The organism is Acrocarpospora corrugata, assembly GCF_009687845.1.
Lineage (GTDB): Bacteria > Actinomycetota > Actinomycetes > Streptosporangiales > Streptosporangiaceae > Acrocarpospora > Acrocarpospora corrugata.
Window position 1 is genome coordinate 41,087 of record NZ_BLAD01000042.1, and the last position, 55,742, is coordinate 96,828.

The 55,742-nt window shown below is 70.0% G+C and carries 54 protein-coding genes, 3 tRNA genes and 1 pseudogene (1 of these 58 cut by a window edge); 15 read left to right on the forward strand and 43 right to left on the reverse strand.

Features of this window, described 5'->3' with window-relative positions:
- Window positions 1-217: 217 nt before the first annotated feature.
- From Acor_RS44185 to Acor_RS09925, 10 genes are all read right to left on the reverse strand, one after another.
- Complete coding sequence (locus tag Acor_RS44185) at window positions 218-412, reverse strand: hypothetical protein (RefSeq protein WP_155336276.1); 195 nt, start codon at window positions 410-412, stop codon at window positions 218-220.
- A gap of 189 nt (window positions 413-601) precedes the next feature.
- The gene (locus Acor_RS09885) at window positions 602-874 is read right to left on the reverse strand and encodes an acylphosphatase (protein WP_155336277.1); all 273 of its coding nucleotides are present in this window, start codon (window positions 872-874) and stop codon (window positions 602-604) included.
- 39 nt (window positions 875-913) lie between these two features.
- Window positions 914-1,774 (reverse strand): bifunctional DNA-formamidopyrimidine glycosylase/DNA-(apurinic or apyrimidinic site) lyase, encoded by an 861-nt coding sequence (gene mutM, locus Acor_RS09890; RefSeq protein WP_155336278.1) that lies wholly within the window; start codon window positions 1,772-1,774, stop codon window positions 914-916.
- A 14-nt stretch (window positions 1,775-1,788) separates the two neighbouring features.
- Complete coding sequence (rnc, locus tag Acor_RS09895; protein ID WP_155336279.1) at window positions 1,789-2,526, reverse strand: ribonuclease III; 738 nt, start codon at window positions 2,524-2,526, stop codon at window positions 1,789-1,791.
- 232 nt (window positions 2,527-2,758) lie between these two features.
- Window positions 2,759-2,938 carry a 50S ribosomal protein L32 gene (rpmF, locus tag Acor_RS09900; RefSeq protein WP_155336280.1) on the reverse strand — a complete coding sequence of 60 codons (180 nt, stop codon included), beginning with the start codon at window positions 2,936-2,938 and terminating at the stop codon, window positions 2,759-2,761.
- A gap of 1 nt (window position 2,939) precedes the next feature.
- Complete coding sequence (locus tag Acor_RS09905; RefSeq protein ID WP_155336281.1) at window positions 2,940-3,497, reverse strand: YceD family protein; 558 nt, start codon at window positions 3,495-3,497, stop codon at window positions 2,940-2,942.
- Window positions 3,498-3,689: 192 nt separating this feature from the next.
- Complete coding sequence (gene coaD, locus Acor_RS09910) at window positions 3,690-4,166, reverse strand: pantetheine-phosphate adenylyltransferase (protein WP_155336282.1); 477 nt, start codon at window positions 4,164-4,166, stop codon at window positions 3,690-3,692.
- A 21-nt stretch (window positions 4,167-4,187) separates the two neighbouring features.
- Window positions 4,188-4,742 carry a 16S rRNA (guanine(966)-N(2))-methyltransferase RsmD gene (gene rsmD / locus Acor_RS09915; RefSeq protein WP_155336283.1) on the reverse strand — a complete coding sequence of 185 codons (555 nt, stop codon included), beginning with the start codon at window positions 4,740-4,742 and terminating at the stop codon, window positions 4,188-4,190.
- A 326-nt stretch (window positions 4,743-5,068) separates the two neighbouring features.
- Window positions 5,069-7,249 (reverse strand): ATP-dependent DNA helicase RecG, encoded by a 2,181-nt coding sequence (gene recG / locus Acor_RS09920; protein ID WP_155336284.1) that lies wholly within the window; start codon window positions 7,247-7,249, stop codon window positions 5,069-5,071.
- A gap of 34 nt (window positions 7,250-7,283) precedes the next feature.
- Window positions 7,284-8,840: a DAK2 domain-containing protein gene (locus Acor_RS09925; protein WP_155336285.1), complete on the reverse strand. Its 1,557-nt coding sequence runs from the start codon at window positions 8,838-8,840 to the stop codon at window positions 7,284-7,286.
- A gap of 233 nt (window positions 8,841-9,073) precedes the next feature.
- Here Acor_RS09925 and rpmB point away from each other — a divergent pair, with 233 nt between their 5' ends.
- Window positions 9,074-9,259 (forward strand): 50S ribosomal protein L28, encoded by a 186-nt coding sequence (gene rpmB / locus Acor_RS09930; protein ID WP_155336401.1) that lies wholly within the window; start codon window positions 9,074-9,076, stop codon window positions 9,257-9,259.
- Window positions 9,260-9,316: 57 nt separating this feature from the next.
- Here rpmB and thiD read toward each other — a convergent pair whose 3' ends face one another.
- From thiD to Acor_RS09960, 6 genes are all read right to left on the reverse strand, one after another.
- Entirely contained in the window at window positions 9,317-10,102 is a 786-nt protein-coding gene (gene thiD, locus Acor_RS09935; protein WP_170316864.1) for a bifunctional hydroxymethylpyrimidine kinase/phosphomethylpyrimidine kinase, read from the reverse strand.
- Between the two features lie 26 nt (window positions 10,103-10,128).
- On the reverse strand, window positions 10,129-10,353 hold the full coding sequence (locus Acor_RS09940; RefSeq protein ID WP_155336287.1) for a DUF397 domain-containing protein: 225 nt from the start codon (window positions 10,351-10,353) through the stop codon (window positions 10,129-10,131).
- A gap of 20 nt (window positions 10,354-10,373) precedes the next feature.
- Window positions 10,374-11,228 (reverse strand): helix-turn-helix domain-containing protein, encoded by an 855-nt coding sequence (locus Acor_RS09945; RefSeq protein WP_155336288.1) that lies wholly within the window; start codon window positions 11,226-11,228, stop codon window positions 10,374-10,376.
- A gap of 213 nt (window positions 11,229-11,441) precedes the next feature.
- Window positions 11,442-12,323, reverse strand: coding sequence for an ADP-ribosylglycohydrolase family protein (locus tag Acor_RS09950; protein WP_170316865.1), 882 nt, complete (start codon window positions 12,321-12,323; stop codon window positions 11,442-11,444).
- Between the two features lie 2 nt (window positions 12,324-12,325).
- Entirely contained in the window at window positions 12,326-13,618 is a 1,293-nt protein-coding gene (locus tag Acor_RS09955) for a hypothetical protein (RefSeq protein ID WP_155336290.1), read from the reverse strand.
- Between the two features lie 70 nt (window positions 13,619-13,688).
- On the reverse strand, window positions 13,689-14,633 hold the full coding sequence (locus Acor_RS09960) for a thiamine-phosphate kinase (protein WP_155336291.1): 945 nt from the start codon (window positions 14,631-14,633) through the stop codon (window positions 13,689-13,691).
- 64 nt (window positions 14,634-14,697) lie between these two features.
- Here Acor_RS09960 and Acor_RS09965 point away from each other — a divergent pair, with 64 nt between their 5' ends.
- Both Acor_RS09965 and Acor_RS09970 read left to right on the forward strand, forming a co-directional pair.
- Window positions 14,698-14,931: an Lrp/AsnC ligand binding domain-containing protein gene (locus Acor_RS09965; RefSeq protein WP_155336292.1), complete on the forward strand. Its 234-nt coding sequence runs from the start codon at window positions 14,698-14,700 to the stop codon at window positions 14,929-14,931.
- Entirely contained in the window at window positions 14,928-15,359 is a 432-nt protein-coding gene (locus tag Acor_RS09970) for a DUF3515 domain-containing protein (RefSeq protein ID WP_246238539.1), read from the forward strand. Before Acor_RS09965 ends, Acor_RS09970 begins: the two co-directional genes overlap by 4 nt.
- Here the strand turns inward: Acor_RS09970 and Acor_RS09975 are convergent.
- From Acor_RS09975 to Acor_RS09985, 3 genes are all read right to left on the reverse strand, one after another.
- On the reverse strand, window positions 15,356-16,450 hold the full coding sequence (locus tag Acor_RS09975; protein ID WP_155336293.1) for a D-alanine--D-alanine ligase family protein: 1,095 nt from the start codon (window positions 16,448-16,450) through the stop codon (window positions 15,356-15,358). The two genes, Acor_RS09970 and Acor_RS09975, sit on opposite strands and share 4 nt — an antisense overlap.
- A gap of 74 nt (window positions 16,451-16,524) precedes the next feature.
- Window positions 16,525-17,532, reverse strand: a complete 1,008-nt coding sequence (locus Acor_RS09980; RefSeq protein ID WP_155336294.1) for an NAD(P)H-dependent glycerol-3-phosphate dehydrogenase — start codon at window positions 17,530-17,532, stop codon at window positions 16,525-16,527.
- Window positions 17,533-17,552: 20 nt separating this feature from the next.
- Window positions 17,553-18,251, reverse strand: a complete 699-nt coding sequence (locus Acor_RS09985; RefSeq protein ID WP_155336295.1) for a lysophospholipid acyltransferase family protein — start codon at window positions 18,249-18,251, stop codon at window positions 17,553-17,555.
- Window positions 18,252-18,343: 92 nt separating this feature from the next.
- Between Acor_RS09985 and cofC the strand changes: the two genes are divergently transcribed.
- On the forward strand, window positions 18,344-18,979 hold the full coding sequence (cofC, locus tag Acor_RS09990; RefSeq protein ID WP_155336296.1) for a 2-phospho-L-lactate guanylyltransferase: 636 nt from the start codon (window positions 18,344-18,346) through the stop codon (window positions 18,977-18,979).
- On the opposite strand, the gene Acor_RS09995 is transcribed toward cofC, so the two are convergent.
- Window positions 18,968-20,407 (reverse strand): MFS transporter, encoded by a 1,440-nt coding sequence (locus Acor_RS09995; RefSeq protein ID WP_155336297.1) that lies wholly within the window; start codon window positions 20,405-20,407, stop codon window positions 18,968-18,970. The genes cofC and Acor_RS09995 overlap by 12 nt on opposite strands.
- A 129-nt stretch (window positions 20,408-20,536) precedes the next feature.
- Here Acor_RS09995 and Acor_RS10000 point away from each other — a divergent pair, with 129 nt between their 5' ends.
- Window positions 20,537-21,283 (forward strand): TetR/AcrR family transcriptional regulator, encoded by a 747-nt coding sequence (locus Acor_RS10000; RefSeq protein WP_155336298.1) that lies wholly within the window; start codon window positions 20,537-20,539, stop codon window positions 21,281-21,283.
- A gap of 112 nt (window positions 21,284-21,395) precedes the next feature.
- On the opposite strand, the gene Acor_RS10005 is transcribed toward Acor_RS10000, so the two are convergent.
- The 5 genes from Acor_RS10005 to leuC form a co-directional block, all read right to left on the reverse strand.
- Window positions 21,396-21,596 carry a hypothetical protein gene (locus Acor_RS10005; protein WP_155336299.1) on the reverse strand — a complete coding sequence of 67 codons (201 nt, stop codon included), beginning with the start codon at window positions 21,594-21,596 and terminating at the stop codon, window positions 21,396-21,398.
- A 70-nt stretch (window positions 21,597-21,666) separates the two neighbouring features.
- A complete protein-coding gene (locus Acor_RS10010) occupies window positions 21,667-21,966 on the reverse strand; it encodes an HU family DNA-binding protein (protein WP_155336300.1) in 300 nt (99 codons plus the stop codon).
- A 59-nt stretch (window positions 21,967-22,025) separates the two neighbouring features.
- Window positions 22,026-22,277 carry an SCO5555 family protein gene (locus Acor_RS10015; RefSeq protein ID WP_155336301.1) on the reverse strand — a complete coding sequence of 84 codons (252 nt, stop codon included), beginning with the start codon at window positions 22,275-22,277 and terminating at the stop codon, window positions 22,026-22,028.
- Entirely contained in the window at window positions 22,256-22,843 is a 588-nt protein-coding gene (gene leuD / locus Acor_RS10020; protein WP_155336302.1) for a 3-isopropylmalate dehydratase small subunit, read from the reverse strand. The genes Acor_RS10015 and leuD overlap by 22 nt, the downstream gene beginning before the upstream one ends.
- A 14-nt stretch (window positions 22,844-22,857) precedes the next feature.
- Window positions 22,858-24,246, reverse strand: coding sequence for a 3-isopropylmalate dehydratase large subunit (gene leuC, locus Acor_RS10025; protein WP_155336303.1), 1,389 nt, complete (start codon window positions 24,244-24,246; stop codon window positions 22,858-22,860).
- A gap of 139 nt (window positions 24,247-24,385) precedes the next feature.
- Here leuC and Acor_RS10030 point away from each other — a divergent pair, with 139 nt between their 5' ends.
- Both Acor_RS10030 and Acor_RS10035 read left to right on the forward strand, forming a co-directional pair.
- Entirely contained in the window at window positions 24,386-25,102 is a 717-nt protein-coding gene (locus Acor_RS10030; RefSeq protein ID WP_155336304.1) for an IclR family transcriptional regulator, read from the forward strand.
- A gap of 91 nt (window positions 25,103-25,193) precedes the next feature.
- Window positions 25,194-26,897, forward strand: a complete 1,704-nt coding sequence (locus Acor_RS10035; RefSeq protein ID WP_155336305.1) for a hypothetical protein — start codon at window positions 25,194-25,196, stop codon at window positions 26,895-26,897.
- Window positions 26,898-26,900: 3 nt separating this feature from the next.
- Here Acor_RS10035 and Acor_RS10040 read toward each other — a convergent pair whose 3' ends face one another.
- From Acor_RS10040 to Acor_RS10055, 4 genes are all read right to left on the reverse strand, one after another.
- Entirely contained in the window at window positions 26,901-27,401 is a 501-nt protein-coding gene (locus Acor_RS10040; RefSeq protein ID WP_155336306.1) for a PaaI family thioesterase, read from the reverse strand.
- A gap of 91 nt (window positions 27,402-27,492) precedes the next feature.
- Window positions 27,493-27,568: transfer RNA gene (locus Acor_RS10045), tRNA-Glu, on the reverse strand.
- Between the two features lie 80 nt (window positions 27,569-27,648).
- Window positions 27,649-27,721 (reverse strand) — tRNA-Glu (locus tag Acor_RS10050).
- Between the two features lie 26 nt (window positions 27,722-27,747).
- Window positions 27,748-27,819, reverse strand: a tRNA-Gln gene (locus Acor_RS10055).
- Window positions 27,820-27,979: 160 nt separating this feature from the next.
- Here Acor_RS10055 and Acor_RS10060 point away from each other — a divergent pair.
- Entirely contained in the window at window positions 27,980-29,947 is a 1,968-nt protein-coding gene (locus Acor_RS10060; protein WP_155336307.1) for a M3 family metallopeptidase, read from the forward strand.
- Between the two features lie 41 nt (window positions 29,948-29,988).
- Here the strand turns inward: Acor_RS10060 and gltX are convergent, their stop codons facing one another.
- On the reverse strand, window positions 29,989-31,356 hold the full coding sequence (gene gltX / locus Acor_RS10065; protein ID WP_155336308.1) for a glutamate--tRNA ligase: 1,368 nt from the start codon (window positions 31,354-31,356) through the stop codon (window positions 29,989-29,991).
- Window positions 31,349-32,119 (reverse strand): fumarylacetoacetate hydrolase family protein, encoded by a 771-nt coding sequence (locus Acor_RS10070; RefSeq protein WP_155336309.1) that lies wholly within the window; start codon window positions 32,117-32,119, stop codon window positions 31,349-31,351. The genes gltX and Acor_RS10070 overlap by 8 nt, the downstream gene beginning before the upstream one ends.
- A 159-nt stretch (window positions 32,120-32,278) precedes the next feature.
- Between Acor_RS10070 and Acor_RS10075 the strand changes: the two genes are divergently transcribed.
- Entirely contained in the window at window positions 32,279-33,910 is a 1,632-nt protein-coding gene (locus Acor_RS10075; RefSeq protein WP_246238540.1) for a heparinase II/III domain-containing protein, read from the forward strand.
- 5 nt (window positions 33,911-33,915) lie between these two features.
- Here the strand turns inward: Acor_RS10075 and cimA are convergent, their stop codons facing one another.
- Entirely contained in the window at window positions 33,916-35,490 is a 1,575-nt protein-coding gene (gene cimA, locus Acor_RS10080; protein ID WP_155336310.1) for a citramalate synthase, read from the reverse strand.
- A gap of 237 nt (window positions 35,491-35,727) precedes the next feature.
- Here cimA and Acor_RS10085 point away from each other — a divergent pair, with 237 nt between their 5' ends.
- Window positions 35,728-36,378, forward strand: coding sequence for an O-methyltransferase (locus Acor_RS10085; protein WP_155336311.1), 651 nt, complete (start codon window positions 35,728-35,730; stop codon window positions 36,376-36,378).
- On the opposite strand, the gene Acor_RS10090 is transcribed toward Acor_RS10085, so the two are convergent.
- From Acor_RS10090 to serA, 4 genes are all read right to left on the reverse strand, one after another.
- A complete protein-coding gene (locus tag Acor_RS10090) occupies window positions 36,375-37,466 on the reverse strand; it encodes a branched-chain amino acid aminotransferase (RefSeq protein WP_155336312.1) in 1,092 nt (363 codons plus the stop codon). The two genes, Acor_RS10085 and Acor_RS10090, sit on opposite strands and share 4 nt — an antisense overlap.
- 126 nt (window positions 37,467-37,592) lie before the next feature.
- Window positions 37,593-38,639: a 3-isopropylmalate dehydrogenase gene (locus Acor_RS10095; protein ID WP_155336313.1), complete on the reverse strand. Its 1,047-nt coding sequence runs from the start codon at window positions 38,637-38,639 to the stop codon at window positions 37,593-37,595.
- Between the two features lie 45 nt (window positions 38,640-38,684).
- A complete protein-coding gene (locus tag Acor_RS10100) occupies window positions 38,685-39,614 on the reverse strand; it encodes an ROK family protein (RefSeq protein WP_422664796.1) in 930 nt (309 codons plus the stop codon).
- 523 nt (window positions 39,615-40,137) lie between these two features.
- Window positions 40,138-41,727, reverse strand: a complete 1,590-nt coding sequence (gene serA / locus Acor_RS10105; RefSeq protein ID WP_155336315.1) for a phosphoglycerate dehydrogenase — start codon at window positions 41,725-41,727, stop codon at window positions 40,138-40,140.
- 396 nt (window positions 41,728-42,123) lie between these two features.
- Here serA and Acor_RS10110 point away from each other — a divergent pair, with 396 nt between their 5' ends.
- Window positions 42,124-42,978: a hypothetical protein gene (locus Acor_RS10110; protein WP_155336316.1), complete on the forward strand. Its 855-nt coding sequence runs from the start codon at window positions 42,124-42,126 to the stop codon at window positions 42,976-42,978.
- 117 nt (window positions 42,979-43,095) lie between these two features.
- A complete protein-coding gene (locus tag Acor_RS10115) occupies window positions 43,096-44,427 on the forward strand; it encodes an MFS transporter (RefSeq protein ID WP_155336317.1) in 1,332 nt (443 codons plus the stop codon).
- On the opposite strand, the gene Acor_RS10120 is transcribed toward Acor_RS10115, so the two are convergent.
- Window positions 44,420-46,033, reverse strand: coding sequence for an FtsX-like permease family protein (locus Acor_RS10120; RefSeq protein ID WP_155336318.1), 1,614 nt, complete (start codon window positions 46,031-46,033; stop codon window positions 44,420-44,422). The two genes, Acor_RS10115 and Acor_RS10120, sit on opposite strands and share 8 nt — an antisense overlap.
- Here Acor_RS10120 and Acor_RS10125 point away from each other — a divergent pair.
- On the forward strand, window positions 45,993-46,670 hold the full coding sequence (locus Acor_RS10125) for a hypothetical protein (protein WP_155336319.1): 678 nt from the start codon (window positions 45,993-45,995) through the stop codon (window positions 46,668-46,670). The two genes, Acor_RS10120 and Acor_RS10125, sit on opposite strands and share 41 nt — an antisense overlap.
- Window positions 46,671-46,916: 246 nt before the next feature.
- Here the strand turns inward: Acor_RS10125 and Acor_RS46210 are convergent.
- Window positions 46,917-47,620: pseudogene (locus Acor_RS46210) on the reverse strand (ABC transporter ATP-binding protein).
- Window positions 47,617-48,132 carry a PadR family transcriptional regulator gene (locus Acor_RS10135; RefSeq protein WP_155336320.1) on the reverse strand — a complete coding sequence of 172 codons (516 nt, stop codon included), beginning with the start codon at window positions 48,130-48,132 and terminating at the stop codon, window positions 47,617-47,619. The pseudogene Acor_RS46210 and the gene Acor_RS10135 overlap by 4 nt, the downstream one beginning before the upstream one ends.
- A gap of 210 nt (window positions 48,133-48,342) precedes the next feature.
- Here Acor_RS10135 and Acor_RS10140 point away from each other — a divergent pair, with 210 nt between their 5' ends.
- Entirely contained in the window at window positions 48,343-49,260 is a 918-nt protein-coding gene (locus Acor_RS10140) for a CAP domain-containing protein (protein WP_155336321.1), read from the forward strand.
- Between the two features lie 93 nt (window positions 49,261-49,353).
- Window positions 49,354-49,890, forward strand: a complete 537-nt coding sequence (locus Acor_RS10145; protein ID WP_155336322.1) for a DUF1707 and FHA domain-containing protein — start codon at window positions 49,354-49,356, stop codon at window positions 49,888-49,890.
- A 183-nt stretch (window positions 49,891-50,073) separates the two neighbouring features.
- Here Acor_RS10145 and ilvC read toward each other — a convergent pair whose 3' ends face one another.
- The 4 genes from ilvC to Acor_RS10165 form a co-directional block, all read right to left on the reverse strand.
- Window positions 50,074-51,063 (reverse strand): ketol-acid reductoisomerase, encoded by a 990-nt coding sequence (gene ilvC, locus Acor_RS10150; RefSeq protein ID WP_155336404.1) that lies wholly within the window; start codon window positions 51,061-51,063, stop codon window positions 50,074-50,076.
- Window positions 51,064-51,096: 33 nt separating this feature from the next.
- Window positions 51,097-51,621 (reverse strand): acetolactate synthase small subunit, encoded by a 525-nt coding sequence (ilvN, locus tag Acor_RS10155; protein WP_155336323.1) that lies wholly within the window; start codon window positions 51,619-51,621, stop codon window positions 51,097-51,099.
- On the reverse strand, window positions 51,621-53,396 hold the full coding sequence (locus tag Acor_RS10160) for an acetolactate synthase large subunit (protein ID WP_281353200.1): 1,776 nt from the start codon (window positions 53,394-53,396) through the stop codon (window positions 51,621-51,623). Before Acor_RS10160 ends, ilvN begins: the two co-directional genes overlap by 1 nt.
- Before the next feature lie 226 nt (window positions 53,397-53,622).
- A protein-coding gene (locus Acor_RS10165; RefSeq protein ID WP_246238542.1) for a putative bifunctional diguanylate cyclase/phosphodiesterase crosses the window boundary here: on the reverse strand, window positions 53,623-55,742 show its 3' portion. Its footprint extends 523 nt past the window's final position; only the last 2,120 of its 2,643 coding nucleotides appear in the window; its start codon lies off the right edge, out of view; the stop codon is at window positions 53,623-53,625.

A 55,742-nucleotide genomic window follows, 5' to 3' on the forward strand; every position in this document is an offset into this window, starting at 1 on the left:
CCACGCCTGCCCGGCGAAGCCGACGTGGCCGCCAGGGCGACCGACGGGGGCGGGCGGAGGCCCGCAACGATCCAAAGGGTGGGTGGGAGAACCACCCTTACTCGCGTAACAATCGGGAAACGTGGCTATAACCTGCAAAGAATAGTTCCGGAAATGACAAGGGACGCCCTTTCGAGGCGCCCCTGACAATTGTTCATTCGTGTTGTGACCCGGCCTCTCAGGTGAGAGCCGGCTCGCGATCCTGCAGCCTTACCAGAGCCTCATCACGAGTTTGCGCGGCTAGCGCATCGTTTTGTGCCTGGAGTCGGGTGAGTTCTGCCTCCAAGTCACGGATGCGCTGCTGGAGGCGACGCATTTCCGAGACCATACGAGGGTCAGGACCGCCGACGTGGCCGAGTAGAGCCTTCGCCATGGTTAAGGGTCCTCCACGCTGAGTGACCAGACTGGTTCGCGCACTTCGAGCCGCGGGAGGGGTGCGCGTGGTTCTTCTCAAGAGTCGCACCGGCTGCGGAGGCGGTCAAGTTGAACGCTTCACAATGAGCCGCCGATGGACACTGTCGACATGTAAATATACCTCATTTGGGTGGTTTAAGGGAAGGGGCTATCGCTCCACAAAGCCGACAACCGTCCCTTTCGGATCACTCCACCGCTCTATCACACCCGTGACCTGGCCGGGCGTGTCACCCCCGCTTAACAGGTCAAGTAAGACGCCGCAAGATTCCCGTGGTCCTTCGGCCACAACCTCAACCCGACCATCCGCTAGGTTGAGTGCCCACCCCGCCAGACCGAGTTCCAGTGCCTTCGCACGCACCCACCAGCGAAACCCGACACCCTGCACCCGGCCCCGCACCCAAGCCGTCAGTCGCACATCCACGACAAACCCCCTGACCTTGGCAAATATCCTAGCGGGGGCCTACCAGCGACCATTCTTGGGCCTGGGCTGACATTTGGGGCAGCTGTAACTGGACCTGTTCATAAAGGCGTCCCGGCGGACCGGAGTGCCGCACCGCGGGCAGGGTTCGTCCCGGCGCCCGTACACAGCGAGTGACCGGTCGAAGTACCCGCTCTCCCCGTTGACGTTGACGTAGAGGCGGTCGAAGGACGTGCCGCCCTCGCCGAGCGCCTCGGCCATCACCGAACGCGCGGCGGCCAGCAGTTCGGCCACCTTCGCGCTGGTCAGGGTCTCGGTCGGCCGGGCCCAGTGCAGCTTCGCCCGCCACAGCGCCTCATCCGCATAAATATTTCCAACGCCACTGATAAGCGATTGATCTAGAAGCGCCCGCTTCACCCCGGTCTGCCTACGCCGAATCTTGATCGCGAACTCGGCGTCATCGAACGAATCCTCGAACGGATCCGGCGCGATATGCGAAATCGGTTCCGGAACGTTACGCGACGGCCGTACCGCCAGCGGAGCCACCAGCAGATGCCCGAACGTGCGCTGGTCCACGAACCGGAGTTCGGGACCGCCGTCGGTGAAGCCGAGGCGGACCCGCAGGTGCTTCTCCGCGGGCTTCTCCGGCTCGATCATGAGGAGTTGCCCGCTCATCCCCAGATGGGCCATGAGCGCGTCCTCAGCCACCGAAAGCGGGAGCCACAGGTATTTGCCCCGCCGCTCCGCCGACAGCACCGTACGGCCCACCAGCAGATCCGCCAGCGCACCGGTGTTCCGCCGGACCGCGCGCGGATGCAGCACCTCGGCGGAGGCGATCTCCCGCCCGGCCACCCAGCTCTCCAGCCCGCGCCGGACGACCTCTACTTCCGGCAATTCCGGCATCTACGCTCCTGTGCTCAGGTCCGGCCGACAGCCGCTTCGCGCGCGTCGCGGTGGGCCCGGATCGCCGTCCAGGCGGCTTCCGCGGCCTGCTGCTCGGCTTCCTTCTTGCTGCGCCCGGCGCCGGTGCCGTACTCCTGCCCGCCGACCCGGACCGTCGCCACGAACGATTTGGCGTGGTCGGGGCCGCTCTCGTCGACGTGATACTCGGGCACCCCGAGCATCTCCGACGCGGTCAGCTCCTGCAGCGAGGTCTTCCAGTCCAGACCGGCTCCGAGCGAGGCGGAGCGCTTGATCAGCGGGTCGAAGAGCAGGTGCACCACCCGGAACGCCTCCTCCAGGCCCTTGTCCACGTAGACGGTGCCGATCAGGGCTTCCAGGGTGTCGGCCAGGATCGAGGACTTGTCCCGCCCGCCGGTGCCCTCCTCGCCCCGGCCGAGGCGCAGGAACCGGCCCAGGTCGAGGGTGCGGGCCACGTCCGCGAGCGCCCGCATGTTGACCACGGCGGCGCGCAGCTTCGCCAGCTGGCCCTCAGGCAGGTCGGGGTGGCCGCGGAACAGCGTGTCGGTGACGACCAGGCCGAGCACCGAGTCCCCCAGGAACTCCAGCCGCTCGTTGGTGGGCAGACCACCGTTCTCGTACGCGTAGGAGCGGTGGGTCAGCGCCCGCTCCAGGATGTCGGTGCTCAACCGGACGAGCAGCACCCGCTCCAGCTCGTCGCGGACGGCTTCCACGGCGACAGGCTTGCCGTTCATGATCTTCCTCCTCGTGCATGGCTACGCCGAAGCACGGTGGCAGGTGGATCATCTTGACGAAGCCCGAAGGCGTGGTGGGCGTCGGGTGTATACCCGGCGTCCACCACGGCCGCGGGCGGCCGCCACCGCACACGCTTCTATCGAAGCGCTTGTGAAGCAAGGTAACGCCGACCGGGTCTGTTTGACGACCCGATCGGCGCCGGAAATCCCAGAACCGTCGCGCGCCGCCCGCTCAGGAGGACGGCTCGATGACCTGGCGGCGGTTGTACGTGCCGCACTCGTGACACACGATGTGCGGGCGCTTCGGAGAGCGGCACTGCGGGCAGCTCACGAGCGCGACCGCGGTCGTCTTCCACTGGGACCTGCGGGCGCGGGTGTTGCTCCGCGACATTTTCCGCTTCGGAACGGCCACGTCAGGCCTCCTGATCGTCTTTGTTGTTTTCGAGTTTCAGACCCTGCAGCGACGCCCACCGGCCGTCCACCCGGTCGTGTGAGTGGTCGGCGCCGGCGTCCGCCAGCTTGACCCCGCACTCCGGGCAGAGCCCCGGGCAGTCCTCGCGGCAGACCGGGCTCAACGGCAGCGCGAGCACCACCGCGTCACGGAAGGACGGCTCCAGATCGAGCAGTTCGCCATGGAGGAGTGAATCGTCCTCGCTGGCGTCCTCCGCCGAGTAGAAGAAGAGCTCCTGGAACCCGACCTCGATCTCCGAGGTCAGCGGATCCAGACAGCGCGAACACTCCCCGCTGAGGGGAACCTTCGCCGTGCCCGTCACGAGCACGCCTTCCATGACCGCCTCAAGCCGGAGTTCCAGCTCGACATCGGCGTCCTTGGGGACACCGATCATGCCAACCGAGAGATCTACCGGTGCCGGAAGGCTCGGACTCGTCTTACGCATCAACCCCGGTCGCCGGCCCAGATCATGAGTTGAGATCACCCAGGGAGCTCGGGGGTTGAGGCTGTGCAGAGTCATCCTGCTTTCCGGAAGGCATGGCGAATCATCGCCGTCAGACAAGGCCAGTTAGCAACGATACCAGCTGTGAAATGGCCGCGCCTCCGGCACGGCGGGCTTGGCCGCTGGGGAGCCTGTGTCTTCCCTCGTCACTCCGGCCGCTCCGCGACCTGCGTTCCTCAGTCCAGACACCGGCGCGGCCAAGCCGGACCTTCAGACGCGCATGCGTTCGACCAGGAGGCGCAGGACCAGGTCCGGGACGAGGCCGGAGACGTCGCCGCCGTAGCGGGCGATCTCCTTGAGGCGGCTGGAGGAGAGGAAGGAGTACTCCGGGTTGGTGGACATGAAGAGGGTTTCCACGCCGGACATGCGGTAGTTCAGCTGGGCCATCTGGAGTTCGTAGTCGAAGTCGCTGACCGCGCGCAGGCCCTTCACGATGGTGGGGATGCTCTGCTGTTTGGCGAAATCGACCAGGAGTCCGTGGAACTTCTCCACCCGCACGTTGCCGTACTCCTTGGTGACGGCCTGGAGCATGTCGATGCGTTCCTCTACGGTGAAGAGGCTCTTCTTCTCGATATTGATCAAAACGGCGACGACGACCTCGTCATAGAGCCGGGACGTCCGGCCGATGATGTCGAGATGACCATTGGTGACAGGGTCGAATGACCCCGGACAAACAACTCGGCGCACCACACACCCCTTAGATCAGCCTCATTCGGCGTGACCGTACCAAACGGTCGCTTCACCGTAACGACGGGCCCGGCCCTCCTCGAAACCGGGGGGCCATCGAAGATCCTTCCCTCTTGTCTCCCGCTCGACCGCGACCAACGCGCCGGACGCCAGCCAGCCGTTGTCCCGCAGCGCCAGCAGCACCTCCAGCACCGTCTCGTCACGCACCGCGTACGGCGGGTCCGCGAACACGAAGTCGTACGGCTCCGCGCACGGCTGCGCCACCACCCGCTCCACCCGGTCGGCCCGCAGCACGGCCCCGGGCAGCCCGAGCGCGTCGATGTTCTCGCGGATCGTCCTGGCCGCCTTCGCGTCCGACTCCACCAGCAGCGCGTGCGACGCGCCGCGACTCAGCGATTCGAGCCCGACGGCGCCCGACCCCGCGTACAGGTCGAGGGCACGTTCCGGCACCCCGAGCACCGACCCCACGGTGGCGAAAAGCCCTTCCCTGGCGCGGTCGCTGGTCGGCCGGGTGCTCCTCCCGGGGGGCACGGCCAGCCTGCGTCCACCCGCGCTTCCTGCGATGACCCTGGTCATCCGGACATTATCCCTGGTCAAGAGTGAGTAAGAGGTATCGCTAAATAGGGAAGGGTGATGGCCTCCACCCCTGACTGCCTGCAAGATGGGTCTTGCGGCCTTCACGGTGACCCAGGGGAAGGCCGGCCGGTGTGATCGTGAGCCCTTCCGCACGCCGGCGCCCTCGGCACCTGACCCGAGGGTGGGCCCAGCCGGGGACGGCATTCGGGGGGAGGCCGTCCCAAGGCTGGGCCCTGGGTCATTTTCATGCCCAGGGCCCCACCCGGCCCCCCGCTCAACGCGATTGGTCCCAGACCTACGCCGTTTCGAGACCGACGCCGGGCCTTTCAGGCCTTTTCCAGGTATTCGGAGCGCTCGTTGCTGACCAGTGCGTCGAGTTCGGCCTTGAGCTGGGGGTGCGATTCCAGCAGCGGATCCGCGGCCAGCAGGGTCAGCGCCTCCTCGCGGGCCGACTCGATCACGTCCTCGTCGCGGAGCAGCTGGAGCATGCGGAGCGAGGACTTGCGCCCTGACTGGGCCGCGCCGAGCACGTCGCCCTCGCGGCGCTGTTCGAGGTCCACCCGGGACAGCTCGAAACCGTCCAGCGTGCGGGCCACCGCGTCCAGGCGCAGCCGCGCGGGCGTGTCGGGGACCGACTCGCTGACCAGCAGGCAGAGCCCCGGCAGGCCGCCCCGGCCGACCCGGCCGCGGAGCTGGTGGAGCTGGGAGACGCCGAACCGGTCCGCGTCCATGATGACCATGACGGAGGCGTTGGGCACGTCCACGCCGACCTCGATGACGGTGGTGGCCACCAGCACGTCGATCTCGCCCCGGGCGAACGCGCGCATGATCGCGTCCTTCTCCTCGGGGAGCAGCTTGCCGTGCAGGACCTCCACCCGCAGGCCGTGCAGCGGGCCCTCGGCGAGCAGGCTCGCCACGTCCAGCACCGCCAGCGGCGGCCGGCGCTCCTCGCCTTCGCCCTCGTCCTTGTCCTGCTTGGCCAGGTCGCCCTCGTCGCCCTCCTGGTCGCCGATGCGCGGGCAGACGATGTACGCCTGCCGCCCCAGCCCGACCTCCTCGCGGATGCGCTCCCAGCTGCGTTCCAGGTAGTGCGGCTTCTCGGCGGCCGGCACCACGTGCGTGGTGATCGGCGCGCGGCCGGAGGGCAGCTGGCTGAGGGTGGACACCTCCAGGTCCCCGAAGACGGTCATCGCGACCGTGCGCGGGATCGGCGTGGCCGTCATCACCAGCACGTGCGGCCGCCCGCCCTGGGACTTCTCGCGGAGCGCGTCCCGCTGCTCGACGCCGAACCGGTGCTGCTCGTCCACGACCACCAGGCCGAGGTCGGCGAACTGGACCCTGTCCTGGAGCAGCGCGTGGGTGCCGACCACGATCCCGGCCGCCCCGGAGGCCGCGTCCAGCAGGTTGGAGCGGCGGGCCGCCGCGCCCATCGAGCCGGTCAGCAGCGCCACCCCGGTCCCGCCGAACATGCCTCCGCCGGCCAGGTCGCCCAGCATGGCGACGATCGAGCGGTGGTGCTGCTGGGCCAGCACCTCGGTCGGGGCGAGCAGGGCGGCCTGCCCGCCGGAGTCGACCACCTGGAGCATGGCCCGGAGCGCGACCACGGTCTTGCCCGCGCCGACCTCGCCCTGGAGCAGCCGGTGCATGGGATGTTCGCCGGCCAGGTCGGCGGAGATCTCCGCGCCGACCTCGCGCTGCCCGTCGGTGAGCCGGAACGGCAGCCGCGCGTCGAAGTCGGCGAGCAGGCCGCCCTCCTTGCCGGGCCGGGCGGTGGCGGGCCACTGCGCGGCCGCGATCCTGCGGCGCACCAGCACGGCCTGGAGCAGGAACGCCTCGTCGAACTTGAGCCGCTTCCTGGCGCGGGCGATGTCGCCGTGGTCGCGCGGCCGGTGGATGGCCTTCAGCGCGTCCGTCAGCCCCGGCAGGCCCAGCCGCCTGCGCAGCTCGGCCGGCAGCGGATCGTCGAGCTGGAGCACGTCCAGCACGGTCCGGACCGCGCGCTGGATCTTCCAGGTGGCCAGGTTCTGCGCGGAGGAGTAGATCGGGACGGGCGCGGTGCTGAACTCCTCGGCCGTCTCCTCGTCCTCGGTCACGTAGTCCGGATGGGTGAGGGACCGCCGCTTGACCCCGTTCGGGGTGGAGAAAACGTTGACTTTTCCGGAAAAAGTGGCCTCGGTCCCGGGAAGGAGCCGCTGCTCCGCCACGTACGCGCCCTTGCCGAAGAAGGCCAGCCGCAGCCGGTCCTTCCCGTCGGTCACCTCCACGTCGAGCCAGCTGCCCTGCCGGTTCTTCATCGGCCGCCGCTGCACCGCGGACACCCGACCGACCACGGTCACGTGGTCGTCGTGCTCCAGCGAGGCGATCGGGGTGAGCTCGCCGCGCTCCGCGTATCGCCGCGGATAGTGGCGCAGCAGCTCGCCCACCGTGCTGATCCCCAGCGCGCTCGCCAGCGGAGCGGCCGTCTTGTCCCCCACCGCGCGCTTCAACGGCTCATCGAACCTGGTCACGTCAACCAGTTCTACCGTGCCCGGGCGACAACAATCATTCGACACCGATGAGCAGCGGGTATCCGCCCTGGCCGCCCTCGTGGTGGACGACCTCGACATCGGGCCGGGCCCGCTCCACGTGGTGCTGGACGGCGCGGGCCAGCCCGGGGGGCGCGCCGGCCCCGGAGACCAGGGTCACCAGCTCGCTGCTGGCCGACAGCAGGCGGTCGGCGACGTCGGCCGCGACCGCCGCGAGAGCCGTACCGATCAGGGCGACGTCGCCGTCGACCACGCCGAGCACGTCGCCGGGGCGGCAGAGCCCGGCGCTGGTCATGGCCTCCCGGTTGGCGATCCACACGTGCCCGTGCCGGGTATGCCCGGCCGCGTCCGTCATGGCCACCACGTCGTCGTCGAACCGCCGGAGCCGGTCGTGCACGGCCAGCGCGGCCAGTCCCTGCACAGAGGCCTTGGTGGGCAGCACGCTCACCCGCACGCCCTCGTCCCTGGCGATCTCGGCCGCCGCGACGGCCACCGCCCGCACGCCCGTGTCGTTGGGCAGCACCGCCACCTCGGCCCCGGCCTCCCTGATCGCCGCGAGCACCGCCGCCAGCGGCGGGCTCGACCCCGGCTCGCGGATCACGACCACGGCTCCGGCCCGCCGGAACAGCGCCGCCAGCCCCTCCCCCGCCGCCACCGCGACCACTCCGCGCCCGGGGCTCGGCTCGTGCGTGCGCCCGCCGAGATAGGCAACTTTGATCCGGTACGGCCGGCCGACCTCCAGGGCCGCCTCGATGGCCGCCCCGGCGTCGTCCACGTGCACATGCACGTTCCACAGCCCGTCCCCGCCGACGATCACCAGCGATTCGCCGAGCTCGTCCAGCTCCTCCCGGAGCCGGGCCACGGCGTCCTGACCGGCGTCCAGTAAGTACATGACCTCGTAACCCGGCCCGGCCTCGCTCATCAGGGTGATCTTCGTGGTGGGCGCGGGCACCTCGTGATGCTCCGCGTACGCCTCCGCGACCACCTCGGCCAGCGTCTCCAGAATGATCACCAGCCCGGCCGCGCCCGCGTCCACGACGCCGTTGCGGGCCAGCACCTCCAGCTGCCCGGTGGTCCGGCCCAGCGCCAGCCGCGCCTCCCTGGCGGCGGCGCCCACCACCTCGCCGAGCTCGCCGGTGGCGTCCCGCACGGCGTCGGCCACGGCGGCCAGCACGCTCAGCAGCGTGCCCTCGACCGGCCGCATCACCGCGGCCCTGGCCAGTTCGGCGGCCCTGACCAGGCCGTCCCGCAGATCCCGCCCCCGGCCCTCGGCCTCCGCGAGCACCTGCGCGAGCCCCCGGAACGCCTGGCTGACGATCACCCCGGAGTTGCCCCGCGCGCCGAGCAGCGCGCCATGGGCGAGCGCCTGCCAGGCCCGGCCGTCCTCGGCCTCGGGCAGCGCGTCCAGCGCCTCGGCCGCCGACAGCAGCGTGAGATGCAGGTTCGTGCCGGTGTCGCCGTCGGGCACCGGGAAGACGTTCAACGCGTCGATCTCCGCCCGGGACCGCCCCAGCGCGTCCGCCGACCGCCGCACCCAGGACCGGACCGCGGCCGGATCGAGCACCTGCAACATGACCGGCCCCCTGTGTCCCGACCGCCACCACCGGCCACCCGGGTTACTCCGCCGATGCGCTACCGTTGGCCGGTACGAGATTATCCGGTCCGCTGAGCCGCCGTTTGGCGTCGTGTCGGCTGGCATCGGCTATTCTTGTGTGGCTAGCCGGTTGTCCCGGCATGCTCGGATGAGCCGCTTTTCGGCAGGCCGGGCCGTATCGACTGATCCAGGACTCTGAAGGAGCGATGACCGTGGCTTCCGTCTGCGACATCTGCGCTAAGAAGCCGATTTTCGGCAACAACGTCTCCCACTCGCACCGCCGTACCCGGCGCAACTGGAAGCCGAACATCCAGACCGTCCGCGCGACGGTCAACGGGACGCCGAAGCGGCTCAACGTGTGCACCTCCTGCATCAAGGCAGGCAAGGTCACCCGCTAGCCCCCACGTTCTTCCCGAGCCCGCCACCCACCGGGTGGCGGGCTTCGTGCTGCCCGCTCAGCGCCAGCGCCAGGCGTGGTCCACCGGGCCGATTCCGGCGCCCAGCGGGAAGCCGTGCGCGATCGCGCCGGTGACGTAGGTCTTGGCCCGCTCGACCGCGGTGGGGACGTCGTCGCCGAAGGCCAGCCGGCTGGCGATGGCGGAGGCCAGGGTGCAGCCGGTGCCGTGGGTGTGGCGGTTGTCCAGCCGTTCGGCGCGGTAGCGGTGCTCGGTGCTGCCGTCGGTGAGGAGGTCGACCGGGTCGCCCGGCAGGTGGCCGCCCTTGATCAGGGCCCAGCGCGGGCCCAGTTCGAGCACGGCGTCGGCGGCGCGGCGGAGGTCGTCCTCGCCCTCGACCTTGACGCCGGTGAGCTGTTCGACCTCCCAGAGGTTGGGGGTGACGACGGTGGCGGTCGGCAGCAGGCGGGATTTCACCGTGCCGACGGCCTCGGGGGCGAGCAGCGAGTCGCCGTGTTTGGACACCCCGACGGGGTCGACCACCACGGGGGCGGACAGTTCGGCGAGGAATTCCGCGACCGTCTCCACCAGGATCGGGGAGGCCAGCATGCCGGTCTTCACGGCCTGCACGCCGATGTCCCGGAGAACCGAATTCAGCTGGGCCCTTACCGCCTCGGCGGGGAGTTCCCAATAGCCCTGCACGCCGATCGAGTTCTGCGCGGTCACGGCGGCGATCACGCTCATCCCGTGGGTTCCGAGCGCCAGCATCGTCTTCAGGTCGGCCTGGATGCCCGCCCCGCCGCCGGAGTCCGAGCCGGCGATCGTCAGCACACGCGGAGGAGTCATGTCCTCCATCCAACCAGGTGCTCCCGTCACCTGAAGAAGTCGAACTCGCCGTCCTTCACGCCGCCGACGAAGGCTTCCCATTCGGCCCGGCTGTAGATGATCACTTCGCCGTCACGGTGCCGGCTGTGCCGGACGGCCACCCGGTCACTGCCGTCGTCCAGCGGGCCCACCTCAACGCACTGCCCGCCGCCGTTCGAGCTCCTTGAACTGATGTGCCATGCGACACCCCCGAGTTCGTCCGCCGCACTCATCCCGCGTCCCTCCGTGTCCCCTACCCAAAGCGCCTCGCGGCGTTCCGTATGAGCTTCGCTGATTCGGCCGGAACAAGAGTTTTTGTTTGAATCGAATCATATGCCCGCATGAAATTGTCAGCATTGTCGGCTTCAGCGTAGACAGCGCCGCCGCGGGTTTCGGCATAGGCCACATCGGGATATGGGTCTGGCATATCAAAGATCAGAAAACCACCCTCGGGACTCGCGTGCGCGCCTGCGTTGAACGGGACGATTCGGACGGCCACATCGGGGCGTTCTGTCGCCGCGGCGAGGTGTCTCAGCTGGGCGGACATCACTTTGGGACCGCCGATAATCCGATGCATGAGAGCTTCGTCGAGGATCATTTCGATGCGCGGATGGGGTTCGAATTCGAGCATCTTTTGCCTGTCCATCCGGAACTCCAGCCATTGCTGAATCCGTTCGGGATGAGCGCCGGCGTCACTTGCCGTAATGACGGCGGAGGCGTACTCACGGGTCTGAAAGAGGCCGGGAATGACCATCGGCTCATAGATGCGGATTCGCTCGGCGCGGGACTCCAGCCAGGCGCGGTCGAGCATGCCGCCGAGAGCCTCCGGGGTGTAACCGTCCCACCAGCCGGTCTGCCAGACTTCGCGGCTGAGGCGTTCCATTCCCTCGCGTTTGGTCTCGTCGTTGATGCCGTACAGGTTGAGCAGGGCAATCACGTCGGGAGTGCGGGCGGGGACCAGGCCGCCTTCGATGCGGCTGATGGTGGCCGGGTCGCGCTGGATGTACTCGCCGGCGTCCCGCAGGGTGAGTTTGGCGGCTTCGCGGAGCTCCCGGAGTTGTTTGCCGAGCCACTGGGTTCGTAGCGTCGGGCCTCTTCTGCCGGCCATTGCGAAACCGCCCTTCTCAAATTAAGCGGCAAATCTGGGTGCGGCCAGATTTGTGTTGTGCAAGTTTGCGTGACACTTGATCCGATGTCAGGTTATCAATGGATCAACGTGACGCTCAGCATTCTCCGGAAAGCGGACAGGAATCGGAACCATTTCGGCTTGATTCCTTTCTCGGAATCCAGAATTCGGCGGGCCGAAAGGGGAACTCCCGGCTCATAAAGCCCGCACGGCCGCCAGCCGGGCCGCCAGGGCGTCCACTTCGGCGTCCTCGGGAAAGCGGACGCGGGGCCACCAGGGCGGGACGGGCTGGCCAGGGACGCCGCCGAGGATTCCGCCGACGATGGCGGCGACGGTGTCGGTGTCACCGCCCAGGGTCACCGCGTGGATCTGGGCGGCCACCAGATCGGTGGAGTGCCGGATGGAGTGCACGACCGCGGCGACGGTGGTGGCGGCCTCGGTCGGGATGCCCGCGAGCGGCGGGGTCCAGGTGCCGGCGGCGGCCCGGCGGACCGCCTCGAACTCGGCGAGGCCGAGGTGGTCGGCCTCGGCGACGGCGGCGGGCAGGATCCCGGTGGCGTCGTCGAGGGCTTGGCTGGCCATGGCGGAGACGATCGAGGCCGCGCCGATGGCGACGGGGTGCGGGTGCGTGCCCCCGGAGAGTTCGGTCACCAGGGCCCGGCGGCGCGCGGGGTCGCCGGGCGGTACCACCCAGCCGGCGGGCGCGATCCGCATCGCCGCACCATTGGTGGCCCGGCCTTGAGGCGATATTTCCGGTAATGGCTCCCCGGCGGCGAAGTTTCTGAGGGCGCGCCGGGTGGTCGAACCCATACCGCGGATCTGATCGGCCTCGGCGGCGAGGCGGCGCAGGAACTCCCCGGCGGTCGGCGTCGCCTCCCCGGCCAGCAGGCGGGCGACGATCATCAGCTGGCTGGTGTCGTCGGAGGTCGTGCCGGCGGGCCAGCCCCGGCTGGACGGCAGGTCGAACAGCCGGTCCCGGTCGACGCGCTCGGGCGGGGCGGTCTCCCACGGCACCCCGAGCGCGTCTCCGGCTACCGCACCGCGAATCGCCGCCGCCACCTGTCGCGTGATGGTCACGGTCAGAGCGTGGGGGGCGCCGCGATGGCGCAGTCGCCACCGGTCAGAACGCACTCACTGGGCGGGGTGGGGCTGCCGCTGGCGATCACGTCCACGATCAGCTCCTCCCCGGCCACCAGCGGCACGAGGGACGAGAGGATGAGCTGCCCGTTCCTGACCTCGAACTGCGCGCCCTCGACGGTGAGGATCTCGCCGCTGACGGGGATGCGCACCCGGAGGTCGGCGATGTCGTCGCTCCCGCTCTGCACGATGATGCGGGCGCTGTAACCGTCGAAGTCCTCCTGGGTCACTTCGAAGGCGACCGTGACCGAGGGGACCGCCAGCCGCAGCGCGTTCTGGTCGGGCTCGTCGTTGCTCACCGGACCGTCGCCCTCTTCGAGGGCGGTTCCCGCGCCGGTCGGCACGTCGTCCTCGGTGGGCGTGGGCGTGGCCGTCTTCTTGGCCTTCGGCGACGCGGTACGGCTCGGCGTGGGTTTCGCCTGCACGACCGGCACACTCGCCTTCGGCGTGGGCTTCGCCTTGTCGGCCGGCGGCGAATCAGCGGGCGAGTCGGCGGGCGAGTCCTCCGGCGTGGCGAAATCGGTCGCCGACGGCTGCGGCACGGCCGGGGCGGCCCCGCACCGCGCGGGCTCACACGTGGCCGCGGGCGCCTCGAAGACCAGGTCGGTACGGTCCCCGACCAGCCTTACTCCCGCGAACGTGACCCCCACCGCCACCAGCACCGACAGCCCGGACAGCAGCGCGGTCCGCCCGAACCGGCTCCGCGCCCCTGGCTCGGCGAACACCTCCGGCCCGCTGTCCCGCTTCCCGGACAGCTCCACGGCGACCCCGGAATCCGGCCACCGATAGCTGACCTCGGCCTGCGGCGCCAGTTGCGGATCGGCCCGCGTCGCCTCGCCGTCGCCGACCGGCGGCGTGCCCGGCCCGAATCCCGCCGCCTCGGGAAGCCCCGGCTCGTACGGGTTCGGCCGCGCCTTGCGCCGGAACGGCGTCACCACGCTCCGCTCGGTCGGCGCGGCCTCGACCGGCGGCGTGCGCTTGGGCGGGAGGTCCCACCGGTAGGCCGGGTGGATGGCGGGACGGTCCTCGTCGGCGGGCGGCTGAGCGGTGTCCTCCGGCCAGCGGTAGGTGAGCTCGGGCCCGTCTCCGGTCAGGTGCCCGAGCCACCGCTCGAACCCCTCGGGTGATTCTGGGGAAATGTGCTGGTCAGCTGTGGCGTCCGCGGCCGTGCGGGGATGGTCGGCATTGGGGTTGTCCCCATCACCGCTATCTCGTCCAGTCCTGTGACGACCCATGACGGTCCTTCCTGTTGGCGACCGTCATACTTCATAACAGATCTAAAACGCCTTTGTCACAAATTTCACATCATCCCCTGAAGTGATCCCAGCCCCCGGGAGCCTCCGCACGGCCTTTGACCTGCACATTCTGGCCGGGAACGACTTCTCCGACGATTCGCCACTCGGGCGGGAGCCGTACCTCGGGCGGGAAGACGGCCGCGAGCGCGTGGTCCTCGCCGCCGGTGAGAATCCAGTCGAGCGGATCAACGCCCAGGTAGGCGGCCGCCGCGCCGAGCAGCGCGGGAACGTGGAACGAGTCAGGCTCCAGCACTATCCCGGTCCCGCTGGCCTTGGCGATGTGGCCGAGATCCTGCACCAGGCCGTCGCTGACGTCCATCATGGCGGTCGCCCCGAGTGCCGCCGCCCTGGGTCCTTCGGCGTAGGGCGGCTCCGGGCGTCGGTGCGCGCGGAGCAGCTCCTCGAAGGAGTCCACCGCGACCCCGCCGGACAGCAGCGCGAGCCCGGCCGCCGCGTACCCGAGCCGACCGGCGACGGCGACCTGGTCCCCCGGCCGGGCGCCAGAACGGGTGATCGGTGCGATTCCGCCGAGATCTCCCAAAGCCGTAACTCCCAGCACGATCATGGGTGAGCTGGCGATGTCACCCCCCGCGACGCTCGTTCCCACCAGGCCGCATTCGTCACGGAACCCGTCGGTGAGCTCGTCCAGCCACGCGATCGGCGTGTCCGCGGGCATGCCCAACCCCACGAACAGCCCCGTGGGAGTCGCGCCCATGGCAACGATGTCGGAAAGATTCTGCGCTGCCGCTTTACGACCGATTTCGTAGCCGCTGGACCAATCACGGCGGAAGTGTCTACCCTCAAGGAGCAGATCCGTCGTCACGACCACGCGTCGATCGGGCGCTGCCAGGACCGCGGCGTCATCACCTGGGCCGAGCAGCACCGACGCACTGTGGGACAGACGCCCCGCAATGCGGCCAACAACACCGAATTCGCCTAGTTCTCCGACTGTGATGTCACACCTCCTGGTGTTCGGGGTACGTTGACCTTTCGGTGGTGATCAATCCCGGGAGGACCTGATGGTGCAGGCCTACATCCTTATCCAGACCGAGGTCGGCAAGGCCGCAGCCGTGGCGGCCGCGATCGCCAAGATTCCCGGTGTCACGCAGGCCGAGGACGTCACCGGTCCGTACGACGTGATCGTCCGGGCCGAAGCCCGCAACGTCGACGAACTCGGCAAGCTCGTGGTGGCCCAGATCCAGGCCGTGGACGGGATCACGCGAACGCTGACCTGCCCGATTGTCCATATTTGAGATTCTTGGTGAAGTCACTGGCCGCCCTGCTCCTGGTGCTCGTGGCCGCGTGCTCCAGCGCCGTACGGGTGACACCGCCGAGCCCGCAGGGTCCGGCGGCGGCCGCGTGTGAGCGGCTGGCCAACCAGCTGCCCCGGGAACTGGACGGGGAGCCCCGGGTGGCGTCGGAACCGCCGTCGCCCTACGTGGCGGTCTGGGGGGCCGGGCAGATCACGCTGCGCTGCGGCGTGCGGCGTCCGGCGGCGATGGCCCCGACCGACACGGTGAACGACGTCAACGGGGTCGCCTGGTACGCGGACCCGTACAAGCCCACCCTGTTCACGGCGGTGAACCGGGAGGCGTACATCGAGGTGACGATCTCGGTCATCCATCAGCCGGGCAACGTCCTGGTGCAGCTCGCGGACCCGATCAAGGCCGCGGTCCCCTAACGCAGCCCGGTCGGCCGGTGCAGGGCCAGCTGGATCAGCCGGTCCACCAGCTGCCCGTAGGACAGCCCGGTGGCCGCCCACAGCTGCGGCGCGACCGACAGTGAGGTGAAGCCGGGCATCGTGTTGATCTCGTTCAGGATCAGCTCGCCGGACGGCGTGTAGAAGAAGTCCACCCGGGACAGCCCCTCGCACCCCAGCGCCTCGAACGCGCGGATCGCCATCGCCCGCAGCTCCGCGGTGGTCCCGGCCGGCAGGTCGGCGGGCACCTCCAGCGCCATCTGGCCGGGGTAGTACTTGGCCTCGAAGTCGAAGAACTCCTGCCCGCCCTGGACCAGCACCTCGCCCGGCAGGCTGGCCTCGGGCGCGGCGTCGCCGAGCGACTCCAGCACCGCGCACTCCAGCTCCCGGCCGGGGACGGCGGCCTCGACCAGCACCTTCGGGTCGTGCTCGCGGGCGAACTCGACGGCCGCCTCCAGCTCCTCGGGCGTGCTCGCCTTGGAGATGCCCTGGGAGGAGCCGGCCCGCGCGGGCTTGACGAAGACCGGCCAGCCCAGCTCGTCGATCTCCTTCAGCACCCGGGCCCGGTCGGTGCGCCAGGCCCGGTCCCGCACCACGACGTAGGGCCCGACCGGCAGCCCCGCCGACTTCAGGATCAGCTTCATGTACGCCTTGTCCATGCCGACCGCGCTGGCCAGCACCCCCGACCCGACGTACGGCACCCCCGCCATCTCCAGCAACCCCTGCAGCGTGCCGTCCTCCCCGAACGGCCCGTGCAGCACCGGGAACACCACGTCCACGCCGCCGAGCGAGCGCGGGATCTCCCCTGGTTCCAGCGCCACCACGGTCCCGGTCGCCGACGGCAGCGCCAGCGCCGCGCCGGAGGTGTCCACCTCGGGCAGTTCGGTGCCCTCGATCGCGTAGCTCTGGCCTGGCGCGGCCAGCACCCAGCGCCCGTCCTGGGCGATCCCGATCGGCACGACCTCGTACGCGTCCCGGTCGATCACCTCCAGCACGCTCCCGGCCCCCATCAGGGAAACCGCGTGCTCAGAGTTGCGTCCGCCGAATACCACCGCTACGCGAATCTTGCTCATGACGCCCGAATCTACCCTGTGTGGTGGCCAAAACGCCTTGTCAGCCACGCGTGGGCGACACGGACCGATCGGGCTTAAACCCCATACCTCTCAGGCTTGGGGGTTCGTGACATCAGCAACATGGCCGCTTCCGCCGGGGTCATGCCGTCGTGCACCACGCCGACCACGACCTCGGTGATCGGCATCTCCACGTCGTGCTTGGTGGCCAGATCCAGCACCGACTCGCAGGACTTCACGCCCTCCGCGGTCTGCCTGGTGACGGCCACCACCTCGGCCATCGTCATGCCCCGGCCCAGGTTCTCGCCGAAGGTCCGGTTGCGGGACAGCGGCGAGGTGCAGGTCGCGATCAGGTCGCCCATCCCGGCCATCCCGGCGAAGGTGTGCGGGTCCGCGCCGAGCACCTGGCCGAGCCGGGAGATCTCGGCCAGGCCGCGGGTCATCAGGGTGGCCCGCAGGTTGTCCCCGAGCCCCATCCCGGCCGCCACCCCGACCGCGAGCGCGATCACGTTCTTGACCGCGCCGCCGAGCTCGACCCCGACCACGTCCTGGTTGGTGTAGGTCCGGAACCACGGCAGGTGGCAGGCCTCCTGGAACCGCTCCGCCACCAGCGGGTCCGAGCAGGCCACCACGGCGGCGGCCGGCTGCCGCTGGGCCAGCTCACCCACCAGATTGGGCCCCGACAGCACGGCCACCTGCCCGGGCGGAACCTCGGCCACCTCGATGATGACCTCGCTCATCCGCTTCGTGGTACCCAGTTCGACGCCCTTCATCAGGCTGACCAGGACCGCTCCAGGCGGCAGGAACGGCTTCCAGGCGGCCAGGTTCGCGCGCAGCGTCTGGGCCGGCACGGCCAGCACCACGAAGTCCGCCCCGGCCATCGCCTCGGCCGGATCCACGGTGGCCCGCAGGGTCTCGGGCAGCCGGAGTCCTGGCAGGTAGTCGGGGTTCTCATGGTCTCGGTCGATCGCGTGCACGATCTCCGCCCGCCGCCCCCACAGCGTCGTCGGGGTGCCCGCCTCGGCGAGGATCATCCCGAATGTCGTCCCCCACGAGCCGGTTCCGAGCACGGCAGCCTTGGTCATTCCCTCACCGTACGCCGAAGTCAGTCGTTAGCGCGGACGCCCGGGGCCTTCTCGCCCCTGAGCTCCGCCAGCTGGGTCGTGATCGCCGCCATGATGTCGGCGGTGGCCTCGCGCAGCGCGTCCGGGCCGAGGTCGTGGTAGCGCGAAAGGTCGACCGGCGGCCCGGTCAGCACCCGGAAGGTCTTGCGGGGGAACAGCCGGATCTTCTTCTCGCCGTACGGCAGCAGCTCCTGGGCCCCCCAGTGCGCGATCGGGATGACCTGGGCCCCCGTGGTCAGCGCCAGCCGGGCGACTCCGGTCTTGCCGGCCATCGGCCACAGATCCGGGTCACGGGTGATCGTGCCCTCCGGGTAGAAGAGCACGCAGCCGCCGTCGCGCAGCCGCTGCTCGGCGATCTCCAGCGAGCTGTTGGCCGCCGCGCTGCCGCGCTCGACCGGGATCGCCAGCATGGCGCGCACCACGTGGCCGAGCACCGGCACCCGGAACAGGCCCGCCTTGGCCAGGATCACCGGCCAGCGGCCGTTCACCTGCAGGTAGTGCGAGATCAGCACGGGGTCGGTCCAGGACAGATGGTTGGTCGCCACGATGATGCCGCCCCGCCGGGGGATCAGATCCCCCCGCCGCCAGTCACGCTTGACCAGCAGCAGCGAGAGCGGCTTGACGATCACGATGGCGACGCCCTCCCAGAAACGGGTAGGTCGTCCGGCACGGCGGCTCATCGTCTTTCCTCACCTGTCCCCAAACGCACCGATCTGTGCCGGTCAGTCTCCCGGTTACGTCAAGCGAATGTCGAGGCGCGATGCTTAAGGTTATGCAGGAAGCACGCTGGTCGATCGTGATCCCGGTGAAGACCCTGATCAGGGCCAAGACCCGGCTCGCGGGCGCGGCCGGAACCCACCGCGAGGACCTGGCCGTGGCCGTCGCCGCCGACACGACCTCGGCCGCCCTGGCCTGCCCCCTGGTCGCCCGCGTGATCGTCGTCACCGCCGACCCGATCCCCGCCGCCCGCCTGGCCGCCCTCGGCGCCGTCGTGGTCCAGGACCCGGACAAGGGCCTGAACACCGCGCTCCGCGCCGGCTTCGCCCATTCGGTACTGCTCGCGCCCCACGACCCGGTCGCCGCCCTCCAGGCCGACCTGCCCGCCCTCCGCCCCGCCGAACTCGCCCAAGTCCTGGCCGCGGCGGCGCAGTTCGACGAGTCCTTCGTCCCCGACGCCACCACCGTCGGCACGACCCTCTACGCCACCCTGCCGGGGGTCCCGTTCCACCCCCGCTTCGGCGGCGAGTCCCGCAACCGGCACCTGTCCGGCGGCGCGAAGGAGCTGGCCCTCGACGACATCCCCACGGTCAGGCGCGACGTGGACACGGTCGAGGACCTGCGCACGGCGGCGGCGCTGGGCCTGGGCCCGCACACCGCCGCCGTCGCCGCCAAGTTCCTAGTGGACTGACTCCTCCTCGCGGGCCTTCTCCGGCAGCAGGAACGAGACCACGAAGGTGAGCGCCAGCATCCCGACGACCGCCCACAGCGTGACCTCCATCGCGTTCTCGAAACTCGGCCCGGTCGGCACGTCCCCCAGCAGGTCGAAGAAGACCGTGCCGAGCAGCGCCACCCCGAACGCGTTGCCGAGCTGCTGGATCGCGGTGAGCGTGCCGGAGGCCGACCCGGTCTCCTCCGGCTCGACCCCGGCCAGGACCAGGTCGAAGAAGGGCGCCATCAGCAGGCCCATGCCGAGCCCGGTCAGCACCAGCGTGGGCGTGAGCTGCCACGGGGTGACGCCGAGCCCGGCGATCTGCAGGGTGACCCAGACGCCGATCACCCCGAGGATCATGATCGTGGTGCCGGCCTGGAAGCAGCGGCGGCCGAACTTGAGCAGCGGCTGGGCCAGCCCGAACCCGAAGATCATGCCGACCGACCAGGGCACCCCGGCCAGCCCGGCCTTGAGCGGCGAGTACCCGAGCCCGATCTGGGTGTACAGGTTGAAGACCAGCATGAAGCCCGACATGCTCGCGAAGAACACCAGGCCGGTGGCCAGGCCGCCGTTGAAGGCCCGCTTCCTGAACAGGCTGGGCACGATCAGCGGGTCGCCGCCGGACCGGCTGCGCCGCGACTGGTAGCGGCCGAACAGGCCGAACACCGCGAGGGACGCGGCGATCATCACGAACGCCCAGGCGGGCCAGCCGTACTCACGGCCCTGGACCAGCGGGAACACGATCAGCAGGCCGGCGACCGAGGCCAGCGCGACGCCCAGCAGGTCCAGCCGGAGCGGATGCGGCGACCGCGACTCGGGCAGGAAGCGCAGCCCGGCCGCGAACGCGAGCAGCCCGACCGGCAGGTTGATCAGGAAGATCATGCGCCAGCCGGTGCCGAACAGGTCGGCGTCGATCAGCCAGCCGGCCAGGATCGGCCCGCCCACCGAGGCCAGCCCCATGACCGGCCCGAACATGCCGAACGCGGTGCCCATCTCCTTGGGCGGGAACATCTCCTTGATCATGCCGAGCCCCTGCGGGATCATCACGGCCGCGAACAGGCCCTGCGGCACGCGCGACCCGATCAGCATCTCCGGCGACTGGGCCAGCCCGCACAGCAGCGACCCGAGCGTGAAGCCGGCCGCCCCGATCAGGAACATCCGGCGCCGCCCGTAGATGTCGCCGAGCCGCCCGCCGGTGAGCAGGCCCACCGCCATGGCCAGCATGTAGGCCGCGCCGAGCCACTGCAGCACGCTCTCCGAGCCGCCCAGGTCGGCCAGGATGTGCGGACCCGCGATGTTGGTGACCATGGCGTCGATCAGGTCCATGATCTCCGCGCCCAGGATGACGAAGAGCGCGGGCCAGCGCCACCGGTAGCCGACGACCTCGTCGGTGACTGTCGTGGTCATGGGGGGCCTCCAAGAACAGTGTTCAGATTCCAATGAACACTGTTCTAGCATGAACAGTGTTCAGCAGACAAGAGTCCTGTTCGCCTTCACGATCGTCGTTCATTACAGTGCGGGGAAAGGAGTGATGAGATGAGCGAGACCGACCTGCCGGCCCCGCCATGGGACCGCAACCGCAGACGCCCGGCCCCGGCGAAGGTGCCCCTCACCAGGGAACGGATCGTCGACGCCGCCTTCACCGTGCTCGACAGGGAAGGCTACGACCGCTTCAGCATGCGGCAGGTCGCACTCGAACTCGGGGTCGCCGTCTCGGCGCTCTACGTGCACGTCGCCAACAAGGACGAGCTGTTCGAGCTCATGTACAACCGCACGTTCGACGGCGCGGAGCTGCCCGACCCAGACCCGGAGAACTGGCAGGAGCAGATCAAGGAGTTCGCCCGCCGGGGCCGCGCCCGCCTGCGCAGCCACCGCGACCTGGCCCGCATCTCGATGGGCCACGTCCCGTTCAGCCCCGAGTTGCTCCCGCACGTGGAACGGCTGATGGCCATCTTCCGCTCCAGCGGCATGCCCGACCTGGTCGCCGCCATGGCCGGGGACCTGCTCTCCACCTACATCGAGGGCTTCTGCCTGGAGGAGAGCATGTGGCTGGAGCGCTACCGCGACATGGACGAGGCGACCTGGGAGACCAAGCGCAACGAGATCATGGGCTACTTCGCCGAACTGCCGCCCGACCGTTTCCCCAACATGGTGGCGATGGCGCCGTACATGGTCGACGAGTCCAACGACTACCGCTTCGAGCTCGGCGTGGACATCCTGGTCCGCGGCCTGGCGTCTTACATTGGCCGAGCCTCCGGCTCGGCGGGCTCGGCCGCTCCTTAGCCGGTGTCTTCCCTCGTCACTCCGGCCGCTCCGCGACCTGCGTTCCTCAGTCCAGACACAGGCGCGGCCAAGCCGAGGGGCTTCGGAAGGTCGAGGTTCGCGGGGAATGGGGTCATGGGATGGGGAATGTGCTCAAGGTGATGAAGGTGATCCGGTCGCCGGTGAGCACGATGTTGACGCGCTGACCGGAGCGGAGCAGCCGGAGCGGGCCCGCGTCGAAGGCGGCGGTGCCGAAGGGCAGTTCGGTGCCGTCGTCGAGGTAGACCGAGCCGGAGCGGGTCGGCTCGTCGAAGGTCTTCACGGTGGCCTGCACGGCACCAGCGTAACCGCGGGGCACGGAAACGGCGCCCCACCGAATCGGAGGCGCCGTCCGCAAGCTCGTGCTACTTCTTTTTGGCGTGCTTCTTGCCGCCGGCGTTGACCAGCTCCTTGAAGTCCGCGCCTGGGCGGAATTTGGGCGCCCAGCTCTCGGCTACCTTGATCGGCGCGCCGGTCGAAGGGTTCCGAGCCGTACGGGCCGGCTTGTGCACCATTTCAAAAGCGCCAAAGCCCGTGATGGAGACCTTGTCCCCGCCCGCGACCGCGTGCTGGATGGCCTCAAGAACGGCGTTGACCGCCTCGGTGGCCGTCTTCTTGTCCCCGACGCGGTCAGCGATCGCGTCGACGAGTTCCTTCTTGTTCATGTGGTTCCTCCCCCTTACGCGCTTGAAAGTAAGGGAGGAACGCGCGCGACTCAATCACCTTACGTGATTTGGTCTTCACTCGGCGTGTCGAATTTGCCGTCCAGATAGGCGATGAAGCCGTCCAGGCGGGCAGTTGCGTGGGAAATGTCGCGTTTAGCCACATCACAGATGGCCAGCAGCCGCTTGGCCAGCCGCGCCCGCTCGTTCAGGGGCACGGCCAGCGTCCTGACGCGGCGCTGCGTGTCCCGCAGCCGCCGCGCCAGCTCGTCTTCTGGTCCGCCCGATCGGGTCAGACGGTCGTCGGCAGCCATCGCTGCCGACCATTCTCGTACGTGGCGATGTCGTCGGCATGACGCAGGGTCAGCCCGATGTCGTCCAGGCCCTCCAGCAGCCGCCAGCGGGTGTAGTCGTCGATCTCGAACGACCAGGCGCCCTCGCCCAGCCGGACCTCGCGCGCCACCAGGTCGACGGTGATCTCGACCGCCGGGTCGGCCTCCACGGCGGCCTGGAGTTCCTCGACCACCTTGGCCGCCAGGATGACCGGCAGCAGGCCCATCTTGGTGGAGTTGTTGCGGAAGATGTCGCCGAACCTGGCGGCGATCACGGCGCGGAAGCCGTACTGCTGGAGCGCCCAGACGGCGTGCTCGCGGGACGAGCCGGTGCCGAAGTCGGGCCCGGCCAGCAGGATCGAGGCGCCCGCGTAGCTCGGGTCGTTCAGCACGAAGGCGGGGTCCTCGCGCCAGGCGGCGAACAGGCCCCGCTCGAAGCCGGTACGGCTGACCTGCTTCAGCCAGACGGCCGGGATGATCTGGTCGGTGTCGACGTTGCTGCGGCGCAGCGGTACGGCGGTGCCGGTGTGCGTGGTGAAAGCGTCCATGATCGTTGGTTCTCCTAGGCCAGGTCTGCGGGGGCGGTCAGTCTGCCGGTGACGGCGGTCGCCGCGGCGACCTGCGGGGACACCAGGTGGGTCCGGCCGCCCTTGCCCTGCCGGCCCTCGAAGTTGCGGTTGGAGGTGGACGCGCTGCGCTCGCCCGGGGCGAGGGTGTCCGGGTTCATGCCCAGGCACATGGAACAGCCGGCCTCCCGCCATTCGGCCCCGGCCGCCTTGAAGACCTCGTGCAGGCCCTCCTTCTCCGCCTCCAGCTTGACCAGCATGGAACCGGGCACGATCAGCGTCCTGGTCTTGACCGTACGGCCCCGGAGGATGTCGGCGGCGGCGCGCAGGTCCTCAAGCCGCCCGTTGGTGCACGAGCCGACGAAGACCGTGTCCACCTCGACCTCGCGCAGCGGCGTGCCCGCGGTGAGCCCCATGTAGGTCAGCGCCCGCTCGGCCGCCGACCGCTCCACCGGGTCGGCGAACTCCTCAGGCGTGGGGACGACACCCGCCAGCGGAGCCCCCTGCCCCGGGTTGGTCCCCCAGGTCACGAACGGCGTCAGCGTCGCCGCGTCGATCTCCACGACCTGGTCGAAGACCGCGTCGTCGTCGGTACGCAGGGTCCGCCAGTAGGCCACCGCCTCGTCCCAGGCGCCCTCGCCCGGAGCGTGCGGACGGCCCTTGAGGTAGGCGAACGTGGTCTCGTCCGGGGCGATCAGCCCGGCCCTGGCGCCCGCCTCGATGGACATGTTGCAGACCGTCATCCGGCCTTCCATCGACAGGTTCCTGATGGCCTCGCCGCGGTACTCCACGATGTAGCCCTGGCCCCCGCCGGTGCCGATCTGGGCGATGATCGCCAGGATCAGGTCCTTGGCGGTCACCCCGTACGGCAGCGCGCCGCTGACCTCGATGGCCATCGTCTTCGGCCGGTAGGCGGGCAGCGTCTGGGTGGCCAGCACGTGCTCGACCTCGGAGGTGCCGATGCCGAAGGCGATGCCGCCGAACGCGCCGTGGGTGGAGGTGTGCGAGTCGCCGCAGACGATGGTCATGCCGGGCTGGGTCAGGCCGAACTGCGGGCCGATGATGTGCACCACGCCCTGCCCCGCGTCACCCATCGGGTGCAGCCGCAGGCCGAACTCGGCGGCGTTCTTGCGGAGCGTCTCGACCTGGGCCCGGGACACCGGGTCGGAGATCGGGCCGAGCACGGTCGGGACGTTGTGGTCCTCGGTCGCGATGGTCAGGTCGGGGCGCCGCACCTTCCGGTCCGCGAGTCGCAGGCCGTCGAACGCCTGTGGGCTGGTCACCTCGTGGATGAGGTGCAGGTCGATGAAGAGCAGGTCGGGCTCGCCCTCGGCGCGCCGCACGACATGCTGTTCCCAGACTTTCTCGGCCAGTGTGCGACCCATGGTTTCAACGCCTCCTTGCGTCTTTTCCCCCGAGTGATCATCTCTTATGATGAGACTGAAATATCGGGATATGGAACTTTACCGGCTGCCACTTGGCCTCGCGTTTGCATCTCGGATAGCGAGACGGCAGTATCGGGGTATGGACAACTCTAGCGGAGTCGGGGTACTCGACAAGGCCGTTCTCGTGCTCAACGCCCTGGAGGCGGGCCCGGCTTCGCTGGCTCAGCTGGTGCAGGCCACCGGCCTGGCCAGGCCGACCGCGCACCGGCTGGCCGTGGCCCTGGAGCACCACAGAATCGTGTCCCGCGACACCCAGGGCCGCTTCATCCTCGGCCCCCGCCTCTCCGAGTTGTCCACCGCGGCCGGCGAGGACCGGCTGCTGGCCGTCGCCGGGCCCGTCCTCATCCACCTGCGCGACCAGACCGGGGAGAGCGCCCAGCTCTACCGCCGCCAGGGCGACGAGCGGGTCTGCGTGGCCGCCGCGGAACGCGCCAGCGGCCTGCGCGACACCGTCCCGGTCGGCTCCGCCCTGCCGATGGCGGCCGGCTCCGCCGCCCAGATCCTGCTCGCCTGGGAGGAGCCCGATCGTCTGCACCGCGGCCTGCGCGGCGCCAAGTTCACCGCCGCGACGCTGGCCAGCGTGCGCCGCCGGGGCTGGGCGCACAGCGTCGGCGAGCGCGAGCAGGGCGTGGCCAGCGTCTCGGCTCCCATCCGCGGCGCGGGCGGCAAGGTCATCGCGGCCGTGTCCGTCTCCGGCCCGATAGAGCGGCTCAGCCGCACACCTGGCCGCCTGCACGCGATCCCGGTGGTCACCGCGGCCGAACGCATCACCGAAGCGATGCGCCGCAGCAACTGATTCGCGGCGATTCCGGGGCGCTGACCGGCCGGGCAGGACCGGACAGGCTAACCGATTAGAGTGCATGCCCTGTTAGCCCTAGGCTGGCGGGGTGACAGATCGCATCGAGGCGGCCGCGGCGGAACTGCGTCCCCTGCTCCAGGAGTTCATCCTCTGGGCGCCGTCCCACGCGCCAGGCAGCGACCCCGACCTGGTGGGCCCGGTGGCGCTGTGGCACCGGCTCACCGCGCGCGACGACGTCGGGCTGTGGAAGCGCGGCGATCTGCAGACCGTGCTGCTGGAACGGATCCCGCAGGTGGTCGAGGACCCGGACGAGGCGGCCGACGGGATGGTGCCCGCGGTCCGGGCCTACCTGACGTTCCTGGCCGAGACCGGCCGCCTCACCAAGGGCTCCGACCCGCTCGACGTCCTGCTCGCCGAACTGGCCGAGCTGGAGGACGAGTTCGTGGACAAGATGGAGGACACCCTCTCCGAGCGGGACTGGGACGAGGTGGAGGACGACGAGGTCGACGAGGACGAGAGCCTCGGCGACTTCGAGCCGTTCGCCGACGAGATCGCCGAACTGCCCACCATCCGGCTCCGCCCCGACGTCGAGCTGGCGGCCGCCGCCCGCGCCGTCCCGCTGATCGGGCAGGCCCGCGACCTGGCCGTCTGGGTCGGCGTCAAGCGCAAGGTCGGCGACGAGACCCTGCTCAGCGAGGACGAGATCAGCGAGGCGCTGGCCGCCCTGTCGCTGACCGAGCCGCAGCAGCTGTGGAACCTCTGGAACCTCGCCATCGACCTGGAGTTCCTCACCCCCGACGGGGAGGACACGGTCAGCGTCGACTCCGACACCGCCGCCTGGCCGTTCGAGGACGACGAGGACGTGCTGGACGCCTGGATGCTGGGCCTGCACTCGATCGACTACGGCGACCCCGAACTCGACGACGACGACCTCACCCTGGCCCTGTCCGGCCTGACCCGCGAACTCCTGGTCCGCGTCCTGGTCGGCGGCCTGCGCAAACCCCTCGCCGAGCTCCGCGACGAGCTGGCCGAGGCGGTCGCCGAATACGACGACCTCGGCGCCGACGCCTGGTCGGCCGCCGACGACCCGCTCGCCTCCGTGCTCGGCTGGCTGCAGGGGTACGGGCTGGTCGAGGTCACCGATGACGACGAGGTCGCGCTCACCGCGCTCGGCGTCGAGGGTGTGGTGCACCTGGTGGACGACGAGGACATCGAGGTCGACGCCAGGACCGCCATCGACGCGATGACCGCGCACGACCTGCTCTCCGCCAGCGCCGACATGTCCGAGGAGGAGGCGGACGCCGAGTTCGCCGCCTGGATGCGCCTGCGCGACGCGGCCACGGCCGCCCAGGAACTGCTCGACGCCGCCGTCGAGGACGAGTCCGACGCGCTAATCCGGGTCCAGGCCGCCAGCATGGTCGGCTCACTCGGCGAGGTCGCCATTCCGGCCTGGCTGGACGCGCTGAAGGAGCCGTCCCTGCGGCCGTACGCGGCGACGCACCTGACCCAGCTGGACGTGGAGGACGCCCCGGAGCCCACTCAGGCCGACACGCACTGGCTCATCCTGGACATGTGGACGATCTCCGCCGGTCTGGGCCGGCCGGAGTTCGTCAGCAGCCTGGAGGACATCGGCCCGGCGACCGACCTGATCGGCCTGCTCGAGGTGATCTGGAAGGTCCGCCACCCGCACGTCGAGGAGCTGCTTGAGGCGATCGGCGACGCCCACCCGGACAAGCAGGTCAACAAGGCCGCCAAGCGCGCCCTGTTCAAGGCGCGCTCCGGCGAGAAGTAACCGTCAGCGGAGCGGGAAGATCGCGCAGGTCGTGGTGCCGTGCGCGTAGAGCTTGCCGTCCGCTGAGCCGACGACCTTCGCCTCGGCCGTGGCCACGGTCCGGCCGACGTGCAGGGTTCTGGCCTCGCAGCGGAGCGGGCCGGTGTGCGCGAAGGCCGGCCGGATCATGTTCACGTTGAGCTGGATCGTGGTGTATGCCTGGCCGGGCGGCAGCGCGGTCATGACCGAGCAGCCGAGGGCGGAGTCGAGCAGCGTGGCCAGGTAGCCGCCGTGGATGCTGCCGAGCGGGTTGTACTGGTGCTCGCCGGTCTGGCCCTCGAAGACGGCTACGCCGGGCTCCACGCTGAGCAGGGTGAAGTCCAGGGTGCCCGCGATCGGCGGCGGCGGGACCTTGCCGTCCAGCATCGCCTGGAGGAACTCCAGGCCGCTGAGCTCCGCGAAGTCGGCCGGGAGCTGGCTGGGGGGCGTCCACGAGTGCGTGCGCGTGTTCGTCGTCGTCGTCATGAGTCTAATTTTCGAACCCAGCCGCGTTGAACGCAAATCGGACCAGTCTGGGCAAACGAAAAAGACCCCCCACCAGGTGAGGGGTCCTGCTTGGTAGTCCCGAGCGGATTCGAACCGCCGCTACCGCCTTGAGAGGGCGGCGTCCTGGGCCACTAGACGACGGGACCAAGCTTTCGTAACGCATGTCCTGACAGGAAACTTTGCAAGCTTTCAAGTCAGCACGCAAATCTCTCTAGAGAGATTTGTGTAGTCCCGAGCGGATTCGAACCGCCGCTACCGCCTTGAGAGGGCGGCGTCCTGGGCCACTAGACGACGGGACCATGCACCGTGTGTCACGGAGATGCAGCTGGGGTACCAGGACTCGAACCTAGACTAACTGAACCAGAATCAGTCGTGCTGCCAATTACACCATACCCCATCAACACCGCTCACCCCTTACGGAGTTCGTGTGCGACTCCGAAAGAATAGCCCAGCCAGGGACCCACTACCAAAACGATTGCCAGGCCCACGGAGATCGTGTCGTCTTCGCGGCTTGTGCGAACCTGTACGGACCCAACCACCGTGAGGAGTCGCCACCGATGACCCCGTTCCACTCCCCCAGCTCGCTGCCCTACCGGCTCCCCCCGTTCCGGGAGATCCGGGAGGAGCACTACGCCCCCGCGTTCGAGCAGGGAATGGCCGAGCATCTCGCGGAAGTCGAGGCGATCGCGGCCAGTCCCGAGCCGCCGACCTTCGAAAACACCGTGGAAGCGCTGGAACTCTCCGGGCAGCTGCTCGACCGGGTGTCGACCGTCTTCTTCAACCAGGCGTCCTCGGACACCACCCCCGGCATCCAGGCCATCCAGCAGACGGTCACCCCCCAGCTCGCCAAGCACAGCGACGCGATCCACCTCAACGCCCGTCTGTACGCCCGGCTGAAGGCCATCCAGACCGGCGACCCGGCCGAACAATGGCTGCTGGATCGTTACCGCACCGACTTCGTCCGCGCGGGCGCGGAACTGGACGACGCCCAGCAGGCCCGGCTGCGCGCCATCAACGAGGAGCTGTCCTCGCTGGCGACCACCTTCCAGCAGACCCTGCTCAGCGACACCAACGAGCGGGCCGTCGTGGTCGAGGACGTGGCCGAACTGGACGGGCTCGCCCCCGACACGGTCCAGGGCCTCAGGGAGACGGCCACCGAGCGCGGCCTGGACGGCAAGTACCTGATCACCCTGGTCCTGCCGACCGGGCAGCCCACGCTCGACTCACTGACCGATCGGGCGCTGCGCGAGCGGGTGCACCGGGCCTCCACCGGCCGGGGCGCGGCCAACGCCGAGCTGATCACCCGGATCGCCACGCTCCGGCGGGAGCGGGCCGGCCTGCTCGGCTACCGCGACCACGCGGCGTACGTGCTGGCCGACCAGACCGCCGGCGCCACCGGCGCGGTCACCGAGATGCTGGACAAGCTGGTCACCCCCGCCGTCGCCAACGCCCGCCGCGAGCAGGAGGCGCTGGAGGCGGACGCCGGCTTTCCGATCGAGGCGTGGGACTGGTCGTTCTACGCCGAACGGGTGCGCAAGGCGCGCTACTCCATCGACAGCGCCCAGATGCGGCCGTACTTCGAGCTCGACCGCGTCCTGCACGACGGCGTCTTCTACGCCGCCACCCGCCTGTACGGCCTGCGTTTCGAGGCCCGCCCCGAGCTGGCCGGCTACCACCCGGACGTACGGGTCTGGGAGGTCTTCAACGAGGACGGCTCCCCGCTGGGCCTGTTCCTGGGCGACTTCCACGCCCGCGCCTCCAAGCGCGGCGGCGCCTGGATGAACAGCCTGGTCAAGCAGTCCGCCCTGGAGGGCGCCCGCCCGGTCGTGGTCAACAACCTGAACATCGTCAAGGGCGAGCCGACCCTGATGACCTTCGAAGAGGTCAACACGATGTTCCACGAGTTCGGCCACGCCCTGCACGGCCTGTTCTCCGACGTCCGCCACCCCCGTTTCTCGGGCACGGCGGTCCCCCGCGACTTCGTCGAGTACCCCTCCCAGGTCAACGAGATGTGGGCGACCCACCCGGAGATCCTGGCCAACTACGCCAAGCACCACGAGACCGGCGAGCCGATGCCCCGGGAGCTGGTCGACCGCATGATGGAGGCGCAGAAGTTCAACCAGGGCTTCGCCACGGTCGAGTACCTGGCCGCCACCCTGCTGGACTGGGCCTGGCACACCGACTACGCGGAAGGCGACGCGGAGACCTTCGAGGCGGCGGCCCTGGGCCGCGCGGGCGTCGACCTGCCGGCCGTGCCGCCACGCTACCGAAGCAACTATTTCGCCCACATCTGGGCGAGCGGCTACAGCGCGGGCTACTACTCCTACATCTGGAGCGAGGTCCTCGACGCCGATACCGTCGAATGGTTCACCGAGAACGGCGGCCTGCTCCGCGAGAACGGCGACCGCTTCCGCCGCGAACTCCTGTCCAAGGGCGGCAGCGTGGACCCGATGGACGCCTTCCGCTCCTTCCGCGGCCGTGACCCGCGCATCGAGCCCCTGCTGGAGCGCCGCGGCCTCCAGTAGGCAGGCTGACCCGACGGCCGCCGTGGCGGCCGTCGGGGTTCTCAGAGCTTCGCCAGCGCCGTCCTGAGCCGGTCGAGGGTGCGCTCGCGGCCGAGCACCTCGATGGACTCGAACAGCGGGAGACCGACCGTGCGGCCGGTGACGGCCACCCGGATGGGGGCCTGGGCCTTGCCGAGCTTGAGGCCGTGCCCGGCGCCCACCTCTTCCAGGGCGGTCTTCAGGGATTCGGGGTCCCAGTTCACGGTTTCGACACGCGCGGCGTACCCGGACAGCATCTCGGCCGCGCCGGGCTTCATCGCCTTGTCCCAGGACGCCTGGTCGTGCACCGGCTCGGCCAGGAACAGGAAGTCGACGTTGGCGGTGATCTCGGAGAGCACCGCCACCCGGGTCTGGGCCAGTTCGGCGACCCTGGCGAAGGTGTCCCGGTCCCAGTCGGCGTCGAGCCAGGGCGCGCAGCGCCGGATGAAGACCTCCAGCGGCAGGGCGCGGATGTACTCCCCGTTGAAGGCGCGCAGCTTCTTCTCGTCGAAGAAGGCCGGCGAGAGGTTGACGTCCGCCAGCGAGAACAGCGGGACCATCTCGGCCCAGGGCATGATCTCCCGGTCGTCGCCGGGGCCCCAGCCGAGCAGCATCAGGTAGTTGACCATCGCCTCGGGCAGGTAGCCCTCGTCCCGGTAGGACTCCAGGGCCACCTTGTCCCGGCGCTTGGACAGCTTCTGGCGCTTCTCGTTGACGATCACGGGCACGTGCGCCCAGACCGGCGGTGGGTGGCCCAGCGCGGCCCACAGCAGCTGCTGCTTGGGCGTGTTGGACAGGTGCTCCTCGGCCCTGACCACGTGGGTGATCCGCATCTCCACGTCGTCGACCACGTTGGCCAGCACGAACAGCGGCGAGCCGTCGCCCCTGGCGATGACGAAGTCCTCCATCGCGTCGTTGGGGAACTCCACCGTGCCGCGAACCTGGTCCTCCACCACGGTGACCCCGTCGTCGGGGGTGCGGAAGCGCAGCGCGCCCTCGGTCCTGCCCAGATCGCGGCAGTGCCCGTCGTAGCCCTGGTGCTCTGAGCCGGTGCGCGCCTTCACCTCCTCGCGGGTGCAGGTGCAGTGGTAGGCCCGGCCGTCCTTGCGCAGCAGCGCGGCGGCCTCCCGGTGCTGCTGCTCGTACGCCGACTGGAAGTACGGCCCCTCGAAGCACGGCGACCCGCCGTCGACGCCGATCCAGGCCAGCGCCGAGATGATGCCCTCGGTCCACTCCGGGCGGTTGCGGGCGGCGTCGGTGTCCTCGATCCGCAGCACGAACCGGCCCCCGGACTGCTGCGCCAGCGCCCAGTTGAACAGCGCGGAGCGGGCCCCGCCGACGTGGAACATGCCGGTCGGCGAGGGCGCGAAGCGGACTCGTACCTCAGTCACGTGCGACCACCCTGTTGGTGAGAGTTCCGATGCCTTCGATGCCCACGCTGACCTGGTCGCCGGGGAACATCGGCCCGACTCCGGCGGGGGTGCCGGTGAGCAGCACGTCGCCGGGGAGCAGCGTCATCACGGCGGTCACGTGGGCGATGAGCGTGGGGATGTCGAACAGCAGCTGCGAGGTGCGCCCGCTCTGCCGCAGCTCCCCGTTGACCGAGGTGGTCAGCGCCAGGTCGGTCGCGTCCAGGTCGGTCTCGATCCACGGCCCGAGCGGGCAGAAGGTGTCGAAGCCCTTGCCCCGGGTGAACTGCACGTCCCGTTTCTGCAGGTCGCGCGCGGTGACGTCGTTGGCGCAGGTGTAGCCGAAGATGACGTCCTTGGCCCGCTCGACCGGGACCTCGCGGCAGAGCCGCCCGATGACGACGGCCAGCTCGCCCTCGTAGTCGACCCGCTCGGACAGGCCCTCCGGGTAGACGATGGCCTCGCCGTGGCCGATCACCGAGGTGGATGGCTTGAGGAACATGATCGGCTCGGTGGGCACGTCGTTGCCCATCTCCTTGGCGTGGTCGGCGTAGTTGCGCCCGATCGCGACCACCTTGCTGGGCAGCATCGGCGCGACCATTCTGACCTCGGCCACCGGGAAGCGCTCCCCGGTCAGCTGGACCCCGCCGAACGGGTGCCCGTCGATCTTGGCGAGCACCTGCTCGTTCTCTTCCAGCACGCCGAACGCGACGCCGCCGCCCGTGGAAAACCTTGCGATACGCACGCCCACCAGGCTAGTGCCAGCGATCAGGTGGCTCTCACCGGGTGATGTCTGGGAAATTTGTGTGGTTACTTGACCCAATCACCACGATTCGGCCAGCATGAGCGCGCCCCCTGCGTGATGGAAGGAACAGGCGTGCCCAGCGGTACCAGAGTTGTCGGCGTGTTGGCCCTGTTCCTGGCGGGGAGCCTGGCGGTCGCGCTGCCCGCGAACGCGGCCAGGACGGCGGAGTGCCAGGGTGACTGGCTGCCCGCGACGCCCACGTCCGAGGACGTGATGGCGGGCAAGCTGTCCTTCCTCGATCTGCCGGCGGTCCAGGTGGGCGAGAAGGTGAACTGGAAGCTGGATCCGTACAAGAACAGGTCCTGGCAGATGGTGTTCCACTCGCTGCGCTGGATGGGGCGGCTGGTGGCCGACTACGAGTCCACCAGCAACGCGAAGTACCTGGCCAGGGCCACCGAGGTGGCCAAGGACTGGGTGGCCAGGAACCCGCCGGGCGGCGGCGCCGCCTACGCGTGGGCCGAGCATCCGGTGGCGCTGCGGGCGCCCGCGCTGGTCTGCCTGAGCAGGCACGTGCCGGACAAGTGGCTGAAGGACAGCCTGGCCCAGCACGCCAGGATCCTGGCCAACGACCGGAACTACGAGTGGGGTCACAACCACGGGCTGGACCAGGACATCGGCCTGCTCGGCATCGCCTGCCGTTACAACCAGAAGGGCTGGCGCGACCAGGCGATCCGCCGGATGGTGAAGACCACCACCCTCGACGTGGACTCCCAGGGCGCGCTGCGCGAGCAGGCCCCCCGCTACGCGATCTACTTCCACGACCGGCTCAGGGTCGCCATGGACAAGATCAAGGACTGCGGCCTGAAGGTACCCGCGGAACTGGACCGGCGCTGGGACCTGCTGCCCGAGCACATCAGCGCCGCCACCCAGCCGGACGGCTTCCTGGTCCCGCTCGGCGACGGCCCGGCCGACGTGCAGCCCGCCACCTTCGACCGCCCCGACTCGCTGGTGCAGGTCTACCGCGCGGGTTACGTCTTCGGCCGCACCGCCTGGGACAACAAGGAGTCCGCCTACTACTCGATCCGGTACGGCCCCGGCCTCAAGTTCCACGGCCACGAGGACCACCTCGGCGTCACCTACTACGCCCAGGGCCGCAACATCCTCACCGAGGCGGGCTTCCACTCCTACGAGAACACCCCGTACCGCCGCTGGACGATCACCCCCGAGGCGCACAACGTGCCGATCGTGGCCGGGAAACGTTTCCGCGGCGGGGTGGCCTCCGCGCTGACCAGGAAGTCGATCGGCGAGGACCGGCAGTCGTACACGCTGACCGACACCGCCTACGGCGCCCGCCGGACCCGCGCCGTGCTGGTCAACCACGACAAGAAGGACGTCATGGCCGTGTACGACACGGTCAGCTCCGGCAAGGTCCGCAACCTGTGGCACCTGTCGCCCAGGCTGGCGGTGGCCTCCAACGCGGGCGGCAAGGTCGTGGTGAGCGACGGCGACTGGCGCGCGTCGATCGTGCAGTTCGCGCTGCCGGGGTGCAAGCAGGTCAGCGGGCAGAAGATCGTGCGCGGCCAGACCTCGCCCTACCAGGGCTGGATCTCCGGGGCGTACATGAAGAAGGACGCCGCCCCCGTGGTGGTCTCCCCGTCGGCGAAGGGCCTGCTCACCGTGGTGGTGCCGGGCACCGACCAGCCGGAGGTGTCCTGCTCGGGCCGGACCGTCATCGTGCGTACTCCCAACGGCCCGGCCACATTCAAGATGTCCGGTAAGGACCTCGTCTAAAGCGTTCAGGGCGTGTAGCCGGCGCGGAGCAGGCCGAAGGTGACGGCCTGCTCCAGGGCCTGCCAGGACGCCTCGATGATGTTCTCGTCCACCCCGACGGTCGCCCACTCGGCGGTGTCGTCGGTGGAGGTGACCAGCACCCGGGTGACCGCGTCGGTGCCGTGCGTGCCCTCCAGGATGCGGACCTTGAAGTCGACCAGCTCGACCGCGCTCAGCTCCGGGTAGAGACCCTCCAGCGCGCCCCGGACCGCCCGGTCCAGCGCGTTGACCGGGCCGTTGCCCTCGCCGGTGGCGACGATGCGCTCGCCCTTGGCGTGCAGCTTCACGGTCGCCTCGGAGACCACCTCGCCGGTCGGGCGGCGCTCCACGATGACCCGCCACGACTCGACCGCGAAGTGCCGGCGGCGCTCGCCGTGCACGCTGTCGCGGAGCAGCAGCTCGAAGGAGGCGTCGGCGGCCTCGAACGTGTAGCCCCGGGACTCCAGCTCCTTGACCCGGTCGACCAGCTCGCGGGCCTGGTCACCGGTCAGCTGGTAGCCCAGCTCGCGGCCCTTCAGCTCGACCGAGGCGCGCCCGGCCATGTCCGAGACCAGCATCCGCATGTCGTTGCCGACCTCGGCCGGGTCGATGTGCTGGTAGAGGTTGGGGTCCACCTTGATGGCGGAGGCGTGCAGGCCGGCCTTGTGCGCGAACGCCGACATGCCGACATACGGCTGGTGCGAGTTCGGGGTGACGTTGGTGACCTCGGTGATGGCGTGCGCGATCCTGGTCATGTCCCGCAGCGACTGCGGCGGCACCAGCTCGTAGCCGCGCTTGAGCTGCAGGTTGGCGACCACGGTGAACAGGTTGGCGTTGCCGGAGCGCTCGCCGTAGCCGTTGGCGCAGCCCTGCACGTGGGTGGCGCCGGCCCGGACGGCGGCCAGCGTGTTGGCGACCGCGCAGCCGGTGTCGTCGTGGCAGTGGATGCCGATCCTGGCCGAAGACTGCACGGCCGCGTGCACCACGTCGGCCAGCTCGTCGGGGAGCATGCCGCCGTTGGTGTCGCACAGGGCGATCACCGAGGCGCCCGCCTCGGTGGCGGTGCGGATGACCTCCAGCGCGTACGCCGGGTTGGACTTGTAGCCGTCGAAGAAGTGCTCTGCGTCCAGGAACACCCGCTGGCCCTCCGCCCGCAGGTGCGAGACCGTGTCGCGGATCATCGCGAGGTTCTCCGCCAGCGTGGTCCGCAGGGCCAATTCGACGTGCCGGTCGTGACTCTTGGCGACAAGCGTCACGACCGGCGCGCCGGATTCGCGCAGAGCGGCGACCAAGGGGTCGTCGGCCGCCTTCACCCCGGCCCGGCGGGTCGCGCCGAACGCGGTGAGCTGCGCGTGCTTCAGGTCGAGCTCGGTCTGAGCCCGCCGGAAGAATTCTGTGTCCTTGGGGTTGGCCCCCGGCCAGCCGCCCTCGATGAAGCCGACGCCGAGGCCGTCCAGGTGGCGCGCGATGACCAGCTTGTCGGCGACCGAGAGGTTCAGGCCTTCCTGCTGCGCGCCGTCGCGCAGGGTCGTGTCGTACACATGGAAAGCGTCGTCAGCCATTGGGGTTTCCGTCTCCTTGTTGGAGGTCCTGCCCGCGCGTGCTCATTCGGGTGCCAAACAAAAAGACCCCTCACGGGCGTGAGAGGTCTGCGCGCTGGCGGTGTCCTGTGTCAGCCAGCGCGCCTGCCGATAATGAGCAGACCGTAAGACATGGTGCTCATGAGTCTGCCACACGACTCCACCATTCGGCGCATTGATCTCAGGATTCGAGATGTCGCCATGATCTAGGGTGGTCGCATGAAGGCGTCATACCAGGATCCGTCGGTCCCCGACTATGTGGCGGCGCACGCCACCCAGCCCGACCAGGTGCTGCGCGAGCTGGCGGTGGAGACGACCGCGCTGACCGGCGGCCACGCCGGCATGCAGATCGCCCCCGAGCAGGGCACGCTGCTCACCATGCTGGTCCAGCTGACCGGGGCGAAGCTGGCCGTCGAGGTCGGCACCTTCACCGGCTACTCCTCGATCTGCATCGCGCGCGGGCTGGTGCCCGGCGGGAAGCTGATCGCCTGTGACGTGAGCGAGGAGTGGACGGGGGTGGCCCGGCGGTACTGGGAGAAGGCCGGGCTCACCGACCGGATCGAACTGCGGCTCGCCCCCGCGCAGCAGACGCTGGAGGCGCTGCCGGAGGACGAGCCGATCGACTTCGCCTTCATCGACGCCGACAAACCCGGCTATCCGGGGTACTACCACGAGCTGATCGACCGGCTCGCGCCCGGCGGGCTGATCTGCGCGGACAACACCCTCCAGGGCGGGCGGATCGCCGACGCGGAGGCGGGCGGGAACGTGCCCGCCATGCGCGCCTTCAACGACCTGGTCAGCGCCGACCCGCAGGTCGACTCGGTCCTGCTCCCGATCGCGGACGGACTTACGCTGATCCGCAAGCGCTAGCAGATCTTGTGTACCCAGCCGTGGTTGTCCGGGCGGGTGCCGTACTGGATGCCCATCAGCTCTTCGCGGATCTTGAGGGTGACCGGGCCGGGGGTGCCGTCGCCGACCGTCCACTCGCGGTCCGCGCCCTTGACCGAGCCGACCGGGGTGACCACGGCGGCGGTGCCGCAGGCGAAGACCTCGGTGAGCACGCCGGAGGCGCAGCCGTCCTGCCACTCCTCGATCGAGATGCGGCCCTCCTCTACGGTGAGGCCGAGTTCGGCGGCGAAGGTGAGGATCGAGTCGCGGGTGATGCCGGGCAGCAACGTGCCGGTCAGCGCGGGGGTCAGCAGACGGTCGCCGAAGACGAAGAACAGGTTCATCCCGCCCATCTCCTCGACATACCTGTGCTCGAACGCGTCCAGCCAGACGACCTGGTCGCAGTCCTGCTCGACGGCCTGCCGCTGGGCCACGAACGCGGCCGCGTAGTTGCCGCCGCACTTGGCGAAGCCGGTCCCGCCGGGCGCCGCCCGGGTGTACTCGGTGGACAGCCACACCTTGACCGGCTTCACCCCGCCCGCGAAGTACGACGCCGCCGGGGACGCGATCGCCATGTACCGGTAGCTCTTGGACGGGTAGTTGACGCCAAGCCCGACCTGGGTGGCGATGATGAACGGCCGCAGGTAGAGGCTGTGCCCCTCGGTGGTCGGCACCCAGTCCCGGTCCGCCTGAACCAGCAGTTCGAGCGACTCGACGAAGGTCTCCTCGGGCAGCTCCGGCATCGCCATCCGGGCAGCCGACAGGTTGAACCTGGCCGCGTTGGCGAACGGCCGGAACGCGACGATCGCCCCGTTCGCCTGCCGGTACGCCTTGAGCCCCTCGAACAGCTCCTGCGCGTAGTGGAAGACCGACGTCGCCGGGTCAAGCACCAGCGGCCCGTACGGCTCGACGCGGGCGTCGTGCCAGCCCTGTCCCTCGGTGAAGTCGATCGACACCATGTGGTCGGTGAAGATCTGCCCGAAGCCCGGGTTCGCCAGAATCCGCTCGCGCTCCTCGCGCCCGCGGGCGTTCGGATTGCGCTGCTGGTCGAAACTGAGCTGGCTGGTCATGGCAAGTTCCTTCTCTCTACTCTGCTAAGGGAAACCTAGGGCATTTTGCGGGTAACAAAAAAGCGCATGGTGGCCCTTACCGGGGCCACCATGCGCCTTCTGTGCGCTCTGCGGATGTGGCCGGCGTCAGCCGGCTACTCGGGCGGCGATGTCGTCGCCGATCTCACGGGTCTTGCGGGCCACCCACGCGCCCTGCCGTTCGACCAGGTCGTCGGCGACGGCCTGCTCGACCCTGGCCGCGGCCTCGGCGAAGCCGAGATGGTCCAGCAGCATCGCGACGGACAGGATGGTCGCCGACGGGTCGGCCTTGTGCTGGCCGGCGATGTCCGGGGCGGAGCCGTGCACCGGCTCGAACATGCTGGGCGCGGTCCGGTCCGGGTTGATGTTGCCGCTGGCGGCCAGGCCGATGCCGCCCGCGATGGCGGCGCCGATGTCGGTGATGATGTCGCCGAACAGGTTGTCGGTGACGATCACGTCGAACCGCTGCGGCTGCGACACGAAGAACATGGAGGCCGCGTCGACGTGGCAGTAGTCGGTGGCGACCTGCGGGAACTCCTCGGCGACCCGGTTGACCGTGCGCTGCCACAGGTCGCCGGAGAAGGTGAGCACGTTAGTCTTGTGGACCAGGGTGAGCTGCTTCCGCTCCCGGGACGCGGCCTTGGCGAAGGCATACCGCACGACCCGCTCCACGCCGTGGGCGGTGTTCACCGAGTCCTGAGTGGCGATCTCCTGCGGGGTGCCCTTGCGCAGCACGCCACCGGCGCCCGCATACGGCCCCTCGGTGCCCTCGCGGACGACGACCATGTCGATGTCGCCGGGCAGCACCTTGCCGAGCGGGGTCTCCACGCCGGGGAACAGCTTGACCGGCCGCAGGTTGACGTAGTGGTCGAGCTGGAACCTGAGCTTCAGCAGCAGGTCGCGCTCCAGCACGCCGGGCGGCACGCTCGGGTCGCCGACCGCGCCCAGCAGAATCGCGTCGTAGCCGCGCAGTTCCGCGAGGACCGGGTCGGGAAGGGTCTCACCGGTGGCGTGGTAGCGCTTGGCGCCGAGATCGTACTGAGTCGTCTCGACCTTGACGCCGGCCGCGTCCAGCACCTTGAGGCCCTCGGTGACGACCTCGATCCCGATCCCGTCGCCGGGGATCACCGCCAGCCGGATGTTGCTCGAATCCATGCCGGTACCCTACCCGTCCATCTCGAAGATCGAGAACCCATCTCATCATGCGAGCGCGACGGTCTGCTCGAACACCTGGTCCCTGGCCGCCGCCAGGCCCACCGCGAGCGCGCCGAGCAGCACGGCGTCCGGCCCGATGGACGAGATCTGGATCCGCGGCGCGCGGAGCGCCACCAGCGACTCCAGCCGTTCGGCCACCGGACCGGCCAGCAGGTCGCCGGCCTGCGCGCCGATGCCGCCGCCGAGCACCACCAGCTCGGGGTCGAGGACGGCGGCCACCCCGGCCAGCGCGTGCGCGATGTGGTCGACCTCGGCGGCCAGCACCCGGCCGGCGGTCGCGTCCCCGGCCCTGGCCGCGTCGAACACGTCCTTGGCGGTGGCGGCGTCCAGGCCGAGCCGCCGGGCCAGCGCCAGCACGCCGTCGGCGGAGGCCACCGACTCGAACATGCCCCGGCCCGGGTTGACCCTCGGGTCGCCCTCCCCCACCGGCAGGTACGAGATCTCCCCCGCCGCGCCCCGGGAGCCGCGGTAGAGCCTGCCGTCGATGACGACGCCCATCCCGATCCCGGTGCCGATGGACACGAACACGAAATGCGAGACGCCCTGGCCCAGGCCGTACGCGCCCTCGCCGACGGCGGCCAGATCGACGTCGTTCTCCAGCACGTACGGCGCCGCCACCACCTCCGCGAGCCGCTCGACCGCGCCTGGCAGCTCCCAGCCGGGCAGGTTGGGCGCCAGCAGCAGCGCGCCGGTCTCCTTGTCGTGGATGCCCGGCGTGCCGAACACCGACAGGGTGATGTCCTCGGCCGTCAGCCCCGCGCCGGCGAGCAACTCGGCCGCCAGGCCGGTCAGCTGCGCGATCAGCTCCGCCGGGTGGTCCGCCCTGGACGGCTCGTCGCGCCGGGCCACGATGTCGCCCACCAGGTCGGCGAGCGCGACCCGGACGTAGTTGCGCCCGATGTCCACCGCGAGCACCCACCCGGCCTGTGGCCGGATCTCGTACAGCAGCGCCGCCCGGCCCGCGTTGCCGGTCCGCAGACCGACCGCGCGGACCAGTTTGGCGCGCTCCAAATCCGCGAGAGCCACGGATATCGTCGGTTTCGACAGACCGGTGGCCTGGGCGAGTTCCGGCCGGGAGACCTGGCCCATCCGGAAGATCTCGCCGAAGACGGCCCGCTCGTTCATGACCCGGAGCAGGCTCGTCGTGTTCGCGGTCACGCCGCCGATGCTCACCACATCCCAAGATTGGCATATCCCCCGTTGCGGCGAGGGCGCAGTTGATCACGGCGGAGCGGCGGTTCTAACGCTGCGGGGAGCCGCCGTTGTCCCGGCGGTCGAGAGCGATCTGGATCGCGTCTGCGGCCTCGTCCCGGGCCTCGTCCGGACGGTTCCAGGGATACATGTCATACATGGCAGACCTCCTACCTTGGGGAGGTCTGCCAGATTACCCCAGTCATCTCATTGGACGACCTAGCATCTCAGGATCTGAGACGCTGGGTCAGTCCTCCAGGTCCACCGTGCGGCCGCTGTCGGCGCCGATCTCGGTGCCGATCTGGTCCACCACGTCCGCCGGGATGGCCGAGTCGACGGTCAGCGCGATCAGCGCCTTGCCGCCCTTCTCGCCCCGGGCCACCTGCATCGAGGCGATGTTGACCCGGTGCTCGCCGAGCAGCCGGCCGACGATCCCGACGATGCCGGGCCGGTCGGTGTAGGTGAAGAAGGCCAGGTGGTCGGTGGGCTCGATCTCCATGGTGAAGCCGTTGACCTCGACCAGCTTCATGATCTGCCGGGGGCCCGACAGCGTCCCGGACACCGAGACGGTCCGCCCGTCGGCGAGCACGCCGCGCACGGTGATCAGGTTCCGCCAGTCCGGCGACTCCGAGCTGGTGACCAGCTCCACGATGGTGCCGCGGTCCTTGGCCAGCAGCGGCGCGTTCACATAGGTGACCGCGTCGGTGACCACGTCGGTGAAGACGCCCTTGAGCGCGGCCAGTTCCAGCACCCGCACGTCCTGCCCGGCGATCTCGCCGCGCACCTCGACGTCCAGGCGGGTGGCGACCTCGCCGGCCAGCGCGGTGAAGATCCGGCCGAGCCGCTCGGTCAGCGGCAGGCCCGGCTTGACGTCCTCGGCCACCGCGCCGCCCTGCACGTTCACCGCGTCCGGCACGAACTCCCCGGCCAGCGCCAGCTTGACGCTGCGGGCCACCTGGGTGCCCGCCTTCTCCTGGGCCTCGTGGGTGGAGGCGCCCAGGTGCGGGGTGACGACGACCTGGTCGAGCTCGAACAGCGGGCTGTCGGTGACCGGCTCCTTCGGGAACACGTCGATCCCGGCCCCGGCCACCCGGCCCTCCTTGATCGCCGAGTAGAGCGCGTTCTCGTCGATGATGCCGCCGCGGGCCACGTTGATCAGCCGCACGTTCGGCTTGACCTGGTGCAGCTCCCGGTCACCGATGAGGCCGATGGTCTCCTTGGACTTGGGCAGGTGCACGGTGATGAAGTCGGCCTGCTGCAGCACCTCCTCCAGCGAGACCAGCCGCACCCCCATCGCCGCGGCCCTGGCCGGCTGCAGATAGGGGTCGTACGCGATGATCTCCACGCCGAACGGCTGCAGCCGCTGCGCGACCAGCTGGCCGATCTTGCCGAGGCCGAGGATGCCGACGACCTTCTCGTCCAGCTCCACGCCGGTGTACTTGGAACGTTTCCATTCGCCGTTCTTGAGCGCGCCGTGCGCCTGGGCGACGTTCCTGGCCGAGGCCAGGATCAGCGCGATGGTGTGCTCGGCGGCGCTGGTGATGTTCGAGGTCGGCGCGTTCACCACCATGACCCCCGCCTTGGTGGCGGCTTCGACGTCGACGTTGTCGAGGCCGACGCCGGCGCGGGCGACGACGCGCAGCTTGGGAGCGTGCGCGATGGCCTCGGCGTCCACCTGGGTGGCGCTGCGGACGATCAGAGCGTCCACGTCGGCGAGCGCGGGCAGGAACTGGGACCGGTCGGCTCCGTCGGTGTGGCGGACCTCGAAGTCCGCCCCGAGCACGGCCAGACCGGCGTCGGACAGCTCCTCTGCGACCAGGACGACTGGCTTGTTCACTGATTTGTCCTTCGAGAATTACGGGCGCGATCAGCGCGAGCTTGCCGGGACTTAGGACGGCCCCGAGTCTAGCTGTGTCTACTTGCCGCGCCTTCGGCGCGGCGGCCCGGCCGCCTTCAGCCGGTGTCTTCCCTCGTCTCTCCGGTCGCTGCGCTCCCTGCGTTCCTCAGTCCAGACACCGGCGCGGCCGGGCAGATCCCACATATGACCCAGGGCGGAGGGATGGGGGTGTTGTGACGGAGGGGGATCGTGAGACTTCTTCGCGTATCGGGGCAGAACGAGCGGCCTACCCAGATTGGACCGTGCCCATACACACTGGCTCCAGCTTGGTATTGATCGCACCTATTCTTGGCGATTAGCCTGCTAAACCGTGGTTCGGTACCTATGGTTTCGTATATGAGCATCGGGAACCCCGCTCTCGGCGAAGTGCTCGCCCAGCACGGCAGCCCGCACCGTCTGCTGGCGGCGCTGGCCGAATGGGGAATCCTGGTGGCGGTCAGACCTGATCGTTCGGTCGTGCTCGGCACGACGCAGGGCGGGGAACGTGTGCTGCTGGGCTACACCGGCCCGGCCACCTACGCGCGGCATCGAGGCAGTCATGCGCTGTCCGCCTGTGACGCGGACACGATTCTCGACATCCAGCGGGTGACCGGGGTCCGGGAGATCGTCATCGACGCGGCGGGGCCGGCCGCGGCGGCGGTTCCCATCGAGGATCTCCAGCGGTATCTGCAGAGCACCCGGAGCGGTCCCGCCCCGGTGCTGGCGGCCTCCGCGCCCAACGCGTACGCGACCGGGAGCATGGCGATGATCACCAAGCCGCCGGTCCGGACCATGCCCGCGCCCGCCCCCACGCCGGTCTCGTCGTCCTCCTGGGTTCCGCAGCCACGTCAGCATCTGTCCGGGGCGATGACCGTCGTCGATCCCGGATACCAGCGCACCAACCATCCGATCCTGCCCGCGCTGCGGGTGGCCATCGCCGAACTGCTCCGCGACTTCGCGGTGATCCACCATGTGTGGATCTCCGAGGCCCGGACCGTGTCCGGCTCGTCGGGGATAATGCTGCACGTCAAGGTGCACACCCCGGCCGCCGAGGACATCGTCCGCGATCTGCACCGCGGGGTGCGGTCCCGGCTGCCGCAGCTGGCCGCGAGCGAGGCGCCGGTGCTGATGGCCCGGGTGGCGGACGCGCACACCGAACGCCGGATGATCGAACTGGGCGCGCACGTGGTCTGCGCGGACGTCCGGGAGTAGCCCCGAATCAGGGGCTTTGAGCCGAAAAATCGTGACCTGCGTGGGTCTATAACACCTTGCTGGGCAATCGGGATCACCGCCTAGTCGGTCGGGCGCTTGGTGGGCTTCAATGACGCCATGATTCCCGCGACCTCCGGCCGGGTCCCCACCGGCGTGCGCATCGGCTACGCCGTCGGCTCGTTCTGCACGGCCAACTTCGCCGCCATCCCGGGGCTGCTGCTGCTGATCTACATGACCAACGTGCTCGCGGTCGATCCGCTGCTGGCCGGGATCGTGGTGTTCCTGCCCAAGGCGTGGGATCTGATCGCGAACACGCTGATCGGGCAGTGGTCGGACCGGACGGTCTCCCGCTGGGGGCCGCGGCGGCCGTGGATGCTGGCCGGGACCGCCGTGCTGCCGATCGCGTTCGCGGTCATGTTCATCGGGCCGCCGCTGAAGGGCGTGCCGGCCGCGATCTTCGTCGGGCTGGTGTTCCTGGTCGCGGCGACGGGGTACGCGCTGTACGAGGTGCCGTACAAGGCGATGCCGGCCGAGATGACGCACGACTACCACGAGCGCACGTCGCTGCTCCAGTGGCGGATGGTGTTCATCGCGATCGCCATCGCGATGAGCGGGGTGCTGGCGCCGATGCTGGCGGGGGACACCATCGAGGGTTATCGGACGATGGGCTTCGTGTTCGCGGCGATCCTGCTGGTCGCCATGATCGGCTCGTTCTTCGGGACGGCGAACGCGCCGTACACCGGGCAGCAGGAGTCGGAGGGCTCGCTGCGGGTGCAACTGGCGGCGGCCAAGGACTCCAAGCCGTTCCTGTGGCTGCTCGGGCTGTGCAGCGCACAGACCCTGGCCGCCGGGGTGATGCTGGCGGGCGCGCCGTACTTCGCGGCGTACACGCTGGGCAACCCGGAGTCGACGACCACGCTGTTCGCGGCGCTGGTCGGGCCGATGCTGATCACCATGCCGCTGTGGGTGTGGCTGGCCAGGGTGCTGGACAAGCGCGGCGCGATGATCCTGTCCGGCCTGCTGTTCATGGCGGGCGCGACCCTGGCCACGGCCAGCCCCCTGTTCGGCCCGCTCTACGCGCACTTCTGCATCGTGGTGGTCGGCGTCGGGTACGCCGGGCTCCAGCTCCTCCAGTTCTCCATGCTGGCCGACGTGATCGCCTACGACGGCCAGGTCAGCGGCAAGCGCAGGGGCGGCGTCTTCACCGGCCTGTGGACGGCGGTGGAGAGCGCGGTCGCCGCCTTCGGCGCCACCATCTACGGCGTGACCCTGTCCGTCGGCGGCTTCCTGGAGTCCGACCCCGCCAACCCGGTCACCCAGCCGGGCTCGGCCGTCACCGCCGTCCTGATCGGCATCACGGTCATCCCCGCGCTGATCATCCTCTCCGGCGTCCTGATGACCCTCAAGTACGATCTGAGCGCCGACAAGCTGGCCCCGGCGGTCACGTGAGCCGCCGCCCGAGCCGGATCCCGGTCCGCGCGAACACCCCCGTGATCAGGGCCGCCACCAGCGGCAGCACCAGCACCATGCCCGCCAGCAACGCCCAGGGCACGGCCACGATCGGCGTGGAGACGAACTCCAGGGCCGTGGAGGTGTCCGCGCCGTAGGTGCTGCCGCCCTGGGGTATGCCGGTGACGGCCCAGGCGGCCAGCACGCCCGGCGGCAGACCGGCGAGCACCCCGGTCAGCGTGCCCAGGCCGGCGATGAACGCGCCCTGGCTGGCGACGATGAGGCGGCGGGTCCACGGCGAGGCGCCGACGGCGGCCATCGTGTCCAGGTCCGGGCGGGCGTCGGCGGCGGCCAGCGCGGTCGCGACGACGGCCGCGACCAGCACCAGCAGCCCGGCCACCAGGGCGAGCACGGCCAGCGTCAGATCTTCCTCCCGCACCTGCGAGCCGCGCTCCACCGTCAGCTGGGCTTGGCCGCTCAGGGCGGACACCCGGGCGCCGAGCCGCCGCTCCTGCTCGGCGCTCAGCCGCAGCATGGCCGGATCGATCAGCAGCGCGGTGGTGCGGGCGGTCAGCCGGGAGGCATCGGCAAGCCCGGCCGGGACGAGCGCGCCGAACGGCGGCGGGCGGTCGGCGTGGGCCGCGACGGCGGGCACGGTGACCCGGGTGAGTTCTTCCCCCATCCCGGGCACGGAAAGCCGTGCCCGCCCGCCGCGCACGCCGTTGGCGTCGAAGCTCACGGCCTTCCCTGCCGCGAGCGCGGCGGCGGCGGCCGGATCGTCCCTGCCGAGCACGTACCTGAGCAGGTCGGGGCCGCCGAAGACCACGTCGCCCAGCCTGCCGAAGGAGTGGCTGCACCCGTCGCAGGAACGGACCAGGCTGGCCCGGCGCTCCAGCGGAGGCAGCACGTCCCCGGCGGCTCGCACCGTCCTGACCTCGATGAGCGGCACGCCGGGCAGCTCTGCCTCCATCGCCGAGCGCACCCCCGCCCACTGGTCCTCGTCGAGATCCTCGGCGAACGCCATGGCGGTGCCCGGCACGTTCACAGAGATCGAGTTGACCCGCCGATCGGCGCCCTGACTGGACAGCAGCACCGCGATGGTGGTCAGCCCGGTCATCGCCGCCAGCACGGCGGCCACCGCGGGCGAGGTGCGGCCGCGGTTGCGGGCGGCGTCCCTGGCGGCGAGCCGGAGCGGCAGCGGCAGCCAGGCGCGGGTCCGGCCGGCCACCCGGACCAGCAGCGGGGTCAGCGCGACCAGCCCGAGCACCAGCACCAGCACGCCGAAGACGAGTGCCAGCATCGCGACCGACGGGCTCCCCATCAGACGCGTGACGATCCCGCAGCAGGCGACTCCGGCCACCACCAGGACCAGGCCGAACACGGGCAGGCCCGCGCGGTCCCTGACCCGGTCCCTGCGCCCGGCCAGCACGGCGGCCACCTCGGCCCGACCTGCCTGGACGGCCGGAGTCAGCGCGGCCAGCAGCCCGCTGGCCAGGGCCAGCGCCGCCACCCCGGCCAGCGGCCAGCCCGGCACGTCGAACGGCCCGTAGACCGGGACCGGCTGGTTGGCGCGGTACACCGTCACCGCGGCGACGCCGATGCCCACCGGCACCCCGGCAAGGGGCGGCCAGGCCGCCGAGCAGCAGCCCGTCGGCCAGCGTCAGGGCGCGCAGGTGCCCGGCCTCCGCGCCCTGCGCGGCCAGCAGGCCGAGCTCACGCCTGCGGCGGCGCAGCCCCACCGCGAACGCGGGCCCGGCCAGCAGCACCACCTCCAGCACGATCAGCAGGATGCCGAGCAGGCCGCTGGTCGTCCCCGCGTCGAACTCGGTGGGCCGCGGGTACACGCTGGGCACGTCCGGCGGGTCGGCGGCGACGGCGCGGGAACGCACCACCAGCCCTTCCCGGTTCAGCCGCTGGACCTGATCCCAGCCGACCGGCGCGGGCGTGTCGACGAGCCACTGGACCTCGTGCACCCGCACGGGCGCGGCAGGGCCGGGCGCGGCCCCGTCCGCGGGTTCCGGCACCAGCGCGGGCGGCGAGCCAGGGCCGGCGGTTCCGGGCAGCGTGATCATCGCGTCCATCGGCGTCATGTTCCTGATCGACTCGGCCACGCCGACCACGCGGACCCGCCGGGCGGCCAGCGAATCCGGATCGTCGAGCCGATCGGCGCCAGTTCGGCCAGCGCGACGGAGACGGCCGTCTCGCCCGCGTCGGCGGGCATCCGCCCGGACACCCGGACGTAGATTCCCTCGGTGAGCGAGTCGCGGGAGTCGATCTCGTAGGCGTAGATCCACTTTCTCGCGCCGGCGATGTCCACGAGCTGCTCGCCCGAGGTGATCCGGGTGACCCGGCCACCGGCCGCCGCCGCGATCTGGGCGTCGGGCTCACCAGGGCCACCGGCACCGCGATCATCAGGAAGATCAGCGAGCTGCGGCCCCGGTCCCGCCACAGGTCGCGGCGGGACAGGCGCAGCATCGCGCGCAAGGCGCTCATCGGGCGCTCACCAGCGGCTCGGCGGTGTCGGCGATCCTGCCGTCGCGCAGGAACACGACCCGGTCGGCCCAGGCCGCGTACCGGGACTCGTGGGTGACCAGCAGCACGGCGGCGCCGGCCTCGCAGCGCTCGCGCAGCAGCTGCAGGACCGCGTCGCCGGTCGGGGTGTCGAGCGCGCCTGTGGGCTCGTCGGCCAGCAGCAGGGAACGCCCGCCGACGAGCGCGCGGGCGATGGCCACCCGCTGCCGCTGGCCGCCGGACAGCTCCTCGGGGAACCGGTCCCCGGCGTCCGCCAGCCCGACCTCGCCCAGCACCGTCCCGGCCTCGGCCCGCGCCTGTCTGGTACGGACTCCGTCCAGCTCACGCGGGAGCATCACGTTCTCGATCGCGGTCAGCGAGGGAATCAGGTTGAGATCCTGGACACGTAACCCGCGTGCCTGCGGCGCAGAGCGGCGAGCTCCCGCGCGGACAGCCCGTCCAGCCGGACGCCGCCGAGCTCGGCCGTGCCGGAGGTGGCGCGTTCGAGCCCGCCGGCCAGGTTGAGCAGGGTCGACTTGCCGGACCCCGACGGACCCATGACCGCGACCAGCTCCCCGGCCGCGACCTCCAGGCTCACCCCGCGCAGGGCGGAGACCGCCTGCTCCCCCGTGCCGTGGACTTTGGTGACCTCGGTCAGGCGGGACACCGGTGCTGTGCTCATCGAGACTCCTGGGGGGACGCGCCGAGAACGGCTTCGCAGTGGTCGAGCCAGCGCTGCTCGGCCTCGGCCTGAAAGATCATCGAGTCGTAGACCAGGCGCTGCGGCAGTTCCGCGCCGCGTTTGGCCCTGGTCAGGGACTGCAGGGTGCGCATGGTGGCCGAGCGCTGGGCCTGCACCACGCCGCGCACGTCCACGCCGGGGGCGGTCACCGCCATCGCGAGTTTGATCACCAGTTCGTCGCGCGGCCGGTCGGACTGGGCGATGGGGGTGCTGAACCAGCGCTCCAGTTCCGACCGGCCGGGTTCGGTGATGGCGTAGACCACCCGGCCCTGCTCGTCCTGCTCGCCGGGGGCCACCAGGCCGTCGCGCTCCATCCGGGCCAGCGTCGTGTAGACCTGGCCGATGTTGAGCGGCCAGGTCGCCCCCGTGGAAGCCTCGAATTCGGCGCGCAGCTGGTAGCCGTATCGCGCCCCCTGGCTGAGCAGGGCGAGCAGGCCGTGGCGGATCGACATAGATACTGAGTATGCATACTCAGTATGCCCGAAGCAAATCGATGTGACGAGGATCACACTTGCGCGGATGGAACGTAGCCATCAGGGCTGACGGCTCTACCGATCTTCCGATCCCACGACAAAAGGGTCGATTACTCGGTATTCCGGGTTGAAGGGGGACCATAATGCTGATTTCCATCCAGCGTCTAACCCCTCCACCTGGAAGGAAGCATGAACAAACCCCTGCGAGCGCTCCTCTGCCTGACCGCGATCGTCGCCGTCGGCTGTGGCACGACCCCCCTCCCCGCCGCCTCTCCCGTCGCCGCCGCGGCCGGACTGTCGGCCGAGTCCGGATCCTCTGGATCTTCGGCGGGAACCTCCTCTGGGTCGGCGACCGCGGCATCGATAGTCGCGCGCTGTCGGGTCGCGGCGGCGAAGCCGGTCCTGACCTCGGCTGGACGCCTCCGCGCGAGCGTGTCCCGAGCCGGATGCACCAAGGAGGCCCGCCTCCGCATCCGGATCAAGAAGTCCGTCCTCGGTCCTGACCGGGTCGTCAAGAGCGGCTCGCGGATCGTCCGCAACGCGCGCCTGACCACGACCAGCACCGCGAACTGCGCCCCCGGCGTGTTCTACACCACGGCCACCGACTCGGCCGGCCACGTCGCGGTCTCCAGGAAGGTCCGGGTCAGGTGCCCCGCGGCGCCCAAGCCCACCCCCACGCCGACCCCCACCGAGAACCCGGGCGCGGGCGGCGGCGGGACCGGCGTCGGCACCGCGATCGAGAACGAGGTCGTCCGGCTGACCAACGCCGAACGCGCCAAGGCCGGCTGCAAGCCGCTCGTGCACGAGGCGCGCCTGCACAAGGCCGCCCTCGGTCACTCGGCCGACATGTCCGCCAAGAACTACTTCGACCACGACTCCCAGGACGGGCGCGGGTTCGACGACCGGATCAAGGCCACCGGCTACTCCTTCTCCTCCATCGGCGAGAACATCGCCCAGGGTCAGCGCACGGCCGAGTCCGTGATGAAGGACTGGATGGGCAGCCCCGGCCACCGGCAGAACATCCTCAACTGCGACTACACCCAGATCGGCGTCGGGTACGTCGCCGCCGGCGGTCCGTACTGGACTCAGGACTTCGGCAGGCCGTAAACGCCTCTACCGGCCCGCGTGGCAGCGCGGGCCGGTAGAGTCATGTTCTCGGCAATCTGGACACCAGAGATCTGGAAAGCGGATACTCCAGACATGAGCTCGCAGCCACCCGTACGCGCCTCGGATGGGGACCGCGATCGCGCGCTCAACGAGCTTCGCGACCGGGCCGCCGAAGGCCGCTTGTCGATGGAGACCTTCGTCGGGCGGGTGGATCAGGCCCTGCGCGCCCGCAGCCGCGACGAGCTGGACGAACTCATCGCGGACCTGCCGCACCGCGGCCGCTGGCGACGCCGGATCACCGAGGCCGTCGCGTCCGCCTCCGACTTCACCTCCCGGCTGCAGAGCGCCTGGCGCCGCCCGCGCCTCCCGCGCCTGGCGCTCCCGCCCGACAGCAGAATCCGCTACGTGGTCGGCCGGGGCTCCTCCTGCGACCTCGTCCTGTCCGACCTGACCGTCTCCCGCGTCCACGCCGAACTCCGCCGCGAAGAGGACTACTGGCTCCTGGTCGACCTCGGCTCACTCAACGGCACCCGCCTCAACGGCTGGCGCCTGGTCGGCCCGGCCCGGGTCCGCACCGGCGACGAGATCGCCTTCGGCGACTGCGCCTTCCTGGTCTCCGCCCCCGCCTAAAGAAAACGGCGCCACCCCACAAGGAGTGACGCCGCAATCAATCTTTCCGACTCCCCCTTTGGCCCCGGCTTGGCCGCGCCTGTGTCTGGACTGAGGAACGCAGGTCGCGGAGCGGCCGGAGTGACGAGGGAAGACACAGGCTAAGGAGCGGCCAAGCCCGCCGATCCGAAGGATCGGCCAATGTCACTGCTCGTTCTGGAGCCAGCTCATCATCGGGCGGAGCTTGGCGCCGGTCTTCTCGATCGGGTGCTCGGCCAGCTCCTCGCGGTACTTGTTGAACTGGACCTGGCCGCCGTCGAACTCGGCCACCAGCTCGCGCGCGAACTCGCCGGACTGGATCTCGTCGAGGATCTTGCGCATCTCCTTCTTGGTGTCCGCGTTGATCAGGCGGGTGCCGCGGCTGTAGCCGCCGTACTCGGCGGTGTCGGAGACCGACCAGTACATCTTGTGGATGCCGCCCTCGTACATCAGGTCGACGATCAGCTTCATCTCGTGCAGGCACTCGAAGTAGGCGACCTCGGGCTGGTAGCCCGCCTCGATCAGGGTCTCGAAGCCCGCCTTGATCAGCTCGGACACGCCGCCGCAGAGCACGGCCTGCTCGCCGAACAGGTCGGTCTCGGTCTCCTCGGTGAAGGTGGTCTTGAGCGCGCCGGCCCGGGTGCCGCCGATGCCCTTGGCGTAGGACAGGGCCAGCTGCCAGGCGGCGCCGCTGGCGTCCTTCTCGACGGCGACCAGGCAGGGCACGCCGCGGCCGGCCGAGTACTGGCGGCGGACCAGGTGGCCCGGGCCCTTCGGGGCGACCATGGCGACGTCGACGCCCTCGGGGGCCTCGATCAGGCCGTACCGGATGTTGAGGCCGTGGCCGAAGAAGAGGGCGTCGCCCTGGACCAGGTTGGGGGCGACGTGCTCGGCGTACAGGTGGCGCTGGATGTGGTCCGGCGCCAGGATCATCGTGAGGTCGGCCTCTTCGACGGCCTCGCCGGGGGTGAGCACGCGGAGGCCGTCGTTCTCGGCCTTCTCCCGGCTCTTGGAGCCCTCGGGCAGGCCGACGCGGACGTCCACGCCCGAGTCGCGCAGGCTGAGCGCGTGGGCGTGGCCCTGGCTGCCGTACCCGAGGACGGCGACGTGCCGGCCCTGGATGATCGACAGGTCCGCGTCGTTGTCGTAGAAGATCTCAGTCACTTGGATAAACCTTTCAGGGTTCTCTTAGGCGGTCCGGTCGAGCGCCCGGAGCGAGCGGTCGGTGATGGAGCGGGCACCGCGGCCGATGGCCACCATGCCCGACTGCACGAGTTCCTTGATGCCGAACGGCTCCAGCACGCGGACGAACGCCTCCAGCTTGTCCGCCGTGCCGGTGACCTCGATGGTGACCGCGTCCGGCGCGACGTCGACGCAGCGCGCGCGGAACAGGTTGACCAGTTCCAGGACGTGGCTGCGGGAGTCCGCGTCCGCCCTGACCTTGATCAGCATGAGCTCGCGCTGCACGGACTGGGTGGTGTCCAGTTCGACGATCTTGAGCACGTTCACCAGCTTGTTGAGCTGTTTGGTGACCTGCTCAAGCGGGAGTTCCTCCACGTTGACCACGATGGTCATCCGGGAGATGTCGCTGTGCTCGGTGGGCCCGACGGCCAGCGAGTCGATGTTGAACCCGCGGCGGCTGAACAGCGCGGACACCCGGGCCAGCACGCCGGGCTTGTTCTCCACCAGAACGGAGAGGGTGTGGCGGCTCATCAGTCCTCGTGCTCCCACTTCGGCGCCATGTCACGGGCATACTTGATCTCGTCGTTGCTGGTTCCTGCGGCGACCATCGGCCACACCATGGCGTCCTCGTGGACGACGAAGTCGACCACCACCGGGGCGTCGTTGATCTCCATCGCCTTCTGGATGGTGGCGTCCACGTCCTCGGGCCGCTCGCACCGCAGACCGACGCAACCATACGCCTCCGCGAGCTTCACGAAGTCCGGGATCCGGCGCGTCGACTGCAGGTTCGTGTTGGAGTACCGCTGGTCGTAGAAGAGCGTCTGCCACTGGCGGACCATGCCGAGGTTACCGTTGTTGATCACCGCGACCTTGATCGGCACACCTTCCAGGGCGCAGGTGGCCAGCTCCTGGTTGGTCATCTGGAAGCAGCCGTCCCCGTCGATGGCCCAGACCACGCTGTCCGGGGCGCCCATCTTGACGCCCATCGCGGCCGGCACCGCGAAGCCCATGGTGCCCAGGCCGCCGGAGTTGATGAACGTGCCCGGGTTCTCGTAGCCGATGAACTGGGCGGCCCACATCTGGTGCTGGCCGACCCCGGCCACGTAGTACGCGTCCGGCCCGACGATGGAGCTGAGCCGCTCCAGCACGTACTGCGGGGCCAGCGAGCCGTCCTCGAACGTCTCGTAGCCCAGCGCGTACGTCTGCTTGAGCGCGTTCAGCGCCTGCCACCACTGGGCGTAGTCGCCCTTGCGGCCCTCCGCCTTGACCGCCGCGATCAGGTCGGTGAGGACCTCCCGGCAGTCGCCGACGATCGGCACGTCCGCGTGCCGGTTCTTGGAGATCTCGGCCGGGTCGATGTCCGCGTGCACGATCTTCGCGTGCGGCGCGAAGGTGTCCAGCCGGCCGGTGACCCGGTCGTCGAAGCGGGCGCCGAGCGCGATGATCAGGTCGCTGCGCTGGAGCGAGCCGACCGCGGCGACCGTGCCGTGCATGCCGGGCATGCCCAGGTGCTGCGGGTGGCTGTCGGGGAAGCTGCCGCGGGCGGTCAGGGTGGTGATGACCGGGATGCCGGTCAGCTCGGCCAGTTCGCGCAGCTGGGTGGCGGCGCGGGCCTTGTGCACGCCGCCGCCGACGTACAGCACCGGGCGGTGGGCTTCGGCGATCAGCCGGGCCGCCTCGCGGATCTGCTTGGAGTGCGGGCGGGTGACCGGGCGGTAGCCCGGCAGCAGCATGGTGACCGGCCAGACGAAGGTGGTCATGGCCTGGAGTGCGTCCTTGGAGATGTCCACCAGCACCGGGCCGGGGCGGCCGGTCGAGGCGATGTGGAAGGCCTCCACGATCGTCCTGGGGATGTCGGCCGCGTCGGTGACCAGGAAGTTGTGCTTGGTGATCGGCATGGTGATGCCGGAGATGTCCGCCTCCTGAAAGGCGTCCGTCCCGATCGAGGCCGACGCGACCTGGCCGGTGATGGCGACGATCGGCACCGAGTCCATGTACGCGTCCGCGATCGGGGTGACCAGGTTGGTCGCGCCCGGACCGCTGGTCGCCATGCAGACGCCCACCCGGCCGGTGGCCTGCGCGTAGCCTTCGGCGGCGTGGCCGGCGCCCTGCTCGTGCCGGACGAGCACATGCCGGACCTTGGTCGAGTCGTAGAGGGGATCGTAGGCGGGCAGGATGGCGCCGCCTGGAATCCCGAACACCGTGTCGACCCCGACGTTCTCCAGTGCCCGCACCAGGGCCTGGGCACCTGTCATCTGTTCGGTCATCGGCTCGTTCCTCATGTGGCTGAGCGTGTGTGGTGTGATGGCTGGGCATAAAAAATGCCCCGTCCGCTGGGCGGAGCTGGGGCGGCGCGCAGGACTTCGGACCTCGTCAGGCTGCGCGCCTGCGAAGTACTACGAGAATCCCACCGGAATGCATGGCTCCACCTTGGCCGATCCATGGCCGCTGCGTCAAATCATGTGGGACAACAATCTCACCATACGAAACAACGCATCGGCCAAGCGCGCCGTGCCGAAGGCGCGGCCAATGTCACGCGGTGTTCTGGAGGCTGGTGAGGTTGGTCCGCATCAGCGAGTCCACACCTTGGGCGCCCATGGGCCGGGCCACCAGATAACCCTGGCCCCGGCTGCAGCCCATCTCCCGGAGGAGTTCCAGCTGCTCGGGGCGCTCGATGCCCTCGGCGACCACGGTCAAACCGAGGTCGTGGCCGAGTCGCACGATGGTCCGGGTCAGCAGGGTGAGCGTCTCGTCCAGGCCGAGGCCGGAGACGAACGACGGGTCAATCTTGATCATGTCCACCGGGAGCTGCCTGAGGAACGCCAGCGAGGCGTAGCCGGTGCCGAAGTCGTCGATGGCCAGCCGCACCCCGAGCTCGCGCAGCTCCGACAGCTTGTCGACGGTGTCCCCGGCGTCCTCGACCAGCATCTCCTCGATCACCTCAAGGGTGAGCGCGCTCGGCGGCAGGCCGCTGTCGGCCAGCGCCGCCGAGATGGTCTGCACGAAACCGGGCGCGGTGATCTGCCGCTTGGACAGGTTGAGCGCCAGGCCGATGTCCCACGAGGAGGCCCGCCAGGCGGCCACCTCGCGGCACGCCTCGGTCAGGATCCACTCGCTCAGCGGCACGATCAGGCCGGTGTCCTCGGCCGCGTCCAGGAACTGCTCCGGCGGGACGAACGTGCCGCCGCGGCACCAGCGCACCAGCGCCTCCACCGCGGTCACCCGGTTCCCTGCCAGGTCCACGATCGGCTGGTACTCGATCACGAACTGCTGCTCGAGCAGCGCCCGCTGCAGGTCGGCGGCGATCTCCAGGCGGCGTACGGCATCCGCGTGCATGTGCGCCGCGAACACCTCCACCCGCCGCCCGCCGAGCCCCTTGGCCCGCGCCATCGCCACGTCGGCGTTGCGCAGCAGATCCCCCGGCGAGGTCTCGTCCTCGGCGAACGCGACGCCCACGCTGGCGGTCAGCGCGATGTCCCGGTCGGCCACCCGGAACGGCTCAGACGACACCGCGCGGACCAGCCGCTCGGCCAGGTCCACCGCGAGCTGCGCGTCGCCGCCGGACTCCAGCAGCACCGCGAACTCGTCACCGCCCCAGCGCGCGAGCGTGTCGTCCGCTCGAACCGCGGCGCGCAACCGCCGGGCGGCCTGCCCGAGCAGGTAGTCCCCGCTGGCGTGGCCGACTGAATCGTTCACGCCGGTGAAGCCGTCCAGGTCCAGGAAGATCACGGCCGGGCGGCTGGCCCGGGGCAGCACCTCGCGGGTGCGCTCCTCGAAGTAGGCCCGGTTGGGCAGGCCGGTCACGCCGTCGTGGAAGGTCAGGTGGGTGACCTGGTTGCGCAGCGCGACCTGGTCGCTGACGTCCCTGGTGGTGACCAGGACCAGGTCCTCGCGCCGGACGTGCCGGGTGGCCACCGACTCGGTGGGCCGCCAGGTGCCGTCGGCGGCGCGGACCCGGCATTCGATCCGGCAGGTGCCGTACCGCTGCGGGCTCTCGTCCTCGATCATGCGGCGGAGCTGGGCCTGGATGCCGGGCACGTCCTCCGGGTGCAGGTAGTCGAAGATCGACTTGCCGGTGAGCTCGACCGGGTCGTAGCCGTAGGTCTCCTCGACGCCCGCGCTGATCTCCTGCACGGTGCCCTCGTGGTCGCACATCAGCACCACGTCGCCGGTGTCGGCGGCCAGCTGGTGCAGCTGGCGTTCGCTGATCGCCATCTGGTTGCGCAGGCCGTCCGCGGCCAGCATCAGCCCGGTCAGCCGGACCAGCAGCACGGCCAGCACCGAGACCACCACGATGGTGAGCGCGGGCCCGCCGGCGAACGCGTCGGCCCCGACCACCACGGTCGCCGCGGCCACCAGCGCGTACGGCGTGGCCGCCACCACCGGCAGCGGCGTCGCGGCGGCCCGCAGCCGGGCGGGCACCCGGCCCCGGGAGCCCTCCTCGATCCACGGCGCGACCGCCAGCAGCAGGAACGCGGCCGGGGCGACCAGACCGGCCACCATGGTCGGCGACTGCTCGCCGTTCAGCCGGGTGACGGCGGTGGCCAGCTCGGCCAGCGTGATCGCGGACAGCACCAGCAGCCCGGCCAGCCCGACCGCCCGGTTGGCCGCCCGGGAGATCGCCACCTTGGGCGCGACCGCGCAGGCGGCCA

What these genes read in the sequence shown, in the direction of transcription:
- thiD (WP_170316864.1), bottom strand. Translation starts at nt 10,102, where the DNA reads ATGACTCCTCCGCGTGTGCTGACGATCGCCGGCTCGGACTCCGGCGGC.
- Acor_RS10040 (WP_155336306.1), bottom strand. Translation starts at nt 27,401, where the DNA reads ATGACGACGACGACGAACACGCGCACGCACTCGTGGACGCCCCCCAGC.
- Acor_RS09985 (WP_155336295.1), bottom strand. Translation starts at nt 18,251, where the DNA reads ATGAGCCGCCGTGCCGGACGACCTACCCGTTTCTGGGAGGGCGTCGCC.
- mutM (WP_155336278.1), bottom strand. Translation starts at nt 1,774, where the DNA reads ATGCCGGAATTGCCGGAAGTAGAGGTCGTCCGGCGCGGGCTGGAGAGC.
- rsmD (WP_155336283.1), bottom strand. Translation starts at nt 4,742, where the DNA reads ATGACCAGGGTCATCGCAGGAAGCGCGGGTGGACGCAGGCTGGCCGTG.
- cofC (WP_155336296.1), top strand. Translation starts at nt 18,344, where the DNA reads ATGCAGGAAGCACGCTGGTCGATCGTGATCCCGGTGAAGACCCTGATC.
- Acor_RS09945 (WP_155336288.1), bottom strand. Translation starts at nt 11,228, where the DNA reads ATGGCCGGCAGAAGAGGCCCGACGCTACGAACCCAGTGGCTCGGCAAA.
- Acor_RS10090 (WP_155336312.1), bottom strand. Translation starts at nt 37,466, where the DNA reads ATGACCAGCCAGCTCAGTTTCGACCAGCAGCGCAATCCGAACGCCCGC.
- Acor_RS10115 (WP_155336317.1), top strand. Translation starts at nt 43,096, where the DNA reads ATGATTCCCGCGACCTCCGGCCGGGTCCCCACCGGCGTGCGCATCGGC.
- Acor_RS10015 (WP_155336301.1), bottom strand. Translation starts at nt 22,277, where the DNA reads ATGGCTGCCGACGACCGTCTGACCCGATCGGGCGGACCAGAAGACGAG.
- Acor_RS44185 (WP_155336276.1), bottom strand. Translation starts at nt 412, where the DNA reads ATGGCGAAGGCTCTACTCGGCCACGTCGGCGGTCCTGACCCTCGTATG.
- Acor_RS10095 (WP_155336313.1), bottom strand. Translation starts at nt 38,639, where the DNA reads ATGGATTCGAGCAACATCCGGCTGGCGGTGATCCCCGGCGACGGGATC.
- Acor_RS09955 (WP_155336290.1), bottom strand. Translation starts at nt 13,618, where the DNA reads ATGGGTCGTCACAGGACTGGACGAGATAGCGGTGATGGGGACAACCCC.
- Acor_RS09940 (WP_155336287.1), bottom strand. Translation starts at nt 10,353, where the DNA reads ATGAGTGCGGCGGACGAACTCGGGGGTGTCGCATGGCACATCAGTTCA.
- Acor_RS09980 (WP_155336294.1), bottom strand. Translation starts at nt 17,532, where the DNA reads ATGACCAAGGCTGCCGTGCTCGGAACCGGCTCGTGGGGGACGACATTC.
- cimA (WP_155336310.1), bottom strand. Translation starts at nt 35,490, where the DNA reads ATGGCTGACGACGCTTTCCATGTGTACGACACGACCCTGCGCGACGGC.
- Acor_RS10060 (WP_155336307.1), top strand. Translation starts at nt 27,980, where the DNA reads ATGACCCCGTTCCACTCCCCCAGCTCGCTGCCCTACCGGCTCCCCCCG.
- Acor_RS09905 (WP_155336281.1), bottom strand. Translation starts at nt 3,497, where the DNA reads ATGACTCTGCACAGCCTCAACCCCCGAGCTCCCTGGGTGATCTCAACT.
- Acor_RS09965 (WP_155336292.1), top strand. Translation starts at nt 14,698, where the DNA reads ATGGTGCAGGCCTACATCCTTATCCAGACCGAGGTCGGCAAGGCCGCA.
- Acor_RS10135 (WP_155336320.1), bottom strand. Translation starts at nt 48,132, where the DNA reads ATGTCGATCCGCCACGGCCTGCTCGCCCTGCTCAGCCAGGGGGCGCGA.
- Acor_RS10110 (WP_155336316.1), top strand. Translation starts at nt 42,124, where the DNA reads ATGAGCATCGGGAACCCCGCTCTCGGCGAAGTGCTCGCCCAGCACGGC.
- Acor_RS10010 (WP_155336300.1), bottom strand. Translation starts at nt 21,966, where the DNA reads ATGAACAAGAAGGAACTCGTCGACGCGATCGCTGACCGCGTCGGGGAC.
- Acor_RS10145 (WP_155336322.1), top strand. Translation starts at nt 49,354, where the DNA reads ATGAGCTCGCAGCCACCCGTACGCGCCTCGGATGGGGACCGCGATCGC.
- leuD (WP_155336302.1), bottom strand. Translation starts at nt 22,843, where the DNA reads ATGGACGCTTTCACCACGCACACCGGCACCGCCGTACCGCTGCGCCGC.
- rnc (WP_155336279.1), bottom strand. Translation starts at nt 2,526, where the DNA reads ATGAACGGCAAGCCTGTCGCCGTGGAAGCCGTCCGCGACGAGCTGGAG.
- ilvN (WP_155336323.1), bottom strand. Translation starts at nt 51,621, where the DNA reads ATGAGCCGCCACACCCTCTCCGTTCTGGTGGAGAACAAGCCCGGCGTG.
- Acor_RS10140 (WP_155336321.1), top strand. Translation starts at nt 48,343, where the DNA reads ATGAACAAACCCCTGCGAGCGCTCCTCTGCCTGACCGCGATCGTCGCC.
- Acor_RS09995 (WP_155336297.1), bottom strand. Translation starts at nt 20,407, where the DNA reads ATGACCACGACAGTCACCGACGAGGTCGTCGGCTACCGGTGGCGCTGG.
- Acor_RS09925 (WP_155336285.1), bottom strand. Translation starts at nt 8,840, where the DNA reads ATGTTGCAGGTGCTCGATCCGGCCGCGGTCCGGTCCTGGGTGCGGCGG.
- Acor_RS10085 (WP_155336311.1), top strand. Translation starts at nt 35,728, where the DNA reads ATGAAGGCGTCATACCAGGATCCGTCGGTCCCCGACTATGTGGCGGCG.
- Acor_RS10030 (WP_155336304.1), top strand. Translation starts at nt 24,386, where the DNA reads ATGGACAACTCTAGCGGAGTCGGGGTACTCGACAAGGCCGTTCTCGTG.
- Acor_RS09975 (WP_155336293.1), bottom strand. Translation starts at nt 16,450, where the DNA reads ATGAGCAAGATTCGCGTAGCGGTGGTATTCGGCGGACGCAACTCTGAG.
- leuC (WP_155336303.1), bottom strand. Translation starts at nt 24,246, where the DNA reads ATGGGTCGCACACTGGCCGAGAAAGTCTGGGAACAGCATGTCGTGCGG.
- Acor_RS10000 (WP_155336298.1), top strand. Translation starts at nt 20,537, where the DNA reads ATGAGCGAGACCGACCTGCCGGCCCCGCCATGGGACCGCAACCGCAGA.